At 59.0% G+C, this 55763-nt stretch carries 57 protein-coding genes, 1 tRNA gene and 2 rRNA genes (2 of these 60 cut by a window edge); 20 read left to right on the top strand and 40 right to left on the bottom strand.

The annotated features are described in order from the left end of the window. On the bottom strand, positions 1-478 hold the start of the coding sequence (locus BM352_RS04710; RefSeq protein ID WP_090213150.1) for an alcohol dehydrogenase family protein. Its footprint begins 569 nt before the window's first position; the window shows 478 of its 1047 coding nt (coding positions 1-478); it begins with the start codon at positions 476-478; its stop codon lies beyond the left edge, outside the window. Between the two features lie 119 nt (positions 479-597). Next, positions 598-1356: a DUF1013 domain-containing protein gene (locus BM352_RS04705; protein ID WP_090213147.1), complete on the bottom strand. Its 759-nt coding sequence runs from the start codon at positions 1354-1356 to the stop codon at positions 598-600. 140 nt (positions 1357-1496) lie between these two features. Here BM352_RS04705 and BM352_RS04700 point away from each other — a divergent pair, with 140 nt between their 5' ends. Beyond that, positions 1497-2129, top strand: a complete 633-nt coding sequence (locus BM352_RS04700; RefSeq protein WP_090213145.1) for a ribonuclease T2 family protein — start codon at positions 1497-1499, stop codon at positions 2127-2129. A 297-nt stretch (positions 2130-2426) separates the two neighbouring features. Here the strand turns inward: BM352_RS04700 and BM352_RS04695 are convergent, their stop codons facing one another. Beyond that, complete coding sequence (locus BM352_RS04695; RefSeq protein ID WP_090213142.1) at positions 2427-3416, bottom strand: NAD(P)H-quinone oxidoreductase; 990 nt, start codon at positions 3414-3416, stop codon at positions 2427-2429. 9 nt (positions 3417-3425) lie between these two features. Beyond that, the gene (locus tag BM352_RS04690; RefSeq protein ID WP_090213140.1) at positions 3426-4109 is read right to left on the bottom strand and encodes a COQ9 family protein; all 684 of its coding nucleotides are present in this window, start codon (positions 4107-4109) and stop codon (positions 3426-3428) included. 111 nt (positions 4110-4220) lie between these two features. Between BM352_RS04690 and rpsU the strand changes: the two genes are divergently transcribed. Then, the gene (gene rpsU, locus BM352_RS04685) at positions 4221-4427 is read left to right on the top strand and encodes a 30S ribosomal protein S21 (protein WP_090213137.1); all 207 of its coding nucleotides are present in this window, start codon (positions 4221-4223) and stop codon (positions 4425-4427) included. A gap of 292 nt (positions 4428-4719) precedes the next feature. On the opposite strand, the gene BM352_RS04680 is transcribed toward rpsU, so the two are convergent. The 5 genes from BM352_RS04680 to BM352_RS04660 all read right to left on the bottom strand — a co-directional run bounded on the left by BM352_RS04680 (position 4720) and on the right by BM352_RS04660 (position 8737). Further along, the gene (locus BM352_RS04680; protein WP_090213135.1) at positions 4720-5313 is read right to left on the bottom strand and encodes a hypothetical protein; all 594 of its coding nucleotides are present in this window, start codon (positions 5311-5313) and stop codon (positions 4720-4722) included. A 12-nt stretch (positions 5314-5325) separates the two neighbouring features. Beyond that, positions 5326-5460, bottom strand: coding sequence for an aa3-type cytochrome c oxidase subunit IV (locus BM352_RS04675; protein WP_090213133.1), 135 nt, complete (start codon positions 5458-5460; stop codon positions 5326-5328). A gap of 80 nt (positions 5461-5540) precedes the next feature. Then, positions 5541-5999, bottom strand: coding sequence for a DUF6173 family protein (locus BM352_RS04670; protein ID WP_090213130.1), 459 nt, complete (start codon positions 5997-5999; stop codon positions 5541-5543). A 3-nt stretch (positions 6000-6002) separates the two neighbouring features. After that, positions 6003-7034, bottom strand: coding sequence for an MBL fold metallo-hydrolase (locus tag BM352_RS04665; protein WP_245780913.1), 1032 nt, complete (start codon positions 7032-7034; stop codon positions 6003-6005). After that, complete coding sequence (locus BM352_RS04660) at positions 7031-8737, bottom strand: acyl-CoA dehydrogenase (RefSeq protein ID WP_090213127.1); 1707 nt, start codon at positions 8735-8737, stop codon at positions 7031-7033. Before BM352_RS04660 ends, BM352_RS04665 begins: the two co-directional genes overlap by 4 nt. A 140-nt stretch (positions 8738-8877) precedes the next feature. Between BM352_RS04660 and BM352_RS04655 the strand changes: the two genes are divergently transcribed. Further along, positions 8878-9819, top strand: a complete 942-nt coding sequence (locus BM352_RS04655) for an L-threonylcarbamoyladenylate synthase (RefSeq protein WP_090219849.1) — start codon at positions 8878-8880, stop codon at positions 9817-9819. Here BM352_RS04655 and BM352_RS04650 read toward each other — a convergent pair. Further along, complete coding sequence (locus BM352_RS04650; protein WP_090213125.1) at positions 9811-10380, bottom strand: YqgE/AlgH family protein; 570 nt, start codon at positions 10378-10380, stop codon at positions 9811-9813. The genes BM352_RS04655 and BM352_RS04650 overlap by 9 nt on opposite strands. A 53-nt stretch (positions 10381-10433) precedes the next feature. On the opposite strand from BM352_RS04650, the gene BM352_RS04645 reads away from it, so the two are divergent. After that, positions 10434-11330, top strand: coding sequence for a protein-disulfide reductase DsbD domain-containing protein (locus tag BM352_RS04645; protein WP_139229785.1), 897 nt, complete (start codon positions 10434-10436; stop codon positions 11328-11330). Between the two features lie 6 nt (positions 11331-11336). Here the strand turns inward: BM352_RS04645 and BM352_RS04640 are convergent, their stop codons facing one another. The 4 genes from BM352_RS04640 to BM352_RS04625 form a co-directional block, all read right to left on the bottom strand. Further along, the gene (locus tag BM352_RS04640; RefSeq protein WP_090213120.1) at positions 11337-14723 is read right to left on the bottom strand and encodes an efflux RND transporter permease subunit; all 3387 of its coding nucleotides are present in this window, start codon (positions 14721-14723) and stop codon (positions 11337-11339) included. Between the two features lie 3 nt (positions 14724-14726). After that, on the bottom strand, positions 14727-16181 hold the full coding sequence (locus BM352_RS04635; protein ID WP_090213118.1) for an efflux RND transporter periplasmic adaptor subunit: 1455 nt from the start codon (positions 16179-16181) through the stop codon (positions 14727-14729). Positions 16182-16267: 86 nt separating this feature from the next. Beyond that, positions 16268-16810, bottom strand: coding sequence for a molybdenum cofactor biosynthesis protein B (moaB, locus tag BM352_RS04630; RefSeq protein ID WP_090213115.1), 543 nt, complete (start codon positions 16808-16810; stop codon positions 16268-16270). A gap of 78 nt (positions 16811-16888) precedes the next feature. Further along, positions 16889-17662, bottom strand: a complete 774-nt coding sequence (locus BM352_RS04625) for a uracil-DNA glycosylase (protein ID WP_090213111.1) — start codon at positions 17660-17662, stop codon at positions 16889-16891. A gap of 114 nt (positions 17663-17776) precedes the next feature. On the opposite strand from BM352_RS04625, the gene BM352_RS04620 reads away from it, so the two are divergent. From BM352_RS04620 to BM352_RS04600, 5 genes are all read left to right on the top strand, one after another. Then, positions 17777-18733: an aspartate carbamoyltransferase catalytic subunit gene (locus BM352_RS04620; RefSeq protein ID WP_090213109.1), complete on the top strand. Its 957-nt coding sequence runs from the start codon at positions 17777-17779 to the stop codon at positions 18731-18733. Positions 18734-18835: 102 nt separating this feature from the next. Beyond that, positions 18836-19372, top strand: coding sequence for a hypothetical protein (locus tag BM352_RS04615; RefSeq protein ID WP_090213107.1), 537 nt, complete (start codon positions 18836-18838; stop codon positions 19370-19372). Continuing rightward, a complete protein-coding gene (gene pyrC, locus BM352_RS04610) occupies positions 19372-20667 on the top strand; it encodes a dihydroorotase (protein WP_090213104.1) in 1296 nt (431 codons plus the stop codon). The genes BM352_RS04615 and pyrC overlap by 1 nt, the downstream gene beginning before the upstream one ends. Further along, positions 20660-21271, top strand: coding sequence for a glycerol-3-phosphate 1-O-acyltransferase PlsY (gene plsY, locus BM352_RS04605; protein ID WP_090213102.1), 612 nt, complete (start codon positions 20660-20662; stop codon positions 21269-21271). The genes pyrC and plsY overlap by 8 nt, the downstream gene beginning before the upstream one ends. Further along, a complete protein-coding gene (locus BM352_RS04600; RefSeq protein WP_090213100.1) occupies positions 21271-21696 on the top strand; it encodes a DUF805 domain-containing protein in 426 nt (141 codons plus the stop codon). The genes plsY and BM352_RS04600 overlap by 1 nt, the downstream gene beginning before the upstream one ends. 9 nt (positions 21697-21705) lie before the next feature. Here BM352_RS04600 and BM352_RS04595 read toward each other — a convergent pair whose 3' ends face one another. The 3 genes from BM352_RS04595 to BM352_RS04585 are packed head-to-tail and all read right to left on the bottom strand — an operon-like array spanning position 21706 to position 24381. Then, positions 21706-23076 (bottom strand): glutamate--cysteine ligase, encoded by a 1371-nt coding sequence (locus BM352_RS04595; RefSeq protein WP_090213097.1) that lies wholly within the window; start codon positions 23074-23076, stop codon positions 21706-21708. A 58-nt stretch (positions 23077-23134) separates the two neighbouring features. Continuing rightward, on the bottom strand, positions 23135-23659 hold the full coding sequence (locus tag BM352_RS04590) for a hypothetical protein (RefSeq protein WP_090213094.1): 525 nt from the start codon (positions 23657-23659) through the stop codon (positions 23135-23137). Then, complete coding sequence (locus tag BM352_RS04585) at positions 23656-24381, bottom strand: 16S rRNA (uracil(1498)-N(3))-methyltransferase (protein WP_090219847.1); 726 nt, start codon at positions 24379-24381, stop codon at positions 23656-23658. Before BM352_RS04585 ends, BM352_RS04590 begins: the two co-directional genes overlap by 4 nt. Before the next feature lie 12 nt (positions 24382-24393). Between BM352_RS04585 and ubiA the strand changes: the two genes are divergently transcribed. From ubiA to BM352_RS04570, 3 genes are all read left to right on the top strand, one after another. Beyond that, positions 24394-25374, top strand: a complete 981-nt coding sequence (ubiA, locus tag BM352_RS04580) for a 4-hydroxybenzoate octaprenyltransferase (protein WP_090213091.1) — start codon at positions 24394-24396, stop codon at positions 25372-25374. A 71-nt stretch (positions 25375-25445) separates the two neighbouring features. Continuing rightward, the gene (locus BM352_RS04575) at positions 25446-27332 is read left to right on the top strand and encodes an OmpA family protein (RefSeq protein ID WP_090213089.1); all 1887 of its coding nucleotides are present in this window, start codon (positions 25446-25448) and stop codon (positions 27330-27332) included. Further along, complete coding sequence (locus BM352_RS04570) at positions 27325-27654, top strand: hypothetical protein (protein WP_090213086.1); 330 nt, start codon at positions 27325-27327, stop codon at positions 27652-27654. Before BM352_RS04575 ends, BM352_RS04570 begins: the two co-directional genes overlap by 8 nt. 10 nt (positions 27655-27664) lie before the next feature. Here BM352_RS04570 and BM352_RS04565 read toward each other — a convergent pair whose 3' ends face one another. The 13 genes from BM352_RS04565 to BM352_RS04505 all read right to left on the bottom strand — a co-directional run bounded on the left by BM352_RS04565 (position 27665) and on the right by BM352_RS04505 (position 38888). After that, positions 27665-28108, bottom strand: coding sequence for a molybdenum cofactor biosynthesis protein MoaE (locus tag BM352_RS04565; protein WP_090213084.1), 444 nt, complete (start codon positions 28106-28108; stop codon positions 27665-27667). 4 nt (positions 28109-28112) lie between these two features. Then, entirely contained in the window at positions 28113-28361 is a 249-nt protein-coding gene (gene moaD / locus BM352_RS04560; RefSeq protein ID WP_090213081.1) for a molybdopterin converting factor subunit 1, read from the bottom strand. Further along, the gene (gene pgsA, locus BM352_RS04555) at positions 28358-29029 is read right to left on the bottom strand and encodes a CDP-diacylglycerol--glycerol-3-phosphate 3-phosphatidyltransferase (protein WP_090213079.1); all 672 of its coding nucleotides are present in this window, start codon (positions 29027-29029) and stop codon (positions 28358-28360) included. Before pgsA ends, moaD begins: the two co-directional genes overlap by 4 nt. 61 nt (positions 29030-29090) lie before the next feature. Beyond that, entirely contained in the window at positions 29091-29588 is a 498-nt protein-coding gene (locus BM352_RS04550) for a gluconokinase (protein WP_090213077.1), read from the bottom strand. Beyond that, on the bottom strand, positions 29589-30350 hold the full coding sequence (locus BM352_RS04545; RefSeq protein WP_090213075.1) for an SDR family oxidoreductase: 762 nt from the start codon (positions 30348-30350) through the stop codon (positions 29589-29591). It abuts the gene before it with no gap. A gap of 63 nt (positions 30351-30413) precedes the next feature. Then, a complete protein-coding gene (locus BM352_RS04540) occupies positions 30414-31388 on the bottom strand; it encodes a P1 family peptidase (protein ID WP_090213072.1) in 975 nt (324 codons plus the stop codon). Further along, positions 31388-32134, bottom strand: coding sequence for an SDR family oxidoreductase (locus tag BM352_RS04535; protein ID WP_090213070.1), 747 nt, complete (start codon positions 32132-32134; stop codon positions 31388-31390). The genes BM352_RS04540 and BM352_RS04535 overlap by 1 nt, the downstream gene beginning before the upstream one ends. After that, positions 32124-32633 (bottom strand): GNAT family N-acetyltransferase, encoded by a 510-nt coding sequence (locus BM352_RS04530; RefSeq protein ID WP_090213067.1) that lies wholly within the window; start codon positions 32631-32633, stop codon positions 32124-32126. Before BM352_RS04530 ends, BM352_RS04535 begins: the two co-directional genes overlap by 11 nt. Next, complete coding sequence (locus BM352_RS04525) at positions 32626-34080, bottom strand: aldehyde dehydrogenase family protein (RefSeq protein WP_090213065.1); 1455 nt, start codon at positions 34078-34080, stop codon at positions 32626-32628. Before BM352_RS04525 ends, BM352_RS04530 begins: the two co-directional genes overlap by 8 nt. Positions 34081-34092: 12 nt before the next feature. Beyond that, entirely contained in the window at positions 34093-35646 is a 1554-nt protein-coding gene (locus BM352_RS04520; RefSeq protein ID WP_090213063.1) for an ABC transporter ATP-binding protein, read from the bottom strand. Continuing rightward, a complete protein-coding gene (locus BM352_RS04515) occupies positions 35643-36452 on the bottom strand; it encodes an ABC transporter permease (RefSeq protein WP_090213060.1) in 810 nt (269 codons plus the stop codon). Before BM352_RS04515 ends, BM352_RS04520 begins: the two co-directional genes overlap by 4 nt. Continuing rightward, the gene (locus tag BM352_RS04510; protein WP_090213058.1) at positions 36449-37393 is read right to left on the bottom strand and encodes an ABC transporter permease; all 945 of its coding nucleotides are present in this window, start codon (positions 37391-37393) and stop codon (positions 36449-36451) included. The genes BM352_RS04515 and BM352_RS04510 overlap by 4 nt, the downstream gene beginning before the upstream one ends. A 22-nt stretch (positions 37394-37415) precedes the next feature. Further along, on the bottom strand, positions 37416-38888 hold the full coding sequence (locus BM352_RS04505; RefSeq protein WP_090213055.1) for an ABC transporter substrate-binding protein: 1473 nt from the start codon (positions 38886-38888) through the stop codon (positions 37416-37418). A 150-nt stretch (positions 38889-39038) separates the two neighbouring features. Here BM352_RS04505 and panB point away from each other — a divergent pair, with 150 nt between their 5' ends. Both panB and panC read left to right on the top strand, forming a co-directional pair. Continuing rightward, on the top strand, positions 39039-39872 hold the full coding sequence (gene panB / locus BM352_RS04500; RefSeq protein WP_090213052.1) for a 3-methyl-2-oxobutanoate hydroxymethyltransferase: 834 nt from the start codon (positions 39039-39041) through the stop codon (positions 39870-39872). Beyond that, positions 39869-40714, top strand: a complete 846-nt coding sequence (gene panC / locus BM352_RS04495; RefSeq protein WP_090213050.1) for a pantoate--beta-alanine ligase — start codon at positions 39869-39871, stop codon at positions 40712-40714. The genes panB and panC overlap by 4 nt, the downstream gene beginning before the upstream one ends. 4 nt (positions 40715-40718) lie before the next feature. Here panC and BM352_RS04490 read toward each other — a convergent pair whose 3' ends face one another. From BM352_RS04490 to BM352_RS04465, 7 genes are all read right to left on the bottom strand, one after another. Then, entirely contained in the window at positions 40719-41117 is a 399-nt protein-coding gene (locus BM352_RS04490) for a hypothetical protein (RefSeq protein WP_090213048.1), read from the bottom strand. A gap of 119 nt (positions 41118-41236) precedes the next feature. Beyond that, positions 41237-42535: an acetylornithine deacetylase/succinyl-diaminopimelate desuccinylase family protein gene (locus tag BM352_RS04485; protein ID WP_090213044.1), complete on the bottom strand. Its 1299-nt coding sequence runs from the start codon at positions 42533-42535 to the stop codon at positions 41237-41239. Between the two features lie 56 nt (positions 42536-42591). Continuing rightward, positions 42592-44481: an excinuclease ABC subunit UvrC gene (gene uvrC / locus BM352_RS04480; RefSeq protein WP_090213041.1), complete on the bottom strand. Its 1890-nt coding sequence runs from the start codon at positions 44479-44481 to the stop codon at positions 42592-42594. A 307-nt stretch (positions 44482-44788) separates the two neighbouring features. Next, on the bottom strand, positions 44789-45574 hold the full coding sequence (locus tag BM352_RS04475) for an SDR family oxidoreductase (RefSeq protein ID WP_090213038.1): 786 nt from the start codon (positions 45572-45574) through the stop codon (positions 44789-44791). Continuing rightward, a complete protein-coding gene (locus BM352_RS04470; RefSeq protein WP_090213035.1) occupies positions 45575-46522 on the bottom strand; it encodes a calcium/sodium antiporter in 948 nt (315 codons plus the stop codon). 3 nt (positions 46523-46525) lie between these two features. Then, on the bottom strand, positions 46526-46702 hold the full coding sequence (locus tag BM352_RS18910; RefSeq protein ID WP_175500619.1) for a hypothetical protein: 177 nt from the start codon (positions 46700-46702) through the stop codon (positions 46526-46528). A 4-nt stretch (positions 46703-46706) separates the two neighbouring features. Beyond that, the gene (locus BM352_RS04465) at positions 46707-47507 is read right to left on the bottom strand and encodes a S49 family peptidase (RefSeq protein ID WP_090213033.1); all 801 of its coding nucleotides are present in this window, start codon (positions 47505-47507) and stop codon (positions 46707-46709) included. A gap of 111 nt (positions 47508-47618) precedes the next feature. Between BM352_RS04465 and BM352_RS04460 the strand changes: the two genes are divergently transcribed. Genes BM352_RS04460 through BM352_RS04440 form a run of 5 tightly spaced genes read left to right on the top strand, consistent with a single transcriptional unit; the run spans position 47619 to position 53029 of the window. Continuing rightward, positions 47619-48977, top strand: coding sequence for an aminotransferase class III-fold pyridoxal phosphate-dependent enzyme (locus BM352_RS04460; protein WP_090213030.1), 1359 nt, complete (start codon positions 47619-47621; stop codon positions 48975-48977). A 46-nt stretch (positions 48978-49023) separates the two neighbouring features. Beyond that, positions 49024-49887 (top strand): NAD(P)-dependent oxidoreductase, encoded by an 864-nt coding sequence (locus BM352_RS04455; RefSeq protein WP_090213029.1) that lies wholly within the window; start codon positions 49024-49026, stop codon positions 49885-49887. Next, positions 49884-51392: an aldehyde dehydrogenase family protein gene (locus BM352_RS04450; RefSeq protein ID WP_090213026.1), complete on the top strand. Its 1509-nt coding sequence runs from the start codon at positions 49884-49886 to the stop codon at positions 51390-51392. Before BM352_RS04455 ends, BM352_RS04450 begins: the two co-directional genes overlap by 4 nt. Positions 51393-51398: 6 nt before the next feature. After that, positions 51399-52151: a serine O-acetyltransferase gene (locus BM352_RS04445; protein WP_090213024.1), complete on the top strand. Its 753-nt coding sequence runs from the start codon at positions 51399-51401 to the stop codon at positions 52149-52151. Further along, positions 52148-53029, top strand: coding sequence for a VOC family protein (locus BM352_RS04440; protein WP_090213022.1), 882 nt, complete (start codon positions 52148-52150; stop codon positions 53027-53029). The genes BM352_RS04445 and BM352_RS04440 overlap by 4 nt, the downstream gene beginning before the upstream one ends. Positions 53030-53107: 78 nt before the next feature. On the opposite strand, the gene BM352_RS04435 is transcribed toward BM352_RS04440, so the two are convergent. Continuing rightward, positions 53108-53184: transfer RNA gene (locus tag BM352_RS04435), tRNA-Met, on the bottom strand. Positions 53185-53425: 241 nt separating this feature from the next. Here BM352_RS04435 and BM352_RS04430 point away from each other — a divergent pair. Further along, the gene (locus BM352_RS04430) at positions 53426-53725 is read left to right on the top strand and encodes a hypothetical protein (protein ID WP_090213019.1); all 300 of its coding nucleotides are present in this window, start codon (positions 53426-53428) and stop codon (positions 53723-53725) included. 219 nt (positions 53726-53944) lie between these two features. On the opposite strand, the gene rrf is transcribed toward BM352_RS04430, so the two are convergent. Then, a 5S ribosomal RNA gene (gene rrf / locus BM352_RS04425) occupies positions 53945-54059 on the bottom strand. Positions 54060-54147: 88 nt separating this feature from the next. Beyond that, positions 54148-55763, bottom strand: a 23S ribosomal RNA gene (locus BM352_RS04420) (it continues 1218 nt past the right edge of the window).

The raw sequence follows: 55763 nt of genomic DNA, 5'->3' as shown, positions 1-55763 counted from the left end.
GGAAGGACGCCAGTTCTACATCGGTCAAATCGGCTGTGACACGATAGGCATGGCGCGACGCGACGCGCGTGAACTGCGCGAAGCCGCCGTCGGTCTCGGAGCCAAAATACCACGGGCTGTCCAAATCCTTGCCGTCTGCCTGGCGAAGGGACGGCTCAATCAAGACCCGTTCGCCCAAGCGTGCGGGATCAACTCCTTCGCCAACAGCAGCGATGTGGCCACACACATCCGCCCCTTGGATGCGCGGGAAGCACAGCGCCTGCCCGTTCCATGCAGCATCATCTGCGTCGGCATCCCCCTTGGAATACCATCCGATGCGCGTATTGATGTCAGTGTTGTTCACGCCAGCTGCGTTGACGCGGATCAGAACTTCGCCCGTGCACAACTCTGGCACCGGCAAGTCCTCGCGCCACTCCAACATCTCCGGCCCGCCATGGCCAATCATTACGATGCCTTGCATTTTTTCCGGAATGTTCATGGCCGTCTCCATGCGTGTTTCAACCCTGACAGTCTGCGCCCAAGCGTGGGCCGTCAAACAGAAAGCGCCGCTGTCCAATCGGGCAGCGGCGCTCAAAAAGTCAGCAATGCTGAAAGGTATTAATCGTCATCTTCGTCCGCGCTTGGCGCGTCGGGCAGGTTGAACAGGCTGTCGGCATCGACCAACAGGTTGTCATCCTCTTCCTCGTCGTCGTTTTGGTCATTGCCCGACAAGGTAAAGGTTTCCAAACCGGAAATGGCTGTTGGTAGCGCGGTTTCCAGCTCACCACCCAACGACTGCTCTGTCGAGACCAACTTGCGGCGCTCTTCATCGGTCAGGGCAGTACCTTCCTTCAGACGCTTGGCATTGGCTTTTTGCACAGCGGCATCAAGCTCGGACTGTTTGCACAGGCCCAGGGCAACTGGATCGATTGGCTGAATGTTTTGGATGTTCCAGTGAGTCCGCTCGCGGATCGCGTTGATTGTCGGCTTGGTGGTGCCGACAAGTTTGGACACTTGGCCGTCAGACAATTCGGGGTGGAATTTCACCAGCCATAGGATCGATGCAGGGCGATCCTGACGCTTGGACAGCGGTGTGTAGCGTGGGCCACGGCGAACTTCTTCGCCCTCGGCGGCAGCATTGTATTTCAGCTTCAGGCGATATTTGCGATCGTCTTGTGCTTTGTCGATCTCTTCCTGAGTCAGCTGGTTGTTGGCGATCGGGTCAAACCCCTTCACGCCCGCGGCGACATCACCATCGGCAATGCCTTGGACTTCCAACTCGTGCAGGCCACAGAACTCCGCGATCTGCGGAAAGGTCAGGGTCGTGTTGTCCACCAGCCAAACAGCGGTGGCCTTTGCCATAATGGGTAGTGCCATTGATCTCTCTCCTACTTGCCGCATCTGCGGACACAACTTCCCCGTCACCCGGCTTAGGGGCTGTCCCGGTTGGAACAAGTTCGTGATGTTGGGGAACTTGCTGGCTATATAGGGACGGATTCACATTAGGGGAAGAGAAAATGCGCATGTTGTTGGCCGCTTTGCTGATCTTGGCCGCTCCGGCTTGGGCCGAAGGGGAGCGCGCAGGCGATTTCGACTATTACGTTTTGTCGCTAAGCTGGTCGCCCACGTGGTGCGCTCTCGAAGGTGACGCGCGTAACGCCGACCAATGCGACCCGCGCCATGACTACGGCTGGACCTTGCACGGGCTGTGGCCGCAGAACGAGCGGGGCTGGCCTTCCTATTGTCGGACGACGGTACGCGACGCGTCACGCGGCCAAACCAAAGCCATGACCGATCTGATGGGGTCCGGCGGCCTCGCGTGGCATCAGTGGAAAAAGCACGGGCGCTGTTCCGGCATGTCCGCCGCCGATTATTTCGAAACGTCCCGCCGCGCCTATGCCGCGGTCTCGCGACCTGAGGTGTTCCGCAAACTACCGAATTCAGTGAAACTTCCAGCCAAAGTCGTCGAAGAGGCGTTTCTGGAAGCTAACCCTAGTCTTACCGCCGATATGGTTACCGTCACGTGCAAGCAGCGCCGGATCCAAGAGGTCCGCGTTTGCCTCACAAAGGACCTTAAACCCCGAGATTGTGGGCGCGATGTTCTCAATGACTGCACAATGCCGAACGCGCTTCTTGACCCAGTTCGTTGAAGTTAAACATTATTACCAAGCTTTGCGCTTTTTGGATCGCGTCGGGGATTGTTTCGCAGAATTCCCCTTAAAACTTTCGGACTGGTATGGTATTCCTTACCTGTGCGGTACTTCCTTTGGGGGAAGGAATCATGTGTTTTTGTTGCAAATCGGACAGGTAAATGCGGGACCATTGTACGGTCACGCCCCTATTCGATGTTGGATTTTGCTGCCAACGATTTTTACGAGTGTTGTAGCCCTAGGGCTAACCGAGGGGTAAATGGTTCAAGCCGGGTCGACCCCCGACCCGGCTTACTTTTACGCCACTTTCAGAACGATTTTTCCAATATGGGTAGAGCTTTCCATATGCGCGTGGGCCTTCGCGGCGTCCTCTAGCGCGAATTCGCTATCCATGACCGGCGCGATGGCCCCCGACCCGATCAAGGGCCAGACATGCTCTCGCAACGCATCGGCAATCCGGGCTTTGGCAAGGTCGCTTTGCGGTCGCAGGGTAGAACCGGTGATCGTCAGCCGCCGGACCATCAACTGGGCAAAGTTCAGCTCGACCTTCGGGCTTTGCAGGAACGCAATTTGCACCAGCCTCCCGTCATCAGCCAAGGCCCGGACATTGCGCGGTAGGTAATCTCCACCGACCATATCCAGAATCAGATTCGCTCCGCCTTCTTGCTTGATGATCTCGACAAAATCCGCTTCGCGATAATTAATGGCTTGCTCTGCTCCCAAAGACTTGCAGGCCACGCATTTGTCATCACTGCCTGCGGTGGTGAACACCCGCGCACCCAGTGTTTTCGCCAATTGAATCGCCGTCGTGCCAATCCCGGACGAGCCGCCATGCACCAAAAACCGCTCCCCCGCTTGAAGGCCGCCACGCATGATGACGTTGGAATAGACAGTGAAGAATGTCTCCGGCAGAGCCGCTGCTTGCGCCATGCTCAGGCCTTTGGGCACTGGCAGGCAATGGGCCGCAGCTGTGCGAACATATTCGGCGTAGCCGCCACCGGGAAGCAAAGCGCAGACTTCGTCGCCCACGCTTAGTCCGGAAACGCCCTCTCCCAATGCGGCCACAGTGCCCGCGCCCTCAAGCCCCGGAAGCGGGGACGCTCCTTTGGGCGGGTCATACAGGCCTGCACGTTGTAACGCGTCAGGACGGTTCACCCCTGCATAGGCCAGCTTGATCAGAACTTCGCCATAGCGCGGATGCGGCACGTTCGCTTCAGCGGATTGCAGCACGTCAGGGGCGCCGGGCTTGGTGATCTCCACCACCCGCATCGTCTCGGGAAGCGTCATGTCAGGTCCTTACTTTGAATTGGTGTGTCCGGGCAGGTCAGAGTCGAACCCCGATCCCGGCGCTTTGAGTTGCGACAGCAACCAATTCGGCCCCGCCATCAGTTTCGAGGTCAAAGGGTTGGCGTTCACTTGGGCTTTGACCTTCTCGATCTGCATCACGTTATCAATGCGGCGATCAAGGAAGTCCCACGTCGCCGCGTGGTCTTCGCTTTCGTCGCCCAGCCAGAACAGAACAGTCGCGCCATAGACGGCCGACAGTGTTGCACGCTTGGTGTACCAGTTGTGGTCTTTGGATTGGTCGCCAAGCGCAGTCCAGATGGCATCCGCCGTCCCCCAGAGCAGCTTCGCGCCCTCAGCCGCATGCATCGGCAGGGCAAAGAAGGCAGAGCCACGGCGCACCGCTTCCTTATCCACGGCAGCGGCTTCCAGCCGGTAGCGCACGCCAGCGGCGATTCGGTCACGAAAGCGCATGGACAGCAGGTTGGATGATTTGAGCCGCGCGACCATTTGTGCGTCGCCGCGTTGATGAAAAGCCACCGCCAGATCAAGCGCCCCGCGCGGATATAAGGATCGCGCCAGTGCGGCGTCCACGCCGCTGTCCTCGATTGCTGCTTCAAATGTCTCTTTTGACCACCCGTCGAAGGTCACATGAGGCAAGCTGGCATCTAGAATTTTGGTCTTCGCGTCGTCCATGGCGGGCTCCTTCCGGGGGCTTACTTCCTTGGTAGACAAGTTAGAACGGCTTTGCTATATCGCCACTTCCTGCACTTTTGCAAATCTAACTTAGGAAGGTGGTGACACCACATGCAGGTTAGCGTTCGCGACAACAATGTCGATCAGGCTCTCCGCGCTCTGAAGAAGAAACTTCAGCGTGAAGGCGTTTTTCGTGAAATGAAGCTCAAGCAACATTTCGAAAAACCTTCTGAGAAGAAAGCACGCGAGAAGGCCGAGGCCATCCGCCGCTCCCGCAAGCTGGCTCGTAAAAAAGCACAGCGCGAAGGCGGCTTATAAGCGTCAGTCTTTAAGCATGAAATAATTGCCCCCGCAGCCTAGGCTACGGGGGTTTTTTGTTTTTCCGGCACCGACAGGAAACACCTAAACTACATATGGGGGCCGCGGGCAGACCGGCAAACACACGCTAAACAACCCGCAGGACACTCAAAAAGGCCTACTCGCTAACAAACTCGTCAATCATCCCCCCCAAGGAACTTGTTACTTCGTCTGTGAGTCTGATCTTTACAGAAAATTAACTAATTTGCGCGTGCAAAAAGTGTGAAACTTGGCGTGAATTGGTGGCGAAGCGTCAGGCGCCGCCGGGCAGTTTCGCGGAGTTATCGTCCGGGTCGTCGTCATAAACCTTGCGCGTTTTGACACCCGGGAACTTCGCAAAGGCTTCCATAGTTTTCACCGGGAAGAAGGTAGATTTGATGCTTTCGAACCCGGGCAGACGCCCAAGGATTGCGCTTGTGGACTGTGAACAGGACGCCTTGGGCACAGCGCCGTAGGAGGCGGCCTCTTTGATGGCCAGCTCTGCCACTTCAGGCGACACCTGAACTTCCTGCAACACCGTGTGGTAGGTCTCGCGGGTGTGGTAATCCACATACACGTCGACCATGCGGTCGGTCATTCCATAGTGCAGGTCGTTGCGTTCCGGCGCGTTGGGGCTCCACCACGTGCCCGCCGGATCCCACACCACCCGTTGCGAGCCGTTAATAAGCAAGCCAGTGTGCCCACCTGCGCCAGACCGGTTATTGATCACCGTGATCAGCGTCAGAGTCGCAGGGCCTGCGTGCCGATAGGCTTTGGCGCGAATCTCTTCGTCGGGCGCCCATACAGACTCCGCTCCGCAGGCTGCCAGCAAAGCAAGCAGCCACACTGATACAAATAACCGTTTCATTGTCGGAGTGGATTAACCGTTCACAAGCGCCAGAAGCACCAGAAAGACGATGATCCCGATCACAGAATAGGTGGTGAACTTCACGAAGCCTTCAAAGGTTTTCTCGTGGTCTTTGATGTCCATGGAGCCGTGTTCGTGCTCAGCCATTGTGTTTCTCCGTTGTTAGCGTTTTGGGTGAATTAGCGGATTCTTTTGGCGCTGTCACGCGTCAGTCGGACGCGGGGGCTTTATGCGGTCCCCAGATCCTGCGCCAGACGGAAGCCAATGCGGTTAGGTTCGGGCTGATCCACGTTCTTTGGCAAAGCACGCAACTGAACATTCAACTGGCTCACATGCTGGATCTGTTGCGTCCGCGCACCCGCAGGATCGGCGCCGTAGAAGGTAATCACATCGGGGGCATAGAACCCGATCCCTTCGATCCGCATCACGCCTGCATCCCCGCCAACAAATCCCATCGCAATTTCGTGGTTGTTGTCGAGCTGCTCTTCAAAGTTCTTGATATAGAGAATGAGCCGCTCATAAGCCCATTCCGCAGGTGATTTCTGCTCAATCGGCGTCTTTGACATCGCGTCCGGCAAGGGCTGTTGTTCTGGCGTCGGCCCACAGTTTCCGACATGCACCACACCCGCGCGACGCAATGCGTTGGCTTCAATCGCCTCGGCGGTGGTCTCGATCTTGTTGTCCATCTGTCACGCCTCGCTTCGCTGATACGTATAAGCTCCATCATCGCGCAACATGCGGGTGGCTTGTCCAGACAAATAGAGGTGAGCGCAATGCGCCACGCTTTCGACCAGTGCCAGCCCGTATTCGCCGCCGCGGATTTCGCGTTTGAACAGCGGCAGGAAACACTCATGGGCCGTTTTGGGTGTGTCGAGATGGTCAAGCAATCGTTCCAGCGCGCCATGATGGTTGTCGACAAGCTGGCGCATCCGAACAGACAGGCCGGTAAAGGGTAGTTTGTGGCCTGGCAAAACCAGTTGGTCCGGCGTGGCAAAAGCCCCAAGTCGTTCGCAAGCCTCCAACCAGTCGGCAACCGGGTCGGCCTCAGGCTCCGTTGGGTAGACGCCAAGGTTCGGGCTGATCGACGGCAACAACTGGTCGCCCCCCAGCACAAGGCCGTCCGTCCAAAACGTCGCATGTTCCGGCGCGTGGCCATTGCCGATGCGGACCGTCCAGTCGCGCTCGCCCGCGCTGATCACATCGCCTTCGCGAATGCGACGATAACCCAGCGGCATCGGGGCAACGCAATCAGCGAAATTGAACGGGCGTTCCTCCGCGCGCTGCGCATAAATCTCCGGCGCCATGCCGGCCCGCTTCCAGAACTGGAGAGATTCTTGCGTTGGGCGATCCTGCTCGTCCAGCACCAGCATTCGGGCCATCAGCCATGCGGTTCGGGTCGTGACCAGCTCTGCCCCATGTTCGGACTGGAACCAGCCTGCCATGCCGATGTGGTCGGGGTGATGGTGGGTGACGATCACGCGGCCCACTGGTTTGCCGCCAAGCGGCCCCGCCAACAGCTTTTCCCAAATCGCGACCCCGCGCTTGGAATAGAAGCCCGTATCGACAATGGTCCAGCTGTCGCCGTCATCAAGCGCATAGATGTTCACGTGGTCCAGCTTCATCGGCAAGGGCAGGCGCATCCACAAGATGCCCTGCGCGACCTCTATCGCCGCGCCCTCTTCGGGGATGTCGGGGAACGGGTAGCTGAGCGTTTCGCTCAAGCCACCAAGTCCTCTTCACTCAGCGCATACAGATCGCTGGCCCCTTGGCGCACATGCTCGGCCAAGCCAATATGTTCCGGCAGCAGACGCTTCATATAGACCGTCGCAAGACGCCCGCGCGTGGTGTCCGATCCGGCGGCATTCGCGGCGCAAAGGTGGTAGTAACCGCCAAGCACCCGCGCGAACAGACGCAGATAGGGAACAGCGCCGGCAAAGCGATCATTCATGTCCTGCTCCACCAACCATTCTGTGGTTTCGCGCAGGGTTTCTGCCGCGCTGAACACCGGTCCTGCAAGATCCGGCACATTGGCTTTGCAGTTTTCGGCATAGGCCTCGATCTCGTCGATCAACGCATATGCCGCCTCGCCGCCATCCATCATTTTTCGGGCCACTAGGTCCATAGCCTGAATGCCGTTAGTGCCCTCGTAGATTGCCGTCACACGAACGTCGCGCAGATATTGCGCGGCACCGGTCTCTTCGATGAAACCCATACCGCCATGCACCTGAATGCCCTGCTGCGCAACATTGATGCCTGTGTCTGTCCCGAATGCCTTGGCAATCGGCGTCAGCAACGCTGCCCGTGCCGTCCATTCTGGCGCGCCAGTCGCAGTTTGCATGTCGATCGCCACAGCGCAGGCCGCTGCGATGGAGCGGGCTACAAACACGTCGGCCTTCATCTCCGCCAGCATCCGGCGCACATCAGCATGGCCCAAAATTGTATCGCCCTCTGGCGTTTTACCCTGCTTGCGGTCTTGCGCGTAAGCCAGAGCATGTTGGTATGCGGCCTCTGCCACAGCGATCCCTTGTCCCCCAACACCCACACGGGCGTTGTTCATCATGGTAAACATCGCGGCCATGCCGCCATGAGGCTTGCCCACCAGCCAGCCTGTCGCGCCGTCATATTGCATCACGGCAGTGGGCGAGCCGTGCAGGCCCATTTTATGTTCCAGCGATACCACTTTCAGCGAGTTCGCTACGCCAGGCTTGCCGTTCTCGTCAGGGATCAGTTTGGGCACCATGAACAGCGAAATGCCCTTCGTGCCGGGTACACCGTCTGGCAAACGGGCCAGCACCAAGTGGCACACGTTCTCGCTGAAGTCGTTATCTGCCCAGCTGATGTAGATTTTCTGGCCGGAGATCGCGTAGGTGCCATCGCCATTGTCCTCGGCCTTCGACTTCAACGCCCCCACGTCAGAGCCGGCTTGCGGCTCCGTCAGGTTCATCGTGCCGCACCACTCGCCCGAAATCAGTTTGGGCAGATAAAGGTCTTTCAACGCGTCAGAGGCGTGGTGCTCCAGCGCCTCGATCTGGCCTTGGCTCATCAACGGATTCAGTTGCAGTGACAGGCAGCTCCCGCCCATCATCTCGTTCACTGCGTTCTGCATCGAAAACGGAAGGCCCATGCCGCCATATTCGGGGCTCGCCGCCATGCCGATCCAACCGCCTTCGGCAATCGCTTTGTAGCCGTCGCCAAACCCAGGGGATGTGCGCACAACACCATTTTCCAGTTTTGCAGGATGCAGGTCGCCGTTTCGGTTCAACGGGGCCAGAACCTCGTTCGCCATCTTGCCCGCTTCTTCCAGAATGGCCGAAACCATGTCTGGCGTTGCCTCGGCAAATCGCTCCGTCGCGGCGACTTTGTCGAAGCCGACCACGTGATCAAGCAGGAACTGGTAGTCGGCGGTTGGGGCGCGATAGGGCATTGTCTGTCCTCGTATTGGCATCTAGCAGCTTTGCATGCGGCCACTGGATCAGCTAAAGGGGCTTTAAAATCCGTTTCACTGTGCCGATGCGCGGCTTTGGCATCAAGCAGAACGCAACGTCAAAATCAGGTCCGACCCCAATGGCCAGCCTACAAACGCTTTCTCTCGGCCCTGCCGATTTGGCTAAGGCTTCCAAGCTGTTGCAAGATGGCGGCTTGGTGGCCTTCCCAACCGAGACCGTCTACGGCCTTGGTGCAGACGCCCGCAACGGCACGGCTGTCGCCGCCATTTACGCGGCCAAAGGGCGCCCCAGTTTCAACCCGCTGATCGTGCATGTCGCGTCGCTTGAGCAGGCCGAAACGCTCGCCCATTTCGACGATGACGCCCGCGCCTTGGCACAAGCGTTCTGGCCCGGCCCGCTGTCGTTGGTGCTACCCCTGAAAGACGGCCACGGCTTGTCTTCATTGGTCACAGCGGGGCTTGATACCGTCGCCATTCGTATGCCCGCCCAAAAGCTCGCTCGTGATCTACTTCTTGCGGCGGGTTGCCCCGTTGCTGCGCCCTCGGCCAACCCGTCCGGCCAGATTAGCCCGACCAAAGCTGCGCATGTGTTGTCCGGACTTTCGGGCCGCATTGATGCCGTGCTGGACGATGGCCCGTGCGAGGTTGGCGTCGAAAGCACTATCGTTGCGACTAACCCTGTGCGTCTGCTCCGGCCCGGCGGGCTACCAGTCGAGGCACTTGAGGCCGCAATTGGACACCCATTGCCGCAAGACCTGAACCCCGACACGCCCAACGCCCCAGGTCAGTTGACGTCCCATTACGCTCCAAACGCGCGGGTCGCCCTCAACCAACGCGAAGGCGCGTTGATGCTTGGTTTTGGCGCAATCGACGGTCAGCTGAACCTATCGCAGTCGGGGGACTTGCACGAAGCCGCAGCGAACCTGTTTGCCATGCTTCGTCAAATGGACGCGCTGGCCGACGACGGGCAAACCATCAACGTGGCGCCGATCCCGATGACCGGTCTGGGTCTGGCGATAAATGATCGTCTCACAAGGGCCGCAGCCCCGCGTTCAGGCTGAGCCGCCACCCGGCGACAGCATCAACGGGTTGATCCCCATCAAGTCCAGCGCGCCGGTCCATTTGGCGTCGTTTTCGCCCTCGAACACCAGATCGCTATCCGCGTCGCAAATCAGCCAGCCATTGTGCTGAATCTCTGCCTCGAGCTGCCCGGGGCCCCATCCGGCATACCCCATTGCAAGCAGGCAGCGCTCTGGCCCGTCTCCGTGGGAGATGTCTTCCAGAATATCCAAAGTCGCGGTCAGACCGTAACCGCCATCAATCTCCAGAGTGCTATCGGTGCTATGATAGTCTGGCGAATGCAGCACGAAGCCGCGCCCATAATCCACCGGTCCACCGACATGCACCCTGATTTGCCTTGAACGTGGCGCCTCGGGGATGTCGAGTTGCTTCAGTAGATCGTTAAACCGCAAATCCCGCGCGGGCTTGTTAACGATCAGCCCCATCGCGCGATCTTCGGAGTGCGAGCACATAAAGATCACCGACCGCTCAAAGCGCGGGTCCCCCATGTCTGGCATGGCAATCAGGAGTTTTCCGGCTAGTTGGGTAGAATCAAAGCTCATGGCTCCAAGGTGGCGACTTGCGCCACGGCAATCAAGCGGCACCGAAGCCGCAGATGGCATCATATGTCAGTGTCTCGCTCAAACGTGAGTTTATTGTCATATTGCAAGCCGCTATCGAGGTCGGCATGAACAACACCCCCGTCAAATCTTGGTTGGCTGCGTGCGCCTTACTTCTTGCCACGCCCCTCCCTGTCGCCGCGCAGATCGTGGAGACGGGCGCATCGGATGTGGTCAAGGTAACTCTTCTACCAGGCTGGCGCGACTCCAGCGGGACGCACTTTGCAGCGCTCAAATTTGTGCTGGCGCCGGGGTGGAAAACATATTGGCGCGCGCCGGGCGACGGCGGAGTTCCGACACGTTTGGACCTGTCCAAGTCGGCGAACCTTCACGGTGTTAAGGTTCTCTGGCCAAAGCCAGAAGTCTTCCACGAGAACGGCCTGCGCTCAATCGGGTATCGCGATCAACTGGTGCTGCCCTTCGCGTTCGCGACTGCGACTGACGGCACCGTCAAGATTGACGGCTCGCTCGACTTTGGCGTCTGCGAAGAAATCTGCCTGCCTGTTCATCTCGACCTTAGCTTCCTGCTGCCACCAAAGCAGGTTGCCAATGTCGAAGAGATCTCGACCGCCATGCGCCAGAGACCCGTTCCAGCGCAGCGCGCGCAGGTGCAACGGGTGAAGTGCGATGTGACCTATTACGAGGCTGGCGCGCACATCGATGTCGAAATCGACATGCCGCCCCTGAAAGGGCGCAACGAAGCATTGGTCATTGAGGCCAGCGGCTCGGATTTGTGGGTCAGTGAGCCAACAGTCGTCCGCACCGGCAACACATTACGCGCCACGGCGCAAATCTCTACGCGCGACAAGACACCGTTCCGTCTGAATATGGATCAGGTGCGCATGACGGTGATCACGACGCTCGCCGCTGTGGACATCAAGGGCTGTTCGTAAGGCCGCTTACGCGCCTTTGCTACGCGACACTCCATGCGCCGTCGCGGCCACGATCCAGCTCACAATCAGCACCAACGCCGTGCCAGCGACGAACAATATCAAGGCTGCGGTCACTGCTGAGCCAGCAGGAACCAACCCAGCCAAAACTGCGGGCAACGCGCCTTGAACGATTGCCGACCCCAAGGTCGCCGCAAACAAGGCCGCGATAACTAGGCCCAACCCAAGGCTCACCCAGCGCAGACCGCTGCCCGATTGCACCGCGCGACGCAGCGCCTTCATTTGGCGGGACACATCGGCCTGCATCGCCATCAGCGATGGGACAACCAGCAGAACCAGCACAAGGCCGAAGCCCAGCCCGTAGCAAAGGGTAATAACAGTCGGCTTCAGGAACTGCGCTTGTGACGACGATTCAAACAACAGCGGCGCCAAACCCAGCACGGTCGTAAGCGTCGTCAGCAAGACGGGACGCAGGCGGTCGGCCGCGCCGTCGATTATGGCGGGGATCAATCCCCGCTCCTGCGCGTACTCGTCGACGGTCGATACCAGCACAATCGAGTCGTTGATAATAATCCCTGTCATGCCAATCAGGCCCACCACGGTAAACATCGACATGGGAACACCCCACGCGTTGTGCCCGTAGATCGTGCCGACCAACCCGAACGGGATGATCAACATGATCACCATTGGGCGCGTCCAACTCGAAAACACCCAAGCCAGCGCCAGATAAATCCCGATCAGGCAGAACATGAACCCGATTGAGGCATCGGTAAGGAAGTCCGCCTCTTGTTCCGCAAGGCCCGACATGGTGGTCGCCACGCCAAAATCCTGCTCAAGCGCTGGAAGAATATCGGCCTCTAGGCTCGCCATGATCTCCTCGGCGCGAACGGGGTCATCCTCGGAAATGTCACCCGTGACCGACACCAGCCGGACGCCATTCTCCCGCCGCACTGTGGAAAAGCCGGACTGCCGCGCGACAGCAACGATGTCACTCAAGGGCACGTACTCGCCCGACTGCGCCCGCAGGAAGGTGCGTTCTAGAAAATCTGCTGTCAGCTCGCCCTTGGGCAGCTCCACACGGATCGTGGCAGAGCGTGGCCCGTCGGGATAGGTCGCGGCCTCAATGCCGTTCAGACGGTTGCGCAGCACGCGCCCTAACCCGTCAATCGTGAAGCCCAGCGCTTGGCCCTGCGCGGTCAGATCAAGGATCAGCTCTTCTTTGTCATAGGCCAGATTGTCTTCCAATGCGGACACTTCTGGGTATTTGGACAGGGCCGTTTTCAACCCCTCCGCGGCCCGCTTCAGCGTCTCGGCATTCGCTCCATAAATCTGCACATCCAGCGCGTCCCCACCGGGACCAGACCGCCAGCCTCGGAAACTAACCGTCTCCAACATCGGGTGCCGACGCACAGCGTCTTGCAGCTCGCCCACGAACTGGAAGCTGGAATAGCTGCGCAGATCCGCGTCGATCAGCTCGATCGCTATGGAGCCCAGTTGGTCATTGTCCTTGGTTTCCTGCCCCGCCAACCCGCGGCCAGTTGTGCCACCGACTTCGGCCAACACGTAGTCAATCGGGTTGCGCCCATGTTCGGCCTCGTATTTCGCCGCCAACTCATCCGTGGCGCGTTGCATTTCGCGCATCATTTCTAAGGTGTCGTCGCGCGTGGCCCCCGGCAGCATCGAGAAGTTGCCAGAGATCGAGCCGCGTTCCGGCGCATTGAAGAACCGCCATGTCACATCGCCACGAATGAACAGCACCGCCTGTGACATCAGCAGCAGCAATGCCCCTGCCATCACCGGATACCGCGCCCAGATCACACCCGCAATGAAGGGGCGGAACAGCGTCTCGCGAACCCAGTTGAAGCCGCGCGTGACCGTGCGGGACGGCCAGTCATACCAACGCTCCTTCGCCTGCGCGGCAAGCGCGTGGGACATGTGGTTCGGCAGGATCAGGAAGCATTCGACGAGCGACGCAAGCAAAACCACGATCACAGTGAACGGAATGTCTGCGATCAGGTCGCCAAAGCGCCCGCCCACAGCAACAAGGCCGAAGAACGCAATGATCGTCGTGACGGTCGCGGCAAACACCGGCTGCGCCATGCGCCGCGCCGCGTTCTCGGCGGCAGTCGCGGGGTCTTCGCCCAAGGTGGTCGCTCTGAAATCGGCATGTTCCCCCACCACAATGGCGTCGTCGACCACGATGCCCAAGGTGATGATCAACGCGAACAGCGACACCATATTGATGGTAATCCCTGCCGCATACATCAGCGCAATCGCACCCAGCATGGCCACCGGTATGCCCGCTGCAACCCAGAAGGCCGTACGTGCATTCAGAAACAGGAACAGCAGCAACACCACCAAACCTAACCCCATCAGGCCGTTGTCCAGCAGGATGTTCAGCCGGCCCGAAATCGCCTCGGACCGTGTGCGGATCAGTTGGACTTTGGTGCCTTCCGGCAATGTCCGCTCCAACTCTGTCGCGACGTCTTGCACTTGGCCTTGAATGGCGATGGCGTCCCCGCCATTGGTGCGGTCCACGCGAACTGAAACGGCGGGGTTCTCGCCCACGTAATAGGCCCGATCACGGTCGGTGCCTTCGACAAGGATCGTCGCCACGTCGCCGATCGTCAGCTTCGAGCCATCCGCGTTGGAGCGCAAAACAATCCCCGAAATCTGGTCCGCGCTTCGCTTGGCGACACCCGTTCGCACGCGGGCATTGGCACCATCTACGTCCCCCGCCGGATCGGCAGAGGCTTCGCCCCGAATGGCTTCGGCTATCTCGGCCATCGTCACATCGTTGCGGATCAAGGACAGGGACGACACTTCGACGATTGTCTCGGGCGCGGCCACACCCCGAATGGTGGCGCGGGTCACGCCCACGGCAAACAGACGGGTGACAAATTCGTCCGCGAAGCGGCCCAGCTGGTCAACAGACACAGGGCCGGTGATCACCACATCCGTCACGCGGTCACGCCACGCACCACGGCGCACGGTCGGATCATCCGCGTCTTCAGGCAGGTTCGACACGCTGTCGACGGCCACTTGAACGTCATCGGCGGCGCGGGACATGTCCCAGCCCGGTTCGAACTCCAAGTTGATATTGGCGCTGCCCTCGCGCGATTGAGAGCTGGAGCTTTCGACCCCCTCAACCGCCAGCAAGGCAGGTTCCAGAAGTTGCACAATCGCGCCGTCTACGTCGTCCGCGCCAGCCCCGTCCCAACGGACATTGACCGAAACGTTGTCGACAACAACATCGGGGAAGAACTGGGTGTTCATGCGCGGCACGGCGGCGGCGCCAATCGCGATCATCAGAACCAAAAGCAGGTTTGCGGCAGTGCGGTGTCGAGTGAAGTAAGATAGGACTCCGCCGGTTCTGGACGCTATTGCCTGTCTCACGATCTAGCTCCCCATTCGGCTTTCTAGCCGCTCCACCATATCTGCGGGCACCTGCGGCTCGCCCAATTGGACCAACATGCGGGTTCGCACCTCCTCCGGGATGCGGGTGTTTGCTTCCACAAAGGCAATCAGCTTGGCACGGCGGTCCTGATCCAGCTCTACCATCGCGGGGGCTTCGGGAATGGCGCGGTCGCCGCGCAGAGGTTTGACCTTGATGCCCGCGCCCAAAAGCTGCGACCGCTCTGAAACGATCTCGCGCCCTCGCAATCCGCGCACCCGAACAATCACGTCATCGCCCTGACGACGCAAAACGATGACCTCACCATTCTCCAGCCGGTCGTCTTCGCCCAAGACCAACACACCGCCCGACACATCCACAGCAGAGGATGGCACGACAGCGACGCGTTCCAGCTCCGGCTCCTCAATAGCGACAGTCACGAAGTCCCCGGGTCGCAAACCTCTGGTATCCATAAGTTCCGCGAAGAGCAGCCGACCAGTCGTTCCTGCTGTTACCGCCGCACTTTCGCGGGTCAGGCGACCCTGAAAACTCAGATCCGTGCCCAGAACGTCCAAAGTGACCGTCACCGGCGCTTGGGTCAGCCCACCACTTTCATCCAGCAGACGAGCATATTGCGCGGTAGAGACACGGAAGGACACTTCCAGCGCGTCAGGGTCGATCAGTTCTGCCAGTTGCTCGTTATTGGCAACCAGCCCGCCTTCGGTGATCGTCACTCCAGACAAGCGGCCATCGAACGCAGCATACACCTCTGTGTCCGCCAACAGCCGTTCGGCATTGGTCAGGTTAATCCGGCGGCGTTCAATCAATGTCTGGGTCTGGCTGACCCGCGCATCGGCCTGCTGGATCGCCTGACGACGCGACAGCACCGCTTGCTTGGCGCTGGCTTCGGCAAGCTCTGCCGTCTCGACGGTGGCTTCCGTGCCGACGCCGCGTTCTTTCAGATCCCGCTGTCGCTGCAAGGCGCGTTCCCTCAGGGCCAGTTGTTCTTGCGCCGCGCTTAAATCATCCTGCGCAAGGGCAAGAGCGTTGCGGGCTTCGCGCAGGTCAGCTTCGGCCTCGACCAGATCGGTGCGGGCCACATCAACGGCGGTTTGCGCATCGGCGGGATCAATCCGCGCGAGAAGCTGGCCTTTGCGCACGGTGCCGCCCTCCTGGAAATCCGGCGAAAGCTCGACCACTGTGCCGCCAACCGGCGCGCGCAAATCCAGCGTTCGCCGAGATCGGACTTCGCCAAAACTGCTCAACACAGGCGTGACAGAAGTTGGCTCCAACGCAATCACATTGACCGAGAACACGCGCTCGCGCGCGGGGCGGCTTGTGCTTTCGCGGGACCATTTTTCTTCGAGGGAGCTGTAGATCATATCTCCGCCAACGGCGAGAAGACCAACGGTCAACGCCATCAAGAACAGGCCGACGAGGCTACGGCGGAAAAAGCGCATGGTTCAACGAACTCCGAAACTTCACTATTTATGTAGGACGCAAGTCCCCTTACGTCCAATACCTTATCACTTTGCGGCCAGCGTCGTCATTTCCGTCGCTGATGCTCGTCAAGGCGCGGAAATATCTCCACAAAGTTGCAAGGCCGGTGGCGGTAGTCCAGTTGAAGCGACAAGATTTCGTCCCACGCGTCCTTGCACGCCCCCGGACTGCCCGGCAGCGCAAAAAGATAGGTGCCCTGCGCCACGCCACCCGTGGCACGGCTTTGCACGGCGGAAGTGCCGATCTTGTTCATTGAAACGATCGTGAACACCGTCCCGAAGGCCTCGATTTCTTTCTCATAAACATCGCGATGCGCCTCTACCGTGACATCGCGTCCGGTCAATCCGGTGCCGCCTGTGGTCAGGATCACGTCAATCTCGGGGTTGGCACACCAGAGGCGCAACTGGTTGGCGATCTGGTCGCGCTCGTCTTGCAAAATCATGCGGTCCGCCAGAATGTGACCTGCCCCTTCCAGACGGTCCACCAACGTATTGCCGGACTTGTCATCCTCTGGCGTTCTTGTGTCAGAGACAGTCATGACCGCGATGCGGACCGGCACAAACTCTTTGCTCTCGTCAATGCGGCTCATTTTGCTTCCTTTAGTTGCAAGGTTTGGAGCGGGGCAAAGCTGCGATCAAGATCCAGCCGATCAAACGAGCTGCCCATCTCACCCCCGCAGTTTTGCCTGCAGGCTGAGCAAATCGGCCCAAGCCTCGCGCTTGGCAGCAGGCATCCGCAGCAGATAGGCTGGATGCAGCATGGGCAATGCAGGTTTGCCCAGAGCTTCCGACCATGTGCCGCGCAACTTTGTGATGCCCTTAAGCCCTAGCAGCGCGTGACAGGCGTGGTTGCCCATCAGCACCAGAACCTCAGGATTTGCGAGCGCAACGTGCCGTTCCAGAAACGGCAGCATCATCGCCACCTCGTCGGGGTTGGGATCGCGGTTTTGCGGCGGGCGCCATGGAAGGACATTGGTAATATAGATCGGGTTCTCGGCATTCTCGCGCCCGTAATCTATCGCGGCGAACATCGCATCCAGAAGTTGACCCGCTGGCCCAACAAAGGGTTTGCCTTGCTGGTCCTCCTCACGTCCCGGTGCTTCACCGATCACCATGATCTTCGCGCCTGCGATGCCGTCGCAAAATACCAGATTGCGCGCGCCGTTTTTCAAATCGCAATGCGGGAACGCAGCCATCACCGCTTTCAGCCCGTCCAGATCCTGTGCGGACTGCGCCATGTCACGGGCGACCGCAACTGGGTCCGGTCCGTGCTGTTGAACAATCGGGGCTTCGGCGACAGGGACGGGTTTGGCCATTTTAGGCGCCTCTTTGGGCACCTCATAGCGGTTGATTGGCACGTCCCCGATCGCCTCGTCGGCGCCAAGGTCGACATGCCAGTCCAACAGCGCTTTGGCCGTGTAAAAGTCCAGTCCCGATTCCATGAGGCTAAACCTAGTCTGGCCGCACTGGCCCCACAATGACATAACCGTCGCAGGGCGGCCTTGCCCGACTGAACGCTCCCCCTTATAACCCGATAAAATCACGAGAGGGCCTCCATGACATTCCGCGCGAAGCATCTGCTAGGGATTGAACATCTTGCCCCCGATGAAATCACCACCCTGCTTGATCTGGCCGACCAATATGTCGACCTGAACCGCCGCGACGTGAAACATTCCGACACGCTGGCGGGACTGACCCAGATCAACATGTTCTTCGAGAACTCTACCCGCACGCAGGCCAGCTTCGAGATTGCGGGCAAGCGCCTTGGTGCGGACGTGATGAACATGGCGATGCAAGCCAGCTCCGTCAAAAAGGGCGAGACACTGATCGACACCGCGCTGACGTTGAACGCCATGCACCCAGACCTTCTGGTCGTGCGCCACCCGCATTCAGGTGCTGTGGATTTGCTGGCCCAAAAAGTGAACTGCGCCGTGCTGAACGCGGGCGACGGGCGGCACGAACATCCAACGCAAGCCCTACTCGACGCGCTGACCATTCGCCGCGCGAAGGGCCGACTGCATCGCCTGTCCATCGCCATTTGCGGAGACATTGCCCATAGCCGCGTCGCACGGTCTAACATTCTGCTTTTGGGCAAAATGGAAAATCGCGTCCGCCTGATCGGGCCACCGACCCTGATGCCGTCCGGCATGGAGGAATTTGGCGTCGAGGTGTTCGAGGACATGCGCGAAGGCCTCAAAGACGTGGACGTGGTGATGATGCTGCGCCTCCAGAAGGAACGCATGGACGGCGGCTTCATCCCCTCCGAGCGCGAGTATTACCACCGCTACGGGCTGGACCCTGAAAAGCTGTCCTACGCCAAGTCCGACGCCATTATCATGCACCCCGGCCCGATGAACCGCGGCGTAGAGATCGACGGCGTGCTGGCCGACGACATCAACCGCAGCGTGATCCAAGAGCAGGTCGAGATGGGCGTCGCCGTCCGCATGGCCGCGATGGAACTGCTCGTGCGAACGCGGCGCGAGGCCGCGCAAGAACAAGGGGTGATGGTTTGAACGAACCGAAAGACCCTCGCACCTCAGGCAAGGTGGCCATGTATGCCCTGCTTGGCATTTTCGCCTTCACCTGCCTGATGATCTGGTTGGGGAGCTAATCCAATGCCGGACCTGACACTCAGCGCAACCGAACACGGGATGCTACGAATCTTTGCGCTCAGCTCCGAGCTGTCGGCGCAGCTGGAGGCGGACGGATCGTTGGACGCGCTTGGACGCGCAGTGGGGGTTGAAATATCCTCCGCCGATGACGTGCAAATTCTGTCGGTAGACACCTTGGGAGAGTTGGGCCTCAGCGGTTTGTTGCGGGAAGGCTATGACGTCACCCCAAGCTTGGAGGACTCCCTGCGTCTGGACGCTTTGGGTCGGGATGTCGCGCTGATCCGCAGCGCTGCGTTCGGTGGGGTTCAGGCCACCTTCCTTCAAACCGGAGACGCCGAGCTGATTGCCACCTACGCCGAGGGCAAAGCCCCCGCGCCGAAATTCACCCAGCTCGAAAGCGACGCCGCAAAGGGCGTGCTGGGTGGTCCCGCCGCAGAGGCCCCTGAGGGGCGAAACTTTGCCGTGCGCCTGACGCTGATCGCGCTGGCGGCAATGATAGCCGCCTTCTTCTGGGTCTTTTCTTACTACATAGGGTTTTGATGGCTGACTTGCTTCTTACCAACGCACGACTGATAGACCCTGAAGCCGGGACGGAGACGCTTGGCGCTTTGCTCATCAAGGACGGGCGGATTAACGAAATATTACCGCAAGATATTGATATAGATGACAAAAGGTTCCCCGCGGGGAACCGAATTGATTGTGGCGGAAAAGTCCTGGCCCCTGGCATCGTCGATATCGGCGTGAAGGTCTGCGAGCCGGGCGAGCGGCACAAGGAAAGCTTCCGCACCGCAGGTTTGGCAGCGGCGGCGGGCGGGGTCACGACCATGGTGACACGCCCTGACACCATTCCCACCGTGGACACACCCGAGACACTGGAATTCACCAAACGCCGTGGGGCGGAGATGGCACCCGTGCGCATTGCGCCGATGGCGTCGCTGACCAAAGAACGCGCGGGGCGCGAAATGGTCGAGATGGGGTTCTTGATGGATGCTGGCGCGTTGGCCTTTTCGGATGGCGACAACGTCGTGTCCGACAACAAGGTTCTGAGCCGCGCGATGACCTATGCCCGCTCACTTGGCGCGCTGGTAATGGGGCACCCGCAAGACCCCGGCTTGTCCAAAGGCAGCGCCGTGACCTCCGGCAAGTTCGCGTCGCTGCGCGGGCTTCCTTCGGTGTCACCGATGGCGGAGCGCATGGGGCTGGAGCGCGACCTGGCTTTGGTAGAAATGACTGGCGTTCGCTACCACGCGGACCAGATATCCACAGCGATTGCCTTGCCCGTTCTGGAGCGCGCGAAGGCCAAGGGTCTCGATGTCACCGCAGGCGTGTCGATCCACCACCTGACCCTGAACGAGTTAGATGTTGGCAACTACCGCACCTTCTTCAAGGTGAAGCCACCCTTGCGATCCGAGGATGACCGTCTTGCCATGGTCGAGGCCGTTGCTAGCGGGCTGATCGACATCATCTGCTCCATGCATACCCCGCAAGACGAGGAGAGCAAACGCCTCCCCTTTGAGGAGGCCGCGTCCGGCGCTGTTGCGCTGGAAACGCTGCTACCTGCCTCTATGCGCTTGCTCCATGCTGGTGCGGTGGATTTGCCGACCCTGTGGCGGGCGCTGTCGCTCAACCCTGCCAAGCGGCTTGGGTTGGAAGGCGGCAGGCTGTCGGTCGGCGCCCCTGCCGATCTTGTACTGTTTGATCCGAACGCGCCTTTTGTCATGGACCGTGAAACGCTGCGGTCCAAATCCAAGAACACACCCTTCGACGGGCAAAGGATGCAAGGCCGCGTGCTGCGCACATTCGTCGGCGGCGAGGAGGTCTATACCCGTGCCTGAGATTATCACCGCCCCCTACCTGTTGGCCTTTGTCGCCGTCGCGTCTTACCTGCTTGGCTCCATCCCGTTTGGGTTGGTGATCGCCAAGGTCATGGGCTTGGGCAACCTGCGCGAAATCGGATCGGGAAACATCGGAGCCACCAACGTGCTGCGCACCGGCTCCAAATCGGCGGCTTTGGCGACGCTGTTGCTGGATGCGGGCAAAGGCGGGATCGCCGTGTTGCTGGCGCGGTTCTTTGTCGGAGAGGACGCGGCGCAGCTTGCGGGCCTATCGGCGTTTATCGGTCACATCTTTCCAGTCTGGTTGAATTTTAACGGCGGCAAGGGTGTGGCGACCTATCTTGGCACCTTGCTTGCCCTATCCTTTTTCGCAGGTCTGGCTGCGTGCCTGACATGGCTGGTCTTTGCGCTGGTGTTCCGCATCTCGTCATTGGCCGCACTTGCCGCCGCAGCGCTGATGCCGCTTTGGCTCCACCTGATGGGGCTGCCAAGCTATGTGGTGCTGGCCGCCGTTCTGGGCGCGATCATCTGGGTGCGTCACGCGGGCAATATTCGCCGGATGCTCAACGGCACCGAGAAAAAAATCCAGTTGAAGAAAAGCTGATGGGACCGGTCGCAGCCCTCCGATCTTGCCTCTCAAAGAGCTTTCTGTGGCGTGGTCGGGCCGCACGGTCGGAGTTCTGGTGGTTTTTCCTGGTCTTCTATGGCGGGCTGTTTGCCACCGTCATCTACACCGTTTTGTCTGTAGAATCCGGCGATGACGTTCTTTGGCCGCCAGTGGTCTTCACGCTGGCGCTTTTGCCTGCTTTCCTTGCGGTGATGGCACGCCGGTTGCATGACAAGGGGCTGACCGCGTGGCTGATGCTGTTGGGCTTTGTTCCGTTTGGCCAGCTTGCCCTGCTGATCCTTGCAGTTCTGCCGGGCGACGTCGGTCCAAACGGGTATGGCGACGACCCGCTGGGCCGCGCTAAACCGGAAACACTGACCTATGGCAGTTCCCGCGTACCGCTGGTGCGCGACAAGGACTAGCTGCGCTGCTTAGTAGCTGTATTCGTCGTAGATGCGGCTGAGGTCACCGTTCCACTCGCCATGATACTTGGCCAGCAGCTCGTCGGCAGGGGTTTGACCTGTCTCGATGCTTTCTTTCAGCGCATTCAGGAAGTGAGTTTCGTCAGGGACCAGCCCGCCAGCACCGGGCTTGGCGCGCGCTTTCAGGCCACTTTCGGAAATCGCCACAACTTCGCGGGCGAGGTCGATCATTTTCAGGCCATTCACCTCGGCCGCAAGCCCGTCGACGGAGGCCGCAACGCGCCACGCCTCACGGGTTTCGGCATCCCAGCCTTTGGCGACGTCCCAAGCGGCATCAAGGGCCGACTGGTCGTAACACAAGCCCGTCCACAGCGCTGGCAAAGCGCACAGGCGGCGCCAAGGGCCGCCATCGGCACCACGCATTTCGATGAACTGTTTTACGCGGGCTTCGGGGAATACTGTTGTCAGATGGTCGGCCCAATCTGACAGCAACGGCTTTTCGCCCGGCAAGGCAGGCAATTCGCCCTTCAGGAAGTCGCGGAAGGACTGGCCCAGCGCGTCGATATACTTGCCGTCGCGGTAGACGAAATACATCGGCACATCGAGCACCCACTGCACCCAAGCCTCGAACCCCATGCCCTCATCAAAGACGAAGGGCACCATTCCGGTGCGGTCCGCATCCAGATCGCGCCAGATCCGCGAGCGCCACGACTTGTGGCCGTTTGGCTTGCCTTCGAAGAACGGCGAGTTGGAGAACAACGCGACGGCCACAGGCTGAAGCGCCAAGGCGACGCGCATCTTTTGGACCATGTCGGCCTCGGAGCCGAAATCGAGGTTCACTTGCACGGTGCAAGTGCGGCGCATCATGGCGGTGCCCATGGTGCCGACCTTTTCCATGTAGTTGTTCATCAGCTTGTAGCGGCCCTTGGGCATGAGGGGCATTTCCTCATGGCTCCATTCAGGGGCGGCCCCAAGGCCGATAAATTTCACGCCGATTTCGTCGGAAACGGACTTCACTTCCGCCAGATGGGAGTTCACTTCGTCACAGGTCTGGTGGACGGTTTCCAGCGGAGCGCCCGACAGCTCCAACGCGCCACCGGGTTCCAGCGAAACATTGGCGCCGTCTTTGGTCAGCCCGATCAGGTATCCGCCTTCCTCGACCGGCGCCCAGCCAAAGCGGTCGCGCAAGCCAGATAGGACTGCATGAATCGAGCGTTCGCCCTCGTAGGGGAGCGGTTTGTGCGTGTCTTGGCAGTAGCCAAATTTCTCGTGCTCTGTGCCGATACGCCAGTCTTCCTTGGGCTTGCAGCCATCAGCCAGCAATTGTGCAAGTTGGGAATGGTCGGTGATCAGGCCGCCGCCGGATTGAGGGATGGACATGTCGGAGGCTCCGTCAGACTGGTTTAAGGATTAGGGGTGCGGGGAATTTCCGGCGATGTCAATGCAGGCGAACCCTGTCTTTTGCCCAGATCACAAAGCTGTCAGTCGAGGTCGATCCCATAGCGCGAATCGCGGCCTCGAAATCCACACCCTTCAAAGGCGCCAGAGCATCAAACAATTGGGCTGCCCCTTCTGCCGAGTTCGGGATCAGCAAACTATTGCCTCCGTTCTCCTCCAGCAGCCAATGCACGTCTTCGGCAAAGGGACCTTGGTCGTTGGTCAGGATAGTGACGCGGGCCAGATCGTTGATCGACACGGCCCCGCCACCGAGAGGTGCGAAATAGGTGATCTGCCGCTCATCCACTTCGACCACACCGGGGCCATCATGGGTTTTCGACGTCAGCTGCGCGCGCCGCCATGCGGTCCATGAAATCGCCACACCCGCGATGGCGAATAATCCGCCGATCCCCTGCCACAGCAGACCGTGCAAATTGAAGATCATGACGCCCACCAAGGAGACGGCCACGCCGATCAGTAGCTCGAAATAGCGCCAGAACAGGTCCTGGATTTCGGGGCGGATCACACCCAATCCCCATGCGCAGTTTGCCACAGGGCCAGAGCTGCAACGGCCGCGGTATCCGCACGCAAGATACGCGGACCAAGGCTGATGGCATAGCTGTTGGAGTGTGTGCGCAGGGTGTCACGCTCGCGTTCGGAAAAGCCGCCTTCGGGGCCGATGACAATCGCCCAAGGACCTTTGGGGAGGTCGGACAGGTTCGAAGGCTCCCCGACCAAGGATTCGTCACAGAACAGCAGGTGGCGGTCTTCGGGCCAAGAATCCAGCATCGCGGATAGTTTTTGGATGCCCGCGACTTCTGGGACATAGGTGCCGCCGCATTGCTCGGCGGCCTCGATGGCGTGCGCTTGAAGCTTGTCCTGCCGGATGCGGTCGGAGTTTGTATAGTCGGTTTGCACAGGGAATACTTTGGCCGCGCCCATCTCGGCCGCCTTCTCGACGATGAAATCGGTGCGGGCCTTCTTGATCGGCGCAAACAATAGCCACAGGTCGGGGGGAAGTTGCAAAGGCAAGGTCTGCTCCTCGCACACCACCATGCCGCGCCGCTTGGCGGCGTCGACCACGCGGCAGGTCCATTCACCATCCTGACCATTGAACAAGGCAACCGTGTCACCGACGCCAAGGCGCATGACGTTGAAAAGATAATTCGCCTGCGGCTGCGTCATCGGGACGGAATTGCCCTGCCCCAATGGCTGCTCTACAAACAACCTGATTTTTGCGCGTTCCATGGGGCTGAACATATGAGCGAGACAAGCCGAATGCCAGAGGGCCAAACGCCGGAGGGTCAAGTGCTTGATGCGGTCCAGGACAACTGGGTCGACACATGGGCCCCTGCTGCTGCCCGCCCCTATTTGCGGCTGAGCCGCGCGGATCGCCCTATCGGGACATGGCTGCTGTTGCTGCCGTGCTGGTGGGGCGTGCTTTTGGCGGCGGCGGCGGACCCGGCTGGACTGCGTTGGTTTGACCTTTGGATTGTCGTGGGCTGCGCCTTGGGTGCGTTTTTGATGCGCGGTGCGGGGTGCACGTGGAATGACATTTCCGACCGCAAGTTGGATGCGCAAGTGGCCCGCACCAAATCGCGACCTCTTCCGTCGGGTCAAGTCACTGTGACTGGCGCGCTGGTCTGGATGGCCGTGCAGGCGCTGGTCTCTCTGTGCATCTTGCTGACCTTCAATATCGCTGCGATTGCACTTGGCGTGTTGGCGCTGTTGCCGGTCGCGATCTATCCGTTCGCGAAGCGGTTCACGTGGTGGCCGCAGGTATTCCTTGGCATTGCGTTTAACTGGGGCGCTTTATTGGCGTGGACGGCGCATTCAGGTTCGTTGAGTGCGGCACCCGTGATCTTGTATCTTGCGGGCATCGCTTGGACGCTGTTCTATGACACCATCTACGCCCACCAAGACAAAGAAGACGACGCGCTGATTGGCATCAAGTCCACTGCGCGTCTGTTCGGCGATAACTCGGTCTGGTGGCTCCGGCTTTTCATGGTTGCGTCCGTTTCGCTTATGGCGCTGGCAATTATTGTGGCTCTGGTGCCGGGCACCAATGTCATGGTGCTCACACTGGCACTTTGCGGAGCTTGGGCCTTTGGGTGGCACATGGTTTGGCAACTGCGTCGGTTGAACATCGACGATTGGGAAGTCTGCAAACGGATTTTCCAATCCAACCGCGACGCAGGACTTATTGCTGCGCTGTTTCTTGCCGCTGCCGCCTTCCTGTGATTGAACAACCTACGCGCGCCCGTTACGAGGGTGCATGCGCCTTGCCGCATCTTCAATGGTAGACGACCCGTATGAGACTAAAGACAATCGCCGCTTTCTGTGCCGCCGCCGCCCTGTCTGTTGGGGGGGCGTGGCTCTCTGCGGGGTGGGTCGAAGCGCGGTCGGGCGAAGTTGTCACCTCCACACTGATTGACGGTCAGCACGACTGGACCACGGTCACAACGGACGGGCTGCTGGTTGCGTTGGGCGGCGAGGCCCCTGATGAAGCCACGCGTTTCCGCGTCGTGTCAGCCGTTGGCCGCGTGATCGACCCCGACCGCATCGTGGACAACATGGATGTGAAGGCCCGCGAGCAGATCAAAGCGCCACGCTTCTCGGTCGAAATGCTGCGCAACGGCGAAGGAATTTCGCTGATCGGACTTATCCCGCCAACTGGTGACGGCAAAGGTATCGCCGAGCAATTGGCAGACGTCGCCAACAACACACCCGTGACAGACCTGCTTGAGACGGCGAGCTATCCCGTCCCTGAGAATTGGGAAGCCGCCTTGGCCTATTCCATTAAGGCGTTGCGCGACCTTGAGCGGTCCAAAATTTCAGTATCGGCAGATCTGGTCGAAATTACAGCCATATCCGACAGCCCCGAAAGCAAACGACGGATCGAGTCGCAACTGGCCCGCAGCGTACCGAACGGCGTGCGGTTGGCGCTCAGTATATCCGCCCCACGCCCCGTCATCACGCCATTTACCCTGCGCTTCACATTGGATGCAGAAGGCAATGCCTCCTTTGACGCCTGTTCTGCGGATACCGAAGACGCCAAATCGCGTATTCTCCGCGCCGCGAGCAGCGTCGGCCAAATCGAGAAACCCGAATGTGCAATCGGGCTTGGGGTGCCCTCACCGAACTGGGCCAAAGCTGTTGAAGTTGCGATGTCGGGCTTGAAAGACATGGGCGGCGGCTCGCTGACATTTTCGGATGCGGACATTACGTTGGTCGCGCTGGACACCACCAGCCAAGGCACGTTTGACCGCGTTGTGGGCGAAGTCGATGCCGCCTTGCCGGAGGTGTTTTCGATGCATGCCGTGCTGCCCGAAAAAGTCGTTGTGGACGGTACCGGTGCGGAAGCGGCTGTGGAATTTGTCGCCACCCGCAGCCCTGAAGGTCTGGTGCAATTGCGCGGCCGCCTGACAGATGACGGAATCGAACAGATCGTCGGCTCCTTCGCGCGGGCACAGTTCGGCAGTGATAAGGTGTATCTGGCGACCCGTGACGACCCCAACTTGCCCGAAAGCTGGCCAGTGCGTGTGCTTGCGGCGCTTGAGGCGCTAGCGACCCTCGAAAGCGGTAGTGCAGTTGTGCAGAAAGACTATGTCGAAATTCGCGGCCTCAGCGGCGACAAGAACGCGTCGGACACGATCTCGCGCACCCTTGCCGACAAGCTGGGCGACGCTGAAAATTTTGACGTGAACGTCCGCTATGACGAGATGCTGGACACCACGCTCAACATCCCGACGCCCGAGGAATGCGTGTCGCGCATCAACTCCATCCTCAGCGCGGCGAAGATTACCTTTGAACCCTCCTCGGCCGAGATCACAGCAGATACGAAGCGCACGATCGACCGGATCGCGGAGATCGCCAAGCAATGCGAGCGCGTGAAAATGGAGATCGGTGGCTATACCGACAGCCAAGGCCGCGAGGAAATGAACTCCGCGCTGAGCCAGCAGCGCGCTGACTCGGTCCGCGCCGCGCTTCAGTCACGGCGGGTTCTGACAAGCAACATCACCGCCAAGGGTTACGGCGAGGCTGATCCCATCGCGGATAACGACACAGCCGACGGGCGCGAAGCCAACCGCAGGATCGAGTTCAAGCTGTTGACAGACGCCCGCGCGGCGGCCACAGACGACGCATCAGGCGACACAGAAGCCACGACAGAAGCAGAAACCGAGACCCCAAGTGAATAGAACAGAATTCATCATCGCCACCGCCTTTATCCTGTTTCTGGCGTTCTGCGTCGGCTGGTTTGCCTGCTGGCTGGTGCAGCGGTTCAGCCGTGTCACTACGGCTGATGTGGCGGAGTTGGACGAGATGGCCAAAGCGCTGCACGACGCGGAAGAAACCCGCGATCAAGCGATCACCTACCTGCAGCAGCGCGAGGCAGAGCTGACCAACCAATTGTCACAAACGGAAGCAGAGCTTCGGGCGGCGATGGACGGGTTACGCGACGCGCGGCACGAGGCGGAAGAGTTGCGCGGGTATATCGAACGCGTCAATCAAGGCCAGTAAGCGTTCGGGCCTAGGACCAGCGGTCCAACGCGTCCTCGTCACTGTCTTTTGCATCCACCCAATCTGAACCATCCGCGCTGATTTCCTTCTTCCAGAAGGGCGCGCGGGACTTGAGGTAATCCATCAGAAAATCGGCCGCGGCAAAGGCGTCCGCACGATGTCGAGACGCGGTGGCGACCATCATGATGTTGTCGCCCGCTTCCATCGTGCCGAAGCGGTGGATCACCAAGATGTCGGCCAAGCTCCAGCGCTTTTGAGCATCTTCACAGATTTGGGTCAGGGCGCGCTCGGTCATGCCGGGGTAGTGTTCGATCAACATCCGGCTCAGTCCACCAGAGACATCGCGTGTCACGCCCGTGAAGCTGACGACCGCGCCGATATCAGTATCGCCCTTGGCGAAGGCGTTCAGCTCGGCGCCTGGATCGAACGGGGCCTCTTGGACAACAACGCGCATGGCGTTATCCGCCAGTCATTGGAGGGAAGAACGCAACCTCGCGAACGCCATCGAGCGACGCATCGAAATCAGACAGGTCTTGATCCAAGGCGACGCGTAACGCTGACAGATCGGAAAACGCCAAGGCGTAGCGTTCTTCGCGGGTGCGTAGTTGCTCCACCAGATCCATCACGGTGGCGGCAGTGGTTTCCACCTGCTCTTTAGGCAGGCCAATACGTTCCCGCACCCACGCAAAGTAGAGCACGTTGATCATTTCTTGTTCTCCTCGCGCAGGAAAGGCATTGCCTTGCGCAGGTAGTCACCGCCGGTGATCAAGGTCAGGAGCGCCGCGGCCCAAAGCAACACAACCCCGATTTTAAATGTCGCGTTGGCGGCGCCGGCGAACCATGTCAGGCCAAGCGGATCTTCCGACGCGCCGGACATGATCGCATTTAGCGTTTCGTTGTCCATCCCCGAGGTGCGGTCGAGGAATTCGTGCTGGAACAGCCCTGTCGCAAAGAGCACTGCGATCGCGGTCATCTGCGCTGTGGTTTTCCACTTAGCCAGATTTGTAACCTTGAGTAGACCTGCGGTGTCTCCCAAGAATTCGCGCAGCCCAGAGACGAACACCTCGCGAAACATGATCAGGGTCGAGGGCAGCAGCACCCAAGGGTTCATCCCCGAAAAGCCAGTGATAACCAGAAGCGCGATAATCACCATCGCTTTGTCAGCGATCGGGTCCAGCATCGCGCCGAATTTGCTTTCCTGTTTCCACGCGCGGGCAAGATAGCCGTCGATCCAGTCCGTCAGTGCGGCGACGACAAACAGGATCAGCGCAAACCAATCCGCCCAGGGGCGCTGGAAATACAAAAACATGATGGCCACGCCCGGGGCCGCCAAAAGACGCAGAAGCGTCAGGATATTGGGAATATTCCACGTCATAGCCCATGTGTAGCCGAGCGCTGCGTCGGGGGGAAGGCGTGAGTTAAAGAGCCGTTTCTTGCTATCGCACTTGAGGGGAAAGGCGTTCGACCATCTCACCGACGACGTCCTCGAATTCCTGCGCAATGTCGACCGCGAAGCCATCCTCTTGAGGCTGCAAAGGCTCCAGCGTTGCGAACTGGCTGTCGAGCAAGCTCACTGGCATGAAGTGGCCGGTTCGCGCCGACATGCGAGCCTCGATCACCTCTCGCGTTCCGGCAAGGTGGGCAAACCGTGTTTCAGGGCAGACCGCGCGAATGCGATCACGGTAAGACAGCTTGAGAGCGGAGCAGCCGATCAGGGTTGGCCCGTCCGCCTCTGCCAATGCGGCACCGACCCGATCAAGCCAAGGCGCGCGATCAGAATCGTCCAGCGGCGTGCCAGCGGCCATCTTATCGATATTGCTTTGGGGATGAAGATCGTCACCGTCGAAATAGACTGCGCCCAAGGCCTCCGCCACGGCATGTCCAACCGATGATTTGCCGGACCCGGCGACGCCCATGACGATGGCTTTCAACATTTAGAGCGAGGCCGTAATGCCGCCATCGACATAGAGGATATGTCCGTTCACAAAGCTGGACGCAGGCGAGGACAGGAAGACTGCCGCGCCGACCAGCTCATCGACATTGCCCCACCGCCCCGCTGGGGTGCGTTTCTCGAGCCAAGCGGAAAAGTCGGCATCCGCCACCAGCGCCGCGTTCAGCGGCGTGTCAAAATAGCCCGGCGCGATTGCATTGCATTGTAGCCCATGCTTCGCCCAATCGGTCGCCATCCCCTTGGTCAGGTTGCCAACCGCCCCTTTGGTTGCCGTGTAAGGCGCGATACCGGGGCGGGCCAGAGCCGTTTGCACCGAGGCGATGTTGATGATCTTGCCCGCGCCTCGCTTGATCATATGGCGGGCCACAGCTTGGCCGACATGGAAGACTGACGCGATGTTGGTTTGCAGGAGTTTTTCAAATGCGTCCGCGGGGAAATTCTCCAGCTCTGTGCGGTGCTGCATACCCGCGTTGTTGATCAGGATGTCGATGGGCCCAGTGTTGGCCTCGAACTCGTCCACGGCTTTGCGTACCGCCTCGTGGTCCGTTGCATCGAATGCCAGCGTGTGCGGGGTATCGAGGGCGGCGGCAGCGGCGGCGAGCTTCGTTGCATCGCGACCGTTCAACACGATATCGGCTCCTGCATCCTTCAGGCCTTGAGCCAAGGCGTAGCCGATGCCCTGTGACGAGCCGGTGACAAGTGCGCGCTTGCCTGTGAGGTCGAATAGAGCAGCGCCCTTGGTCATGTTGTCATCCTTGAAAAGCTTGGACCGGCATAGTGGCACGAAAATCGACGGCTGGAAAAGCGGTTATGTTTTTGCTTTGAAGCACGGCAGCGGGTCCCCCTTTGCGGGGGTCGCCTCAAAGACCGCACGGGCTATGGCGCGGGCAAGACAAGTGGCGGCGGCGTGACCGATCATCAGCGGGTCGCCTGTTTTTTGTCCGGCTGACACCGCGAAAACTAGGTCCCCATCCATCGGGGTGTGTGACGGCACTATCGCACGCGCCATTCCGTCATGCGCTGCGACGGCCATGCGCTTAGCCTGCGGCTTGGTCAGTTTTGCGTCGGTCGCGACGATGGCGATGGTTGTGTTGGCCCCCTCGCCCGCGTCAGTCTTCAGTGGCAACCTTACCGCGCCGTAGGATGCCGGATCACCGCCAAGACCGCCGAATTCCGCGTCAAATTCGGATTGCGCGGCCCAGAATTTACCTGCGGGTGTCACGACTGTTCCAATCGGGTTCACGGCCACCAAGGCACCAACTGTGACGCCATCCGGCAGCACCACAGAGGCAGAGCCGAGGCCGCCCTTGAAGGTGGCAGATGTAGCACCGGTTCCGGCCCCGATAGAGCCCAAATCAAAATCCTCGGCGGCGTCATCTAACGCCGCACGGCCGAGCGCAGCGTAAGGGTTTTCGTCCCAGTCCTTGCGGCCGCCATTGAGCAGATCAAAAATGATCGCGGCGGGAACAATGGGCACGCGCACATCGCCAACAGCAAAACCCCGCCCTTGTTCCCGCAGGCCAGAGACCACGCCGGAGGCAGCGTCGAGCCCAAAGGCAGACCCACCGGACAAAACCAGCGCATCCACCCCTTCCACGGATTTGTCAGGGTCGAGCAGATCGGTTTCCCGCGTGCCGGGTGCGCCGCCCATCACGTGAACAGACGCCATCAAGGGGGCGTCGGCTGTCAAAACCGTCACGCCGGATTTAAGCGTGTCATCTTGTGCGTTTCCAACCTTCAGGCCGGCCACGTCCGTGATCAAGTTGCGCGGCCCTGTACGCATCAGATGCACCGCCCGCCGTCGACTTCCATGCAGACACCCGTGACCATCGACGCCTCGTCCGAGCACAAGAAGCACGCAGCGTTTGCCATATCTTCCGGCGTTGAGAACCGGCCCAAGGGGATGGTGGACAGGAACTTGGCGCGCACCTCAGGTGTGTCTTCGCCCATGAAGCTCTTGAGCAGAGGCGTTTCCCCCGCGACTGGGTTGATGGCGTTCACGCGGACACCCTCGGGGGCAAGCTCCACCGCCATGGCCTTGGTCGCGGTGTTCATCCAGCCCTTGGAAGCGTTGTACCAGTTCAGGCGCGGGCGCGGGCTGACGCCAGCGGTGGAGGCCACATTCAAGATGCAGCCCGACCCCTGTTTTTTGAGCAGCGGCACGATGTGCTTGGCGGTGAGGTAGACCGACTTGCAATTCACCGCAAAGACCCTGTCAAAGTCTTCATCGCTGACATCTTCCATCAAGGTCGGAAGGTGGGTGGTGCCTGCGTTGTTGATCAGGATATCCACGCGCCCGAACGCGTCGAGTGTGGCATCGACCATCGCCTTGACGCTGGCGTCTTGTGCTACGTTCGCCTCGACCGCCTGCGCGGCGTCGCCAAGCTCTGCCACCAAGTCCGTGGCCATGTCCATGTTCAGGTCTGCAATCATGACCTTCGCGCCCTCAGCCACGAATTTGCGCGCAATGCCCGCTCCGAAACCCGAGGCGCCGCCGGTGATGATCGCTACTTTTCGCTCAAGACGCATTTGTCGTTTCCTTCAAATCAAGTTTCAAAACGTGGCGCAGGTGATCGTCACCCTGCACGGATTTCTCATGGCAATAGCCAAGGCTTTCCCAGAATTTTCGTCCTCGCGGGTTGGCATCAAGAACCGCGATGCGGATGCACGGAGCCCCGTCGGCGCGCGCTTCGGCGATGACGTGCTGTGCCACTTTTCGACCAAGGCCCGTGCCTCGTTCGGCGGGGTCCAGCATCAATAGGCCCATGTACCATTCGCCGGGCTGGTAGACGTGACGGATCGAGGTGGCAATGCCTGCGAGCGTCCCGTCGGGGCGCTCCACCCCGCGCAGAAAAATATCTTCGGGGCCACAGACTGGCGGCGCATCCGTCAGCGTTTTGTGCACATAGGCCTCGTTCGGCGGATTGCCTTCTTCAAGCATCACGTAGTCAGCGGCGCGGTCGCACAGGTCACTGACGCGCGCGAAATCGGCATCTGCATCAAGCTGGATGATCCTGAGATCATCCATGCAATGCCGCGACAGTTTTCAGGGTGGAAAAGCCGTATAGCGCCTCGAACCCTTTTTCGCGCCCGTGGCCGGACAGGCCGGTGCCGCCAAAGGGAAGCTCCACCCCGCCGCCTGCGCCGTAGTTGTTGAGGAAGACTTGCCCAGAGCGTAGCGCCTTCGCCAGCCGCATTTGCCGCGCGCCGTCGCGTGACCAGACAGAGGCCACAAGCCCGAACTGGGTTCCATTGGCGATCGAAAGGGCTTCTGCCTCGTCGTCGAAAGGGATCACGACCTGAACGGGCCCAAAGATTTCCTCTTGGGCCAGAATGTGGCCGGGGCTGACGCCTGCAAACAGCGTTGGGGCCACGTAGTGACCCTCGGCGGGGGCATTGCCAATGATCTGGCCTTGTGCGGCTTTCTCAAGCGAGGCGCCTTGGGCAAGGAAGCCTTCGACGATCTCTTTCTGGCGGGCGGAAATAAGCGGCCCGACGTCCAGATCATCCATGGCGGGGCCGACTTGCAATTCGCCATAGCGGGCGGCCATGCGGTCAAGCACCTCGTCAAACACGCCGCGCTGCACAAGGATGCGCGAGGAGGCGGAACAAGTCTGGCCCGCATTCTGCACGCCTGCGTTCACAAGGAACGGCAGCGCCGCGTCAATGTCAGCATCGTCGAACACCAGTTGCGGGGACTTACCGCCAAGCTCCAACGTGACGGGGACGATGTGTTCCGACGCTTGGCGCTGGATCAGCTTGCCGACCCCGACCGAGCCAGTGAAAGAGACGTGATTGACGCCTGAATGGCCCGCCAGCGCGGCTCCGGCCTCGGCACCCAATCCGGGCACAACGTTCAGTACCCCTTCGGGCAAGCCGGCCTGCCGCGCGAGGTCGGCAAAGGCCAATGCAGTCAGGCAGGCTTCTTCCGCGGGTTTCAGAACGGCGGCGTTGCCCATTGCTAAGGCGGCCCCGACAGAGCGACCGATGATTTGCATCGGGTAGTTCCACGGGATGATGTGGCCAGTAACGCCGTGCGGTTCGCGCAGGGTGTAGACCGTATACCCGTCCAGATAGGGGATCGTGTGGCCATGAAGTTTGTCAGCGGCCCCGCCGTAGAATTCCATGTAGCGGGCAAGTGCGAGGGCATCGGCCTTGGCCTGCTTAAGCGGCTTGCCGACATCCATCGCCTCAAGCCGGGCCAAAGTGTCAGCGTTTTCGAGAACCAGAAGGCCAATCCTGGCAAGGATGCGCCCGCGTTCGGGCGCGGTCATCCGCGCCCACGGCCCGTGCAAGGCGTCTTGCGCGGCGGCGACAGCGTGGTCGATATCGGCCTGCTGGCCGCGCGCGATCTGGCAGATGACCTGACCGTTCGATGGGTTGCCAAGATCAAGGGTCTGCCCCGCGTCAGGATTGACCCACGCGCCGCCGATAAAGCAAAGGGACGGGTCGAACCAAAGGTCTTGGGTGCTCATGCGATGGCCTTTCTATGCGCCGGGAAGCTGTGGGGCGGCTGCGATCAGAGTTTGAGTGTAGGGATGGGACGGGGTTGTGAACAAGTGTTCAGTTTCACCCTCCTCCACAATTTTTCCGGCTTTCATCACCAAGCAACGATCGGTAATCGCCCGCACGACCGACAGATCATGCGAGATGAATAGGTAGGTCAGTCCGAACTCGTCGGACAAATCTGCGAGAAGATCGAGAATTTGCGCCCGGATAGAGACATCAAGGGCAGACACTGCCTCGTCCAGAACGATCAGCTCTGGCTTGATCATAAGTGCTCGCGCGATGGCGATGCGCTGCCGCTGACCGCCAGAAAACTCGTGGATGTATTTGTCTTTGTCGGCAGGTGTCAGACCGACCGAGATCAAGGCTTCGTCAAGCTCGGCGGGGGTGGCTTTGCGGCCAAGCAAGTGGAACGGCTCTGCCACCAAGCGGGCGACCTTGTGGCGCGGATTGAAGCTGCCATAGGGGTCTTGGAACACCACCTGCATCTTGCGTCGCACGGTTGGGCCGACGGGTTGCCCGTCCAGCAGGATCGAGCCGCCTTGCAAAGGCTCAAGCCCCAAGATGGCGCGCGTTAAGGTCGATTTTCCGCATCCGCTTTCGCCAACAAGACCAAGGCTTTCGCCGCGCCTGATCTCAAAGCTGACATCGTCCACCGCGCGGAATTTTCCTGCAGCGCCGAACAAAGTCTTGCGCGGTAAAGTGTAGTCGCGGACCGCGTTTTTGACCTGCAGGAGCAAATCGTGGCTGGGCGCAACCGCACGGTCTGGCTGATGGCCGGACGCTTCAAACAGGGCCTTGGTGTAGGGATGTGACATGGTGCGGTGAAGGTCCGCGTCGCCGGTTTCGACGACCTCGCCGTTTTTCATGATTGCAATGCGATGGGCCATGTCCGTCACCACCGCCAAATCGTGAGAGATCAGCATCAGGCCCATGTCATCTTCACGCACCAACCGCGCGAGCAAGTCGAGGATTTCGGCCTGTGTGGTCACATCAAGCGCTGTTGTCGGCTCGTCTGCGATTAACAGCTTGGGCTGTAAAGCGATGGCCATAGCGATCACCACACGCTGACGCTGGCCGCCCGACATCTCATGCGGGTAACGGCCGAGCGGGAACTTGTCTTGAGGCAATTCGCAGCGCGTTAGAGCCTGTGCGGCGCGCAACATTGCATCGGCCTTGGAGGTGTTAGGCTCATGGATCAGGATGGTTTCCGCCACCTGTGCGCCGATGGTTTGCACGGGGTTCAGCGCCGTCATGGGTTCCTGGAACACCATACCAACCTGCCGCCCGCGCATCGAACACAGGTCTTTTTCCGGCATCGCGAGGATATCTTGGCCCAACAAGGTGACGCGTCCGTTGCACTCGGAACCCTCGGGCAACAACTGCAGGACCGAGAAAGCTGTCAGCGATTTTCCTGAACCGCTTTCGCCGATGACCCCAAGGATTTCGCCGGGACCGACAGTCATAGACACGTCGCGCAGGATCGGGGTGCCGCGGATCGACAGGGACAGGTTCTCGATGGCCAAGAGTGTCATCGTTGAACCCTCAATTTAGGGTCTAATACGTCCCGAAGCCCATCGCCGGCGAGGTTCAGCCCCAAGACCGTGAACAAAATTGCAAAGCCCGGAAACAGGGCGACGTGAGGGGCCAATGCGATGAGCGTTTGGGCGTCAGCCAACATACGACCCCATGATGGCGTGGGAGGCTGTGCCCCTAAGCCGACGTAGGACAAAGCCGCTTCGGCCAGAATGCCAAGGCTGAACTGGATTGTGCCCTGCACGATCAGCAGGTTGGCGACGTTGGGGAGAATATGTTCGACCGAGATGCGCACAGCCCCTTTTCCAGCCACGCGCGCGGCGAGGACATAATCGCGTGTCCAAAGCGAAAGCGCAGCACCTCGTGTCAGGCGCGCGAAGACAGGAATGTTGAAGATGCCGATGGCGATGATCGCATTGACGGCGGAGGGGCCAAAGATTGCGGTAATGAGGATGGCTATCAGCAGCGACGGGAAGGCAAAGATCAGATCGTTGCCCCGCATGATGACCTCGTCCAAAAGCGATCCCTTGCGGGCAGCCGCGGCAAGGCCAAGTGGCACACCCAGCCCCATGCCGATGCCCACAGCCACAACGGCGACAGCAATAGACGTACGCGCGCCGACCATGATCATCGAGAAGATATCGCGCCCGAAGTGGTCTGTGCCGAACCAGTGGGTGGCTGTCGGGGCTTTCAGCTTGTTAGCGATGTCCAAGACGGTGACGTCATAGGGCGTCCATAGAAAGGAGACCAACGCCCCCAGCGCAAATAATGCCGTAAGGGCGAGCCCGACGATCAGGTTTCTCATGCGCGGCCCCTTAGACGGGGATCGACCCATGCGTAGGCCAGATCGACGGCGAAATTGACCACGATGACGGCGAAGACCAGCAGGAAGACGACGCTTTCCACCACAATCAAGTCGCGCTGCGAAATGGCCTGAAAGACCAGCCGCCCGAGCCCCGGGAGGTAAAAGACATTCTCGATGATGATCGCGCCGGCCAACAGGAAAGAGAATTGCAGGCCAATGATTGTCAGCACGGGGATCATTGCGTTGCGCAGAGCATGCCGCCAGAGCGCTTGACGCTGTGTTAGACCCTTTGCGCGGCAAGTGCGGATGTAGTCCTCGGATAATGTATCCAAAAGGGCGGAGCGCATCACACGCGCGAGGATGGAGGCCTGCGGCAAGGCTAGGGCAATGGACGGCAGGGTGAGTGCTTTCAACGCCGCGACGGGGTTATCCCATCCCGGAAAGCCGCCCGCAGAGAACCACCGCAGGTTTATCGCGAAAAGCAGCACCATGAGCATCGCGAACCAGAAATTGGGGATTGCGATCCCCAATTGCGTGGCCCCCATGACGGACATATCTGCCCAAGAGCCGCGTTTCGTGGCGGCAAGGATGCCAACCGGAAAGGCGATCAGGACAGTCAGGCCTAGCGCAATCAGCGCGAGCGGAAGGGAGAGCCAGAGGCGGTCACCAATGATCTCCGCCACAGGTGTGCGGTATGTGTAAGAGGTGCCGAAATCACCCGACAGCATCCCTGTAACCCATGACAGGTATCTTGTGGCGATTGAGGCGTTCAAGCCCAGCTCTTCGCGCAAGGCGGCGACCGTGTCGGGTTGCGCGTTGATGCCCAGCATGAAGGAGGCCGGATCGCCAGGGATGACCTCGATACAAGCAAAAATGACAAGGCTCGCCACAATCAGCGAGATTGCCAGCGAGCCAAGTCTTTTGACGGCATAGCGTAGCATTTCGGTCCGCTACGCCCCGATCTTACTCGGACCAGCTAACGCCGGTCAGGTCAATCGCCTGCGTTGGCGCGTCGGGCCATATCCCTTGCAGCTTGGCGTTCACCACAGAGGTCAGAGCCAGTTGGAACAGGTAGGCGTTAACGTAATCCTCCGAAATGATGGTCTGCGCCTGTTGCAGCATCTCGGTGCGCTTGTCGCCGTCAGCCTCGGTGTCCAGATCAGCCATTAGTTGTTGCAGCTCTGGATTGTCATACTGGAAGTAATAATCCGGCCGAGCGTAGATGCCGATATCCATAGGCTCTGTGTGACTGACGATGGTCAGACCGAAATCCTTGCCTCGGAAAGCCTGTTCAAGCCATTGCGCCCATTCGAGGTTGCTGATCTCGGTCTCGATACCCACCGCGCGCAATTGTGCCGCGATGATCTCGCCGCCGCGCCGCGCGTAGGATGGCGGAGGCAGCTTTAGGGTCGTTTTGAAACCATCTGCCATGCCTGCTTCTGCCAAAAGGGCCTTGGCCTTTTCGGGATCATAGGCAGAGTTTCCGGTCAGATCGATATAGGCTGGATTATGAGGCGCGAAGTGCGACCCGATCGGCGTGCCGTAACCAAACATTGCACCATCAATGATGGACTGGCGGTCAATCGCGTGGCTGACGGCCTGGCGCACCAGCTTATTGTCAAAGGGCGCTTGCTTGTTGTTCATGGCGAGGATGGTTTCGCCCTCTGTGTTGCCCGCTAAGACCGTGAAGCGCGGGTCTGCCTCAAATTGCGCGAGGTTTTCCGGCGCGGGATAGCTGTAAAATGCGTCCACGTCCTCGGCCATCATCGCGGCGAAGGCGGCGGTTGGTTCGGAGATGAATTTGAACGTAGCCTCGGTCAACTTGGCGGGGGTCCCCCAATAGGCGGGGTTTTTCACCAATGTGATGCTATCGCCCTGCTTCCAGTCGCTGAACTTGAAGGCTCCTGTGCCAATGGGTTTGATCTTGATGTCGTCGATGCTTTCAGGTGCGACGATCACGGCGTCACCCCAAGCCATGTTGAACAGGAAGTTGCCCTGAGGGGCAGCCAACGTGACCTCGACCGTCAGAGCGTCAATGGCTTTCACGTCTGCGATATTGGCGAATAGCGCTTTTTGGGCATTTACCGAGTCTTCGGCGCGGGCGCGGTTCAGAGAGAACACAACATCAGAGGCCTCTAAATCTGTTCCGTCGTGAAACTTCACCCCGGAATGGAGCTTGAAGGTATAGGTTTTACCGTCCTCGGAGATGTCCCAATCCTCGGCAAGACCATTAATGACGGAGCCATCGGAGGCGAACCGCATCAGCCCCTCGAACACGTTGGAATACAGCACCTGATCAATCGCACCTGCCGCGGCAGATGTCGGGTCCAAGTGCGGAGGCTCAAGTTGCAATCCGACAGTGACGTCGGTTTTGGCGCTGGCCGCGCCTGTGAGCAGTGCCGTTGCTGATACGGCGCCTAAAATCCATCGGGTCATGGGGTATCCTCCAGTAGGTGGGCGCGGACTTGGCTCCCTTGGTGGGAAGTCTGGAACGGAATTGCAGCGTAATCAAGCGCAACCCACTGGTAACGCAACCGCTATATTGGTAGGCCCTGCGCAAGATTATAGCCGGAAGGTCCTTCACGCATGAGCGCCACTGCCCGTAAAACCGCCCCGATGCCGCAAGACATCCTTGCGCGCAAAGGTGGGACACCCTTGGTTAGCCTGACCGCCTACACCACACCAATGGCCGAACTTATGGATGGCATTTGCGACTTCGTGCTGGTCGGAGACTCTGTCGGGATGGTGCTGCATGGCCTGCCCTCTACCGTTGGAGTGACCATGGAGATGATGATCATGCACGGCAAAGCTGTGCGGCGCGGGCTGTCGACGTCGATGCTGGTCATCGATATGCCGTTCGGGTCCTACGAGGAAAGCCGCGAGCAAGCCTTCCGCAATGCCGCACGGCTCATGGCCGAAACAAATGCCGGCGCGGTCAAGCTAGAAGGCGGCGTTGTCATGGCTGACACCATCAACTTCCTTGTGTCCCGCGGCATTCCGGTGATGGCACATATCGGGCTGACGCCCCAGTCGATCAACACGTTGGGCGGCTACAAGGTGCAAGGGCGCGGCGAGGATGCCGCAGCTTTGATGGCCGATGCAAAGGCTGTGGCGCAGGCCGGTGCCTTTGCGGTCGTGCTGGAGAAGGTCCCTGCCGCACTGGCCGACAAGATCACCGGCGCGGTGGCCATTCCGACGATTGGAATTGGCGCATCTGCGAACTGTGACGGGCAAATCTTGGTCGTCGACGACATGCTGGGGCTGTTCACAGCCTTCAAAGCAAAGTTCGTGAAGCGCTTTGCCACCTTGGGCGATGACGCGCGCGGCGCGATCCAGGCCTACGCGGACGAAGTTCAAGCCCGCAGCTTCCCCGCCGCTGAACACACCTTCGCCGATACCGCACCGGGAGCGTCGAAATGAGCGCGCCTATCATTCGCTCGCTTAGCGAGCTGCGTTCAATGGTCAGCGGCTGGAAAAAATCCGGCGAGACGGTGGGCGTTGTCCCGACGATGGGCGCGTTGCACCAAGGCCACCTGAGCCTTGTGCGCGCTGCCAAGGAGGGGTGTGATCGTGTCATCGTCACGATTTTCATCAACCCCAAGCAGTTCAACAATCCCGAAGACTACGAAAAATACCCCCGCACCGAGGAGGACGACGCACAGAAGCTATCGCCCTTTGATGTGGACGCGGTTTATGTGCCGGATGGCCCAACAATGTATCCCGAGGGGTTTGCCACCAATGTGTCTGTGGGTGGGCTGACGGATGTGTTGTGCGGCGCGCATCGGCCCGGCCATTTTGACGGCGTTGCAACCGTGGTCAGCAAACTGTTTATGCAGACCCAAGCAGATCGCGCCTATTTCGGTGAGAAGGACTTTCAGCAATTGCAGGTGGTGACCCGTCTGGCCGCCGATTTGGACATCCCCATAGAGGTCATTGGCTGCCCGACTATTCGCGAGGAGGACGGGCTTGCGATGTCATCACGCAACCTGCTGTTATCCGACCGCGCCCGCGTTTGGGCGCCAGAATTGAACGCCGCAATGGAGGAGATGGCCGATGCGCTGCTGTCAGGCGGGGATATTGCGGACACAAGAGCCAAAGCCATCGCCCGGATCGAGCGTGCGGGGTTTACGGAAGTGGAGTATCTGGACCTGCGTGCCTGCGACACGCTGGAGGAATTGAACGCCCCGACACGTCCAGCACGGCTGCTAGCGGCAGCTTGGTTGGCTGGCGTGCGCCTGATCGATAATATAGCAGTTGGCTAGCGGCTCACTTCGTCGGCCACGCGTTTTCCAGATAATACCGCGCGACAGGCGCTGAAGCGGCATCGCGACCGATCAAAGCTGCAATGAATTTACGATCAACCCGATTGGTGATCGTCTTCGCCTGCGCAAGTTGTTGGAGACCGAATACCGACATCTTATTTGTGGCGTCAGGCACGCCATCAGGTGAGGCGAGTGTGAACGGCTTGTGCTGCCGTTTGCCCGTTGCTGCGCCGGATGGAGAGGTCCCAGTATCCACAATCGACGCCAGAGTTGTGCGGTCCTTTGGATCGGACACCATACGAGCAGCCAACACCTCGTTCGCGCCCAGCATGGTCATCCCCAGTTTTTGTAGCAATGCAGTCAGCGCTGCGTTTTTGCTTTGGTCATTTGCTTCACTCTTCATAAGAACTTCCGATCAATTCTGGGGTATCGAAGCTGCCAAACCGTGACAGCTACGCTGAATGTGGTGAAGGGTAGCATTTATTCACCTGTTGGTCGAACAGTCAGCTCAGAGCCACGAAATCACCTCGCCGTGCTCTGCAAGTCTTTTGGCAGCAGCAAATCTACCAGCACAAGTGCCATAACTTTGGCACTGTCTAGCATGTCATCGACCCCGACATATTCGTCCGGCTTATGTGCCAGCTCCAACAGGCCAGGGCCGTAGGCGATACAGTTCTTCAGCTTGCCGATGCGATCGATATGCTTCTGGTCATAGGTGCCAGGCGAGACCACATACTCGGCCTCTTTGCCCAAGATGTCACCGATGGCTTTTGCGACCGACGTAACAACCGCGGAGTCCTTGGGGGCCATTGTCGGCTCCACCGACCAGATTTCGTTAAGATCATAGCGGAAGTTTTCACGCTCGGACGCGACCTTTTCCAGAACCGCGCGAACCTCACTTTCCACCTCGGCTTTGCTCTCTTCCATCAGGTAGCGACGGTCGATGATCATTTTGGCATGGTCCGGCACGCAGGCCGAAGGCAAGCCGGTAAAATCTGGCTCGGGCTCTGTCTGCCCGCCATGCAGGGAGTTGATGTTCATGGTCGAGGACCGCGCGCCGACAGGCACGACTGGCATAGCGGTTTTCTTCAGCGCCAAGGCCGGGAAAAGGCTCTCCTCCATCTCGTGCATCACAGCGCCCATGTGGCGCACAGCGCAGTCGCCAAGGAAGGGCATAGAACCATGGGCAATCTCTCCATGGGTTTCGATCTCGGCCCACCAGACGCCACGATGCCCCAAACAGATTCGGTCTTTTTGCAAGGGCTCGGGGATTATGACGTGCTGGACGTTTTTGTAATGCCCCTGCTCTGCCAGATAGGCCACGCCACCATAGCCGCCGGTTTCCTCGTCAGCGGTGCCACTGATCTCAATACTACCTGCGAAGTCTGGGTGTTCTTCGATGAACGCCTCAACTGCGATGATGGAGGCGGCGAGACCACCTTTCATATCGCAGGTGCCACGCCCGAAGATTTTGCCGTCTTTCAACTCCCCGCCGAACGGATCTACGGTCCAGCCTGCGCCGACCTCCACCACATCGGTATGGCTATTGAAGTGAACGCAGTCCCCTGCACGCGCGCCCTCATGGCGGGCCACAATGTTCCAACGCGGATACTTCTCGCTATCCCCCGGCGTGCCATGCGCGCGGATCAGGTCGCAGGTGAACCCACGCGGGGCGAGGCGTTCGCGAAGAAACTCGCAAATCTCGCGATAATTTTCGCCGGGCGGGTTCAAAGTCGGGATGCGCACCAAGTCTTGGGTGAGCGCAATCAGGTCGTCGCGTTTGCCGTCGATGCGGCGCTGCAAAGCTGTCTGTGATGTCATATGAGTAAGCTATGGAGAAGCGAGGGGTCTGCCAAGGGGCAACCCGAGCCACAGCGCTAGCCTTTTTCGTGGAAATGGTCGTAGATCGTGCGGGCCATCGCTTCGGACACACCTTCGACGCTCAACAGATCGGACAAGTTCGCCCGTGCCACTGCCTTGGCCGATCCGAAATGCATCAATAGCGCTTTCTTGCGTTTCGGCCCTACGCCTTCGACCTCGTCCAACGGGTTCTTCAGCTGGGACTTGGCGCGCTTGGCGCGGTGGGTGCCGATTGCGAAACGGTGGGCCTCGTCCCGCAGGCGCTGGATGAAATACAACACAGGGTCGTTGTGGCGCAGCGCAAAGGCACGCTTCCCAGTGCGGTGGAATTCCTCTTTCCCAGCGTCCCGATCAACGCCCTTGGCAACGCCGACCATGGCAATATCTTCGACGTTCATCTCGCGCATGATCTCGCGCACCGCCGAGACTTGACCCGCGCCGCCATCGATCAGCAACAAATCCGGCCACATGTCGGACTTCCGTTCAGGGTCTTCTTTCTGCAGGCGCTTGAAACGCCGCAAAAGCACCTCCTTCATCATGCCGAAGTCGTCTCCCGGAACGAGGTCTTCGCCCTTGATGTTGAACTTGCGGTACTGATTGCGCAGAAAGCCCTCTTCCCCCGCGACGATCATGCCGCCTACGGCATTTGTGCCTTGGATATGAGAGTTATCGTAGACTTCGATCCGTTTGGGCGGCGCATCCAGATCAAAGGCCTCAGCCACGCCCTTAAGGAGCTTGGTTTGGGTCGCGCTTTCCGACATTTTGCGTGCAAGGCTCTCGCGGGCGTTGCGCAAGGCGCTGGTGACAAGTTCTTGCTTTTCTCCGCGTTGTGGCACCAGGATTTCGACCTTCCGACCAAGCTTGCCGCTCAGTGCTTCGGCCATCAGGTCAGGATCTTCGATGCCATGCGACAAGATGATTTGGCGCGGTGGCTCTTTGTCGGAATAGAACTGCCCCATGAAGGCCTGCAGAATCTCTGGCTCTGCCGCGTTGGCGGTTTTCGGATAGAAATCGCGGTTGCCCCAGTTTTGATTAGCGCGGATGAAGAACACCTGCACACATGCCTGACCATGCTCCAGATGCAGCGCGATAATATCGGCCTCGGCCACGGTTTGCGGGTTAATGCCTTGAGCCGTTTGAACTTGGGTCAATGCGCGGATGCGGTCGCGTAAGGCTGCGGCACGCTCAAACTCCATATCTTCGGAGGCTTGCTGCATGTCTTTGGCCAGACTCTCTTGCATATTGGTTGATCTGCCGGAGAGAAAGTTTTGAGCGTCGCGCACCAGCTTGGCGTAATCTTCGCCGCTGACCTTGCCCACACACGGCGCGGAGCAGCGTTTGATTTGAAACTGGAGACACGGCCGCGAGCGTGTTTCAAAGTCGCTGTCAGAGCAGTTGCGCAGAAGGAAGGCGCGCTGAAGCTGGTTCAGGGTTCGGTTGACCGCGCCTGCCGATGCGAAGGGGCCGTAGTAATCCCCCTTCTCACGCTTCGCACCCCGATGCTTTTTGATCTGAGGGAAGTCGTGCGAGGTGGTCACCAGAATATTCGGGAAACTTTTGTCGTCCCGCAGTAGCACGTTGAACTTGGGCTTCAGCTGCTTGATGAGGTTCTGTTCTAATAACAGCGCCTCGGTCTCGGTCTTGGTGGTCAGAAACATCATCGACGATGTTTCGGAAATCATCCGTTCGATCCGCGGACTGTGGCCTTTGGGGTTCGCGTAGTTTGAAACCCGTTTCTTCAACGACCGCGCTTTGCCGACATAGAGCACGCGCTGCTGCGCATCGAGCATCCGATAAACGCCCGGCGAGTTGTCGAGCGATCTCAGATAGGACTGCACACAGGCGTGACCGGTTAACGTAACGGCATCTTCTGCATCAGAATTTGCGGGTGACTTAGGGTCCGTCATGGGTGCTACGTGATTCCTTACCTTCGCTGCAATGTCGCGCAGACGGGATCAAGATTAAAGGTGTCCACTATTCCTGTGGATAACCTTGTGGGGCAAATGCGGTGAGCCGCAAATTATCGTTATTTTTCGGGCAATAACCCTAACTGCCCAAAAAATAGGCACACATACAAGCCATTGATTTCAATTATGTTTTTTTATTAACAATGTCAAACACCTGAAAACATTAGGCTTTTAGTAACAGATTCGTGACGGATTTGGCCGAGGGGGACAAGTCAATGCGACAATCCAACAAATCTGCATTTTTTAGCTATTCTACGCCCAATACGTCTGGTGTCTGCCAACCCAAGTGTTGCCCCGCATCAATGCACAATAGCTGCCCTGTAAGCGCCGGAGCGTTCAGGATGTAGGCGAGGGCCGCGGTGATGTCTTCAGGGTTGGACCCACGCTTCAAAACTGTGTTGTCCCGTTGCCGTGCGAAGTGCCCATCAGACTGGCGCGCGCCTTGCATCGTCGGCCCAGGGCCGATTGCATTGACCCTGATCGCAGGCGCCAAAGCTTGTGCGCTGGTTTGCGTCAACGCCCAAAGCCCCATCTTGGCCAAGGTGTAGGTCATAAACTCGGGCGTGAGTTTACGCACGCGCTGGTCAATCATGTTGATGATGGCGGCCTGCGCAACCGGCTCGCCCCGATTGTCGATGCCAGCACTTGGTGCCTGTTTGGCAAACGCCTGCGTCAGCAAGAACGGGGCTTGGAAGTTGGAAGCCATATGGCGGTTCCAACTCTCGCGCGTTGCGGTGTCTATCGAGTCGTATTCAAAAATGGAGGCATTGTTGATCAACACGGTAAGCGGACCACCCAGTGCGTCAACAGCTGCGGGCAGCAAGGCCTCGACAGCATCCAGATCCAGCAGGTCAGCCTGTAGTGCTGACGCCTTGCGACCTTTGGCTTCGATCAATGCAACGGTTTCGCGTGCTGCGTCCTGCGAACTGCCGTAGTGCACCGCCACGTCAAAGCCCATATCAGCCAGCTGCAAAGACATAGCGCGGCCTAATCGATCCGCCCCGCCCGTTACCAATGCCCGCCCGTTGATCATTTAAACCTCAGCTAGCAACACGATTGCGATGTAGACGACATATAGCGCGCAAAGTGCCACGCCCCAACGCTTACCCAGGTCCTTGTGCCAGAACACCACGGGAATGAGGATCAGGGACGAGGCCAGCATCACCCACAGATCGAAGCGCAGGAAGGCCTCTGGCACGGGGATCGGCCCAACAAGCCCAGCCACACCAATGATGACCAACAGGTTGAACAGGTTTGATCCAATCACGTTCCCCAGCGCGACATCTGCATGTTTTCGCATTGCGGCGACGACGGTCGTTGCGAGTTCGGGCAGCGATGTCCCGACGGCGACCAGTGTCAGGCCGATGATCGTTTCCGACACGCCCATGCGTGTGGCGATTGCACTGGCGTTGTCGACCAGCAAACTTGCGCCCAACGGCAAACCGATCAGGCCCGTCAGCAGGTAGGCTGTGACTTTCCAGCCGGCCATTGTCGGGTCTGCGCCCTCGGGTGGCTCGACTGTCGCAGCAGCGCGGCCGGAGAGGGCGTCGCGGAACTGGTCGGTCAAAATCACCGCCATACCTGCCAGCAAAACCAATGCGTGCATCCACGTGATCGGGCCAAAGAAACACACTGCGATAAACAGCAGCGTCGCGGCGATCATCTGGACGAAGCTTTTCTTTGTGTCGGATTCACTGGTCGGCAATCCAGCAAACAGCGCGGGGATGCCCAAAACCAACAGAACATTGGCCGTGTTCGAGCCGACCACGTTGCCCAAGGCCAAGCCCGGGACGCCATCGATGACGGCTTGGATAGCAATCAGAAGCTCTGGCGCTGAGGTGCCGAAAGCGACGACGGTCAAGCTGACAATCAATGCGGGAATACCTAGTCGAAGTGACAGGTTAACGGCACCGCGTACCAGCGCGTCACCGGCCAACAGCAGGATCACCAGCCCGCCTATTGCTCCCAGAATTTCCAACATCCCTCAGCCCTTTTTAAGACAAGGACACGGGCCCTTGCCGATCTTATAGCTTCCGCATTTGGCGCATTTGCGCGCGTTTTTTGCACCCAGCTTCGGCCCGACTTTGGGAAACTTGAGCTTGCCGAACATGGCCAGCACAGCCATCCCGACCAGAAACAGGGTGATAATTTTGAAGATCATTCGGTCACAGCCCGAACTGCGCCCATAGCGCCTTTTCGTCCAGCTGTTCAATCGTGTCAGTCAGCACGCGCGCCCCGAAGCGTTGGAACAGCGACCTTTTCGGCCCGAATGCGTTGAAGCGAACGTCGTCCCCGAAACGCTCTTTCATCACCGGAACCAGATGACCCACTGCATCGGCGAGGCCGACATCAATGGCTTTCGCGCCTACCCAGATTTCGCCCGTGAACAAAACGCCATCCTCAGACAGCTTAGAGCCGCGACGGCTTTTCACATGAGCGATGAACGTGTCGTGAATCTGGGCTTGAAGCGCTTTGAGCCGCTTTACATCGGCGGGGCGTTCCGGGCGGAAAGGATCCAGCATGGATTTGTCTTTGCCCGCGGTATGAACCCGACGCTCCACCCCTTGGCGCTGCATCAGCTCGTGAAAGCCGAAACTGGCCGAGATCACCCCGATGGAGCCAACGATGGAGCTAGGGTCGACATAAATCTCATCCGCGCTGGCTGCCAGCCAATAGCCGCCCGAGGCCGCAACGTCTTCGACAAAGGCAAAAACAGGCATATTGTGCTCATCCGCCAACCGACGTATCCGCGCGCCGATCAAAGAGCTTTGCACCGGAGAGCCGCCAGGTGAATTCAGTTGCAAGGCGACCGCAGCCGGTTTGCCCTTCTTGAACGCCTTTTGAAGAAGCGAAGCGAGCCCCGCATCGTTCAAGTTCCCCCCACGGCCGCCAGCCGCGATCACGCCACTCAGTGCGACGACATTCACCGTCGGGGGCGACTTCATAAACGGGATAAAACGTTTCATTCCCTGCCATGTAGAGGGCAGACCCGCCCCAAACAAGGGTGATGTCGGAAACAGGGTTGCAGGCGTTGCCTTTTGGCGCAACCCTTCGGCATCAGCATCCGGAGATGGACCATGAAAGACTCGAACTTCCTGAACGAAAACAATGCCCGCCACATGTGGCACCCAATGGGGCACCCCGGCGCGTCGCAGGCCCATCCTCCACGCATCATTTCTTCGGCACAGGGATCGACCATTACCGACATGAAGGGGCAAACCGTCGTCGACGGGGTTGGCGGGTTGTGGTGTGTGAATGTCGGCTATTCATGCGAGCCGATCAAGAAAGCCATCGCGGATCAGCTTCAGGTCCTACCTTACTACTCGGCCTTCGCGGGCACATCGAACGAGCCTGCGATCGAGTTGAGCTACGAGCTGCGCGAGATGTTTGCGCCCGACGGTATGGGACGCGCGTTCTTTACCTCAGGCGGCTCTGACGCTGTTGAAACATCGCTGCGCCTTGCGCGGCAATATCACAAAGTGCGTGGCGAAGCCTCGCGGACCAAGTTTCTGTCCCTCAAAAAGGGCTACCATGGCACGCATTTTGGCGGGGCCTCGGTGAACGGGAACAACCGCTTCCGCATCAACTACGAGCCGTTGCTTCCGGGATGTTTCCACATTCCGTCCCCCTACCCTTACCGCAACCCGTTTAACGAGACCGATCCCGCCAAGTTGGCGCAGCTTTGCGCGGCAGCGATGATAGACGAGATCGAATTTCAAGGCGCCAATACCATTGCAGCCTTCATCATGGAGCCTATCCAAGGCGCTGGCGGGGTCATCGTGCCAGATAAGAGCTTCATGGGGCTAATGCGCGACATCTGCACCCGGTACGGCATCCTGATGATCGCTGACGAAGTGATTACAGGCTACGGGCGCACCGGCGACTGGTCCGGCTCGCGGCATTGGGGCGTGCAGCCGGATATGATGACGATGGCTAAGGGCATCACCTCCGGCTACTTCCCGTTTGGAGCGTGCATGGTGTCCGAAGCTGTGGCCGAGGTGTTCGAGACGGGCGATCCTGACATGGCGTCGATCTTCCACGGCTACACCTATTCCGCACATCCCGTCGGATCCGCAGCGGCACTGGCCTGCATCCGAGAAACGCAGCGACTGAAAATCAATGAAAACGCTGCCCCGCGAGGGGACCAACTCTTCGCCGGACTACTTGCGCTGAAGGACAAATACGAGATCGTCGGTGACGTGCGCGGCGGGCACGGGTTGATGGCTGCAATCGAACTGGTCGCTGACCCAGCAACCAAAGCGGCTGCGAAGCCGGGCACGCTCGCCACCGTCTTCAACACGGCCTATGACGCTGGTGCTATGGTTCGCATCGGCGGGAACAACTTGATGATGTCCCCACCGTTGATCATCACAGAAGCCGAGGTAGAGACCGTCCTGTCCGCGCTGGATGCGGGCCTTGCTGCCGTCTCTGGGTGATGCGTCAACTGTCACAACGGGTCATCTGCGAATGAGGCGACAGACCATGAAACTGGGAGTTATCGGGTGTGGCAACATGGGGGGCGGTATGGTCGCTCACTTGTTGGAAATGGGGCTGAGCGTGCTTTGCTATGATCCGGCACACGACAATCTGGAGCGCATGGCGCAACTTGGCGCGGACATGGCGGCAAGCGCTGCGGATCTGGCGCGTAAATGCGACCGGATCATCCTGTCTCTGCCCAAGGCTGCGGTCATTGAGTTCGTCATGGACGAAATTGTCTCACACCTCACGTCCGGCACCATCGTGCTGGACACCTCTACCTCGGAGCCTGAGATCTCCCAAAAGATGGCGACGATTGCAGCATCGCAAAAGTGCCACTTCGTTGATGGCCCTGTCAGCGGTGGCCCAATAGCCGCGCGCAACGGCACGATGACAATGCTGCTTGGCGGGGATCAAGGGGCGATTGACGCTCTGCGCCCGCTTACAGATATTCTGACCGCGAAAACCGTTGTTGTGGGAGGCCCCGGTGCCGGACATGCCGCGAAGATCGCCAACAACATGCTGTGCGCGGCAAACCTTGTTTTAGTGGCAGAGGCCGTACGGCTTGGCCAAGCGGCGGGCGTTGCGCCCGCGGACCTGTTAGAGGGGATCAATGCAGGCTCTGGCCGCAGCGGCGTGAGCGAAGTGAATTTTCCGAAGTGGGTGCTGACTGACGCCTTCGATTCCGGCTTTACCATGGGGCTGATGCGCAAGGACGTTGGGCTGGCGCTGGACTTGGCAAAAGCCAAAGGCGTTGCGCTAGACGGGTTTGCATCAATTGCAGACCTATGGCTGACGAAATCCCAGAATATCTCGGACGCCGCGGACTTCAATGAAATCACTAAGCTGGACGGAGGACGCAACCAATGACCGAACGCAAAGCGCTATTTGCCGCAGACATGGCTGCTCTTGGTCTGGGCCTATATCCCCAGAGTTTGGTTGCGGGCGATTTGGTCGATGGCGCGGGTGACGCCATCACCTTGGTCGATCCCTTCACCGAACAGCCATTTACCAGTTATGCAGATGCTGGTGTCGCTGTCGCGCATGCAGCCTGTGCTGCTGCGCAAACGGCGCAACACCAGTGGGCGAAATCACTTTCGGCGGCGGCGCGTGGGCAGGTGATGCAAGACATCTCCCGCGCGGTTCTGGGCCATGCCGAACCACTCGCGCGACTGGAGTCGCTTGTCGCTGGCAAACCAATCCGAGACTGCCGTGTAGAAGTGGCGAAGGTTGCGGAGATGTTCGCCTATTACGGTGGCTGGGCCGACAAACTGCATGGCGAAGTTATTCCCGTCCCCTCCGGCCATCTTAACTATACTTTACGCGAGCCATTGGGCGTGGTCTTTCAGATAACTCCATGGAACGCACCGATCTTCACGGCGGGTTGGCAAATTGCCCCTGCAATCGCCACGGGCAACGGCGTTGTTATAAAGCCGAGCGAACTGACACCCGTGACGACTGTCGCGCTTGTTAGGATTGCTGAAGAAGCAGGTTTGCCCAAAGGGCTGGTCAATGTGCTGTGCGGCCTTGGACCAACGTCCGGGCAAGCAGCAATCGAGCATGATGCCGTGCGAAAAGTTGTCTTCGTAGGCTCCCCCGCGACGGGACGTCGGGTGGCTGTTGCGGCAGCGCAGGCCCTCAAGCCTGTTGTCCTGGAGCTAGGCGGGAAATCCGCAAACATCGTATTTGACGACGCCAATCTGAAACATGCCTGCCTTGGCGCACAGGCCGCCATCTTCTCGGGTGCGGGCCAGAGCTGCGTCGCGGGTTCGCGTTTGCTGGTGCATCATTCCATCCATTCGGAGTTTGTAGACATGCTATCTGCGGGGATGAATTCAATCCGTTTGGGCGATCCGCTGGACGAAGCAACCGAAATAGGGCCGATCAGCAACGGGCGCCAGTACGCTCATGTCCAAGACATGCTGCGCAGCGCAAAGGAAAGCGGAGCCACCGTTTTGGCGCGGAAGGCTAAGCCAGAAAGCGGGTTCTTTGTGCCGCCAACTGTTCTGACTGGGTTGACCAATCAGGCACACGCCGCGCAGACGGAAATCTTTGGTCCGGTGGTCACCGCCCTGCCGTTTGGCGACGAGGAGGAGGCCATTAACCTGGCCAATGACACCCAATTCGGATTGGCGGGTGCTGTCTGGACTGCGGATGTCGGACGGGCGCACCGCATGGCCGACGCCGTGCGAGCGGGCACGTTTTGGATCAACAGCTACAAAGCAATCCATGTGTCGTCACCCTTTGGTGGGTCGCTAGATTCCGGATATGGGCGGTCGAGTGGCACGGATGTGTTGATGGAATACACCGCCGCAAAAAGCGTTTGGCTCGATAGCGGGGCAACCCCTAAGATCGCCTTCGGATACGTCTCGTAGGTGAGCATGAGCACAGCGAACTCCTTGGTGAACGACGTCCGGGCTTTGCTTGAAAGCGCGCCCGACGTCGGAGATGTGCTGGGACTCGCCACGGGATCAGCCGATAGCTTCGCATCGCTTGCAGGCGATTTGTTGGATGGTATGTGCGGTGGCAATACCGCCATCGGCAAGATCGTCAAGCGCGTGTATGACACTAACGCGAGCCTGATCGAGCAGTCGGTCTATGACATCACAGAAACCGCCCGTCGCAACTTCGAGCCTGGGGGAAGGGCCGCCACGTTGCTATTTGCGCGGGGTGTTCATGCCACGATGGCGCATCGCGTGGCGCATCAGCTTTGGGTGGATGGTGATCACAACCTCGCCCTGGCGGTGAAGTCCACCAGCGGAAGAGCCTTCGCAACGGACATTCATCCTGCTGCGCAAATTGCTGCTGGGCTTTGGTTGGATCACGGGTTGGGGATCGTCATTGGCGAGACTTGCGTGATCGAAGAAGACGTCTCCATCTGGCACAGCGTCACGCTAGGCGGCACGCTTAGGGATAGCGGTCCAACGCGTCATCCTCGATTAGGGCGTGGCGTGGTCGTCGGGGCCGGTGCCATCTTATTGGGAAACATTAGTGTCGGTGCAGGGGCAAACGTCGGGGCCGGAGCTGTCGTGGTCGAAGACGTCCCTCCCGCCACTGTCGTTGTCGGCCCGAAGGCACGCAATGTCGGCGCCGCAAAGGTGGATTTCGCGCCTAAAAAGAACCGAACGGGATGAACGCGTCTTTCGGCATTGATCACCCACTCATAGCAGTGCGCGACATTCATCGTCTGCGCGAATTGTTGATCGCGATGGGGTTCAATATGACCGCGATCGGCAAACACCCTTGGGGCACAAGCACAAGCTTGGCGATGTTTCAGGGCTGTCTAATTGAGATCATGGGGATCTATGATGAGGGCCTGCTGGACGAAGTGCCTGCTGGTGACTTCCGATTTGGGCGACATATTTATGACCACCTCCAAGTCCGAGAGGGCGTGGCGCTGACAGCGCTCCACAGTACGGATTCCTTGAGAGATGCTAAAACGGCCGCCAAAGCGGGATACACCGTTGCCGGACATCTGGAGTTTGGCCGCGATGTCTCATTGCCCGATGGCGCTCAAGGGCGAACCAAGACGACACTGGCACTGCTTCCGGACTGCACGTGGCCAAGACTTTCGTTTTTCTTGTGCCAGCAACATCGCCCAGAATTAATCTATGTCCCTCAGTGGCTTGAACATGAAAATACCGTTTTCGGAATGTGCGGAACGACGATTCTAGCGACCGAATCCGAGCATGCAGCACTTCAAGCGAAGCTTTCAGCTCTCTATGGGACCGTACGCGCGTGCGAAGGTGGATTCGTGGTTCAAACGGCAAACGGAGTGCTGCGCGTCCTGACTCGTGAGGCTGTAATCGCAGAGTTTGGACCGTTGCCGGAAGACGTTGATCAGGATCACCAGCCCGCGATCATTGCTATGGATTTAAAGTTCCGTGAATGGGAGACATTGCGCATGTGCCTCGGGCGCAGTGGCGTGGGCTTTAAAGAATGTGACGCTGGCTTTGATCTTTCGAATTCAACGCGAACCGGAAATACGTTCCTGAGATTCAGGAAAGGATAGCGCAGCTTGGCCCTCATTCGGCGGCAGGGGGTGGTCCAGAAACGAAAAAAGCGCCACATTAGGCGCTTCTTCCGAATTTGGTTGCGGGAGTAGGATTTGAACCTACGACCTTCAGGTTATGAGCCTGACGAGCTACCGGGCTGCTCCATCCCGCGCCAATTCGGTTCACGTGATGTAGTGCGAGTCGCAGGTGACCGCAACCCCATCACAGACGAAACTCCCCACAAATCACTGCATTTTTCCTACGTTGTGATCCTGCTCACGGGTAATCTTGGTCTTTTCACGGTTGGCGCTCGGCTTGCCCCCTTGATCGAAGCCCCGATGGCCCACAGAATGGGCATGGGAGGGAAATATCTTGCCCTTTTGTGTGATCATTAACGGTAAGGAATAATTACAATGGCTGACAATAATTGGGATCAATTTGAATTTAACGAGACCGTCACAGGTATTTTGACAGAGGGGCAAGAGGGATGGATCGACATCTTGTCATGGGATTTTAAATCCAACTGGATCGATATCATCCCGTGGGAAGTCCAAGAAGCTTGGATCGACATTCTATCTTGGGATTTCCAGATCAACCAGGAGGGCCAAGTGGCCTTTAAAGATGTGGTTGTGGCCGAAGTCGACAGCGGAATGACCGACGAGGTCTGGCTGGCCAGCTTGCTGGTGAACCTCAACGAAGAGGGTTTTTTCTAGCGCGCCGCTTTAGAAAAAGTCAGGCTTTATGTCGAGACACATATAACGGGCCCTTGGCACTAAGCTGGAGGCCCGTTTTTTTTCGCAGGGCTCGAAATTCTATCAGGGCCCGCCGAGTCAAAGTCAAAGCTTGGAAACACAAAAAAGGCCGCCCAAGGCGACCCGTTTCGTAGAATTTTGTGTCATCGAAAGAGAGATACATCTGATGTTGCTTGTTAGGTTTGGCGGTGACCTACTCTCCCACGTCTTAAGACGCAGTACCATCGGCGCGACGGCACTTAACGGCCGAGTTCGGGATGGGATCGGGTGTTTTGCTCGCGCTATGACCACCAAACCAAACAAACAACATCAGTCTCAACCCCGAAGGGCAATCCAAGTCAAACTGCATGTGCAGCTCTCTTGAAGTCCAGCTTCTACTGGATCAAATCAAGCCTATCGAACAATTAGTACCAGTCAACTGAACGCGTTACCGCGCTTACATCTCTGGCCTATCGACGAGGTGGTCTACCTCGGTTCTCAGGGATACCTTGTTTTGAGGGGGGCTTCCCGCTTAGATGCCTTCAGCGGTTATCCTTTCCGATCATAGCTACCCAGCACTGCTATTGGCATAACAACTGGTCCACCAGTGGATCGTTCACCCCGGTCCTCTCGTACTAGGGGCAACTCCTCTCAAGTATCCTACACCCACGGCAGATAGGGACCGAACTGTCTCACGACGTTCTAAACCCAGCTCACGTACCTCTTTAAACGGCGAACAGCCGTACCCTTGGGACCTGCTCCAGCCCCAGGATGAGATGAGCCGACATCGAGGTGCCAAACGGTGCCGTCGATATGGACTCTTGGGCACCATCAGCCTGTTATCCCCGGCGTACCTTTTATCCGTTGAGCGATGGCCCTTCCACTCGGGACCACCGGATCACTATGGCCGTCTTTCGACTCTGCTCGACTTGTCAGTCTCGCAGTCAGGCTGGCTTCTGCCATTGCACTCAACGACCGATTTCCGACCGGTCTGAGCCAACCTTCGCGCGCCTCCGTTACTGTTTGGGAGGCGACCGCCCCAGTCAAACTACCCGCCACACAGGGTCCCGGATCCGGATAACGGACCGCGGTTAGACATCAAGCAGAACAAGGGCGGTATCTCAAAGGAGACTCCACAGAAACTGGCGTTCCTGCTTCAAAGTCTACCGCCTATTCTGCACATGTTGTGCCTGATGCCAGTGTGAAGCTGTAGTAAAGGTGCACGGGGTCTTTCCGTCTAACCGCGGGAAGCCTGCATCTTGACAGGCAATTCAATTTCGCTGAGTCGATGTTGGAGACAGCGGGGAAGTCGTTACGCCATTCGTGCAGGTCGGAACTTACCCGACAAGGAATTTCGCTACCTTAGGACCGTTATAGTTACGGCCGCCGTTTACCTGGGCTTCAATTCGGAGCTTGCACTCCTCCTTTTAACCTTCAGGCACCGGGCAGGCGTCAGACCCTATACGTCGTCTTACGACTTCGCAGAGCCCTGTGTTTTTAGTAAACAGTCGCCACCCCCTGGTTTGTGCCCCCAGCCAATACTTGCGTAGAAACTGGGCCTCCTTCTCGCGAACTTACGGAGGTATTTTGCCGAGTTCCTTCAACATCGTTCTCTCAAGCGCCTTGGTATTCTCTACCAGTCCACCTGTGTCGGTTTAGGGTACGATCTTATAGAGGGGCTATTTCCAGGAACCTCTAAGCAGCCCATTCAATCCGATAAGGATGAACTACCTTCGAGATCCGTCACCACCTCATGGCCCAGGAATATTAACCTGGTTCCCATCGACTACGCCTTTCGGCCTCGCCTTAGGGGTCGGCTTACCCTGCTCAGATTAGCTTTAAGCAGGAACCCTTGGACTTTCGGCGACAGGGTCTCTCACCCTGTTTGTCGCTACTCATGTCATCATTCTCGCTAGTGATCTCTCCACCGGATGGCTCACGCCCCGGCTTCACAGAAAACTCAATGCCTCCTATGCACTACAAGTAGTGCAAAAGAGGCGTAGAGTTATGTCACACTACG

Origin of the sequence: Litoreibacter janthinus, assembly GCF_900111945.1 — a bacterium.
Lineage (GTDB): Bacteria > Pseudomonadota > Alphaproteobacteria > Rhodobacterales > Rhodobacteraceae > Litoreibacter > Litoreibacter janthinus.
The sequence above is the reverse complement of the archived record's forward strand: the minus strand, read 5'-3'. Positions and strand labels throughout refer to the sequence as shown.

Excerpts from the sequence above, each read along its gene's own strand:
- moaD (WP_090213081.1), bottom strand. The coding sequence starts at position 28,361 with ATGATCAACGTGCTCTACTTTGCGTGGGTGCGGGAACGTATTGGCCTG.
- BM352_RS04485 (WP_090213044.1), bottom strand. The coding sequence starts at position 42,535 with ATGACATCACAGACAGCTTTGCAGCGCCGCATCGACGGCAAACGCGAC.
- BM352_RS04465 (WP_090213033.1), bottom strand. The coding sequence starts at position 47,507 with ATGAAACGTTTTATCCCGTTTATGAAGTCGCCCCCGACGGTGAATGTC.
- BM352_RS04690 (WP_090213140.1), bottom strand. The coding sequence starts at position 4,109 with ATGGACGACGCGAAGACCAAAATTCTAGATGCCAGCTTGCCTCATGTG.
- BM352_RS04470 (WP_090213035.1), bottom strand. The coding sequence starts at position 46,522 with ATGTTGGAAATTCTGGGAGCAATAGGCGGGCTGGTGATCCTGCTGTTG.
- BM352_RS04535 (WP_090213070.1), bottom strand. The coding sequence starts at position 32,134 with ATGCGTCTTGAGCGAAAAGTAGCGATCATCACCGGCGGCGCCTCGGGT.
- BM352_RS04655 (WP_090219849.1), top strand. The coding sequence starts at position 8,878 with ATGGCCAGCCTACAAACGCTTTCTCTCGGCCCTGCCGATTTGGCTAAG.
- BM352_RS04550 (WP_090213077.1), bottom strand. The coding sequence starts at position 29,588 with ATGTTGAAAGCCATCGTCATGGGCGTCGCCGGGTCCGGCAAATCATCG.
- pyrC (WP_090213104.1), top strand. The coding sequence starts at position 19,372 with ATGGCTGACTTGCTTCTTACCAACGCACGACTGATAGACCCTGAAGCC.
- BM352_RS04510 (WP_090213058.1), bottom strand. The coding sequence starts at position 37,393 with ATGCTACGCTATGCCGTCAAAAGACTTGGCTCGCTGGCAATCTCGCTG.
- BM352_RS04700 (WP_090213145.1), top strand. The coding sequence starts at position 1,497 with ATGCGCATGTTGTTGGCCGCTTTGCTGATCTTGGCCGCTCCGGCTTGG.
- BM352_RS04660 (WP_090213127.1), bottom strand. The coding sequence starts at position 8,737 with ATGCCCTATCGCGCCCCAACCGCCGACTACCAGTTCCTGCTTGATCAC.
- BM352_RS04545 (WP_090213075.1), bottom strand. The coding sequence starts at position 30,350 with ATGACCAAGGGCGCTGCTCTATTCGACCTCACAGGCAAGCGCGCACTT.
- BM352_RS04430 (WP_090213019.1), top strand. The coding sequence starts at position 53,426 with ATGGCTGACAATAATTGGGATCAATTTGAATTTAACGAGACCGTCACA.
- panC (WP_090213050.1), top strand. The coding sequence starts at position 39,869 with ATGAGCGCGCCTATCATTCGCTCGCTTAGCGAGCTGCGTTCAATGGTC.
- BM352_RS04490 (WP_090213048.1), bottom strand. The coding sequence starts at position 41,117 with ATGAAGAGTGAAGCAAATGACCAAAGCAAAAACGCAGCGCTGACTGCA.
- BM352_RS04645 (WP_139229785.1), top strand. The coding sequence starts at position 10,434 with ATGGCATCATATGTCAGTGTCTCGCTCAAACGTGAGTTTATTGTCATA.
- BM352_RS04650 (WP_090213125.1), bottom strand. The coding sequence starts at position 10,380 with ATGAGCTTTGATTCTACCCAACTAGCCGGAAAACTCCTGATTGCCATG.
- BM352_RS18910 (WP_175500619.1), bottom strand. The coding sequence starts at position 46,702 with ATGATCTTCAAAATTATCACCCTGTTTCTGGTCGGGATGGCTGTGCTG.
- BM352_RS04670 (WP_090213130.1), bottom strand. The coding sequence starts at position 5,999 with ATGGACAACAAGATCGAGACCACCGCCGAGGCGATTGAAGCCAACGCA.
- BM352_RS04445 (WP_090213024.1), top strand. The coding sequence starts at position 51,399 with ATGAGCACAGCGAACTCCTTGGTGAACGACGTCCGGGCTTTGCTTGAA.
- BM352_RS04680 (WP_090213135.1), bottom strand. The coding sequence starts at position 5,313 with ATGAAACGGTTATTTGTATCAGTGTGGCTGCTTGCTTTGCTGGCAGCC.
- BM352_RS04600 (WP_090213100.1), top strand. The coding sequence starts at position 21,271 with ATGGGACCGGTCGCAGCCCTCCGATCTTGCCTCTCAAAGAGCTTTCTG.
- BM352_RS04505 (WP_090213055.1), bottom strand. The coding sequence starts at position 38,888 with ATGACCCGATGGATTTTAGGCGCCGTATCAGCAACGGCACTGCTCACA.
- BM352_RS04460 (WP_090213030.1), top strand. The coding sequence starts at position 47,619 with ATGAAAGACTCGAACTTCCTGAACGAAAACAATGCCCGCCACATGTGG.
- BM352_RS04695 (WP_090213142.1), bottom strand. The coding sequence starts at position 3,416 with ATGACGCTTCCCGAGACGATGCGGGTGGTGGAGATCACCAAGCCCGGC.
- BM352_RS04565 (WP_090213084.1), bottom strand. The coding sequence starts at position 28,108 with ATGCGCGTTGTTGTCCAAGAGGCCCCGTTCGATCCAGGCGCCGAGCTG.
- rpsU (WP_090213137.1), top strand. The coding sequence starts at position 4,221 with ATGCAGGTTAGCGTTCGCGACAACAATGTCGATCAGGCTCTCCGCGCT.
- pgsA (WP_090213079.1), bottom strand. The coding sequence starts at position 29,029 with ATGACGTGGAATATTCCCAATATCCTGACGCTTCTGCGTCTTTTGGCG.
- uvrC (WP_090213041.1), bottom strand. The coding sequence starts at position 44,481 with ATGACGGACCCTAAGTCACCCGCAAATTCTGATGCAGAAGATGCCGTT.
- BM352_RS04515 (WP_090213060.1), bottom strand. The coding sequence starts at position 36,452 with ATGAGAAACCTGATCGTCGGGCTCGCCCTTACGGCATTATTTGCGCTG.
- BM352_RS04705 (WP_090213147.1), bottom strand. The coding sequence starts at position 1,356 with ATGGCACTACCCATTATGGCAAAGGCCACCGCTGTTTGGCTGGTGGAC.
- moaB (WP_090213115.1), bottom strand. The coding sequence starts at position 16,810 with ATGAGCCGCATTGACGAGAGCAAAGAGTTTGTGCCGGTCCGCATCGCG.
- BM352_RS04575 (WP_090213089.1), top strand. The coding sequence starts at position 25,446 with ATGAGACTAAAGACAATCGCCGCTTTCTGTGCCGCCGCCGCCCTGTCT.
- BM352_RS04585 (WP_090219847.1), bottom strand. The coding sequence starts at position 24,381 with ATGGAACGCGCAAAAATCAGGTTGTTTGTAGAGCAGCCATTGGGGCAG.
- BM352_RS04525 (WP_090213065.1), bottom strand. The coding sequence starts at position 34,080 with ATGAGCACCCAAGACCTTTGGTTCGACCCGTCCCTTTGCTTTATCGGC.
- BM352_RS04520 (WP_090213063.1), bottom strand. The coding sequence starts at position 35,646 with ATGACACTCTTGGCCATCGAGAACCTGTCCCTGTCGATCCGCGGCACC.
- BM352_RS04620 (WP_090213109.1), top strand. The coding sequence starts at position 17,777 with ATGACATTCCGCGCGAAGCATCTGCTAGGGATTGAACATCTTGCCCCC.
- BM352_RS04635 (WP_090213118.1), bottom strand. The coding sequence starts at position 16,181 with ATGCGCTTTTTCCGCCGTAGCCTCGTCGGCCTGTTCTTGATGGCGTTG.
- ubiA (WP_090213091.1), top strand. The coding sequence starts at position 24,394 with ATGAGCGAGACAAGCCGAATGCCAGAGGGCCAAACGCCGGAGGGTCAA.
- BM352_RS04595 (WP_090213097.1), bottom strand. The coding sequence starts at position 23,076 with ATGTCCATCCCTCAATCCGGCGGCGGCCTGATCACCGACCATTCCCAA.
- BM352_RS04675 (WP_090213133.1), bottom strand. The coding sequence starts at position 5,460 with ATGGCTGAGCACGAACACGGCTCCATGGACATCAAAGACCACGAGAAA.
- BM352_RS04455 (WP_090213029.1), top strand. The coding sequence starts at position 49,024 with ATGAAACTGGGAGTTATCGGGTGTGGCAACATGGGGGGCGGTATGGTC.
- BM352_RS04440 (WP_090213022.1), top strand. The coding sequence starts at position 52,148 with ATGAACGCGTCTTTCGGCATTGATCACCCACTCATAGCAGTGCGCGAC.
- BM352_RS04615 (WP_090213107.1), top strand. The coding sequence starts at position 18,836 with ATGCCGGACCTGACACTCAGCGCAACCGAACACGGGATGCTACGAATC.
- BM352_RS04530 (WP_090213067.1), bottom strand. The coding sequence starts at position 32,633 with ATGGATGATCTCAGGATCATCCAGCTTGATGCAGATGCCGATTTCGCG.
- panB (WP_090213052.1), top strand. The coding sequence starts at position 39,039 with ATGAGCGCCACTGCCCGTAAAACCGCCCCGATGCCGCAAGACATCCTT.
- BM352_RS04475 (WP_090213038.1), bottom strand. The coding sequence starts at position 45,574 with ATGATCAACGGGCGGGCATTGGTAACGGGCGGGGCGGATCGATTAGGC.
- BM352_RS04625 (WP_090213111.1), bottom strand. The coding sequence starts at position 17,662 with ATGGAATCGGGACTGGACTTTTACACGGCCAAAGCGCTGTTGGACTGG.
- BM352_RS04450 (WP_090213026.1), top strand. The coding sequence starts at position 49,884 with ATGACCGAACGCAAAGCGCTATTTGCCGCAGACATGGCTGCTCTTGGT.
- BM352_RS04540 (WP_090213072.1), bottom strand. The coding sequence starts at position 31,388 with ATGCGTACAGGGCCGCGCAACTTGATCACGGACGTGGCCGGCCTGAAG.